Below are 57,671 nucleotides of genomic sequence, written 5' to 3' on the forward strand. Positions count from 1 at the left end.
CTGAAAAATCTACAATTTCACGTATATTTGACATAAGCCTTAGTTTTGAGTATAAAATTATCTTTTTATTGTAGCAAGTTTGACTACTTCTCGAACTAAGGCTCTTATTAATACATGGATACTTTTTGTGTACTGATGAAAAAGATTGCCACGTCGTTTCTCCTTGCAATGACAGAAAGTGTGAGAATGACAGAAGTTTGAAAAAGATTGTAATGAATGGCGGGACTGCCATTGCCGAAGAATTACTGTAAATGCTTTTCTCAATATGATTTATAAAATTTTAGGATTAACAGGATAGCAGCATAACGCTATTAAAGATTAAACAATTAACCAGCTCAAACAGTTAACCAATTTTCTTATCTTTGCAGCCTGATGAAACAAAATTATTCAAATCTTATCGCAGTTAAATTCCTTTAACCAGGTTTCATCGCCATTTTTTACCCAAAATTATTATGCTTAACCCTGAAATAGAAAAACGTAAAACCTTTGCCATTATTAGTCACCCCGATGCGGGCAAAACCACTTTAACCGAGAAATTTCTGCTTTTTGGTGGTGCCATTAACACAGCTGGGGCCGTAAAACGGAACAAAGCAAACCAAAGCAATACGTCTGATTTTATGGAAATTGAGAAACAGCGTGGTATCTCGGTGGCGACTTCGGTGATGGGTTTTGAGTACAGCGGCAAGCGCATCAACATCTTGGATACGCCTGGGCACAAGGATTTTGCTGAAGATACTTACCGAACTCTATCGGCTGTGGATAGCGTAATTTTAGTGGTCGACTGTGTGAAAGGTGTGGAGGAACAGACGGAAAAATTAATGTCGGTTTGCCGAATGCGGAATACGCCTGTAATTATTTTCGTTAATAAAATGGATCGTGAGGGTAAGGAAGCTTACGATTTATTGGATGAAATTGAGGAAAAACTAAACATCAGTTTATGTCCGCTTTCCTGGCCAATTGGGCAAGGACACACATTTAAAGGGGTTTATAGCATTTACAATAAACATTTAAATTTATTCAACTCTGATAAGACCAAAGTTACCGATTCGGTTGTGGCGGCGAATGATTTGAATGACCCATCACTTTTGAATTATTTGAAAGAGAATGAGATAAACAACCTGAAAGATGATGTTGAATTGGTTGATGGTATTTACGGCAAAATTGATAAGGATTTATACACTGAGGGTTTGGTTGCACCCGTATTTTTTGGTAGTGCAATTAATAACTTCGGAATTAAGGAGCTTTTAGATACGTTTATTGATATTGCTCCAAGTCCACGCCACCGTGAAGCCGAAGAACGTGATGTTTTGGTGGAAGAGAAAAACTTTAGTGGTTTCGTGTTTAAAATCCATGCCAATTTAGACCCAAAACACCGCGATAGAATTGCTTTCTTGCGTATTTGTTCGGGTAAATTTGAGCGAAATAAGTTTTACTACCATACCCGTCAGGATAAGAAACTGAAATTCTCAAATCCGATGGATTTTATGGCGAACGAAAAAAGTATTGTTGAAGAAGCTTGGCCAGGTGATGTGGTTGGTTTGTATGATAGCGGTAACTTTAAAATTGGCGATACGTTAACCGAAGGTGAAAAATTGCAGTTTAAAGGTATTCCAAGTTTCTCTCCATCTATTTTTAAAGAAGTAGAAAACATGGACCCAATGCGTACTAAACAGCTGGAAAAAGGCATTGAGCAATTAACCGACGAAGGTGTTGCACAATTATTTGTGATGCAACCTGGAAATAGAAAAGTAATTGGTGCAGTAGGTGAACTTCAGTTCGAGGTAATCAACTTCCGTTTGGAGCATGAATATGGCGCTAAATGTCGTTTTCGTACCTTGAGTTACACCCGTTCAAGTTGGGTAACTTCATCTGACAGGAAGAAATTGGATGAATTTGTGAAGCGTAAACAACAACATATCGGTTTCGATAAGGAAGCAAATCCGGTTTATTTATCAGATAGTGATTACATGATTAATTTAACTAAACAGGATTATCCTGATATCGACTTCCATAAAACAAGTGAGTTTAAAAGTTAAAGGTGATGCAACTAAAGTTTAAAATTTTTCATCTGATTAGTATTAAACCATACAATATGAAAAATAAAGTTTTTGCCGTTGCTTCAGTATTGCTGTTTGCCTTATTAATTTCTTCTTGTGCAACATTAAAAACTGATCCAAAATCGTGGACGCTGCTGATCTCTTTGGAACCAAATAAAAAATTAACAGTTAATTTGGCTGATAAATCTGCATTTGATGTAGATATACAGAACCCTACGAAAAGTGTGATTACTGTAAAAAATGCCAATAAAGATCAAACTGTTGTTGATGGTAAGATTACCTTATCGGTTTTACCTGGAAATAATGTTGAAATTCTAAATCTTTCCAAAAAGAATATCAAACCTATTGTTAGCGTGTATAATCATAAAGCTATGGTTGTTTCTGACGTTTCTGCAATTAAATAATTATCTACTTTTAGATTTTTAGTATTTGCAAATCAAATTGCAAATCAATGATCAATTTTATGTGATTTCTGCTTTCCTTTGCGACATAATTTGAAACATTATGGTTAATTACAGCGAAATTTTCAGTGATCAGGGAATGGATTATCAAACCTATCGTGCATTGGTAGACCAACTTTTGTTAGAGGGAAAGGCTACGGGTGATGTAACTTACGATTTGCACTACACTAAAATGAATGTGCAACGTATGACTCGCGTGGATAAAACAGCAACTTTAACTGATGAATTAACCTCAACCATAAGTGGATTAAAAGCGCACTATAAATTTTTGGTAATTACGGAAGGTTGGTGCGGAGATGCTGCACAAATTGTTCCTGTATTTAATAAAATTGCCACGGCATCATTAGGAAAAATTGATTTGAAATTTGTACTTCGTGATAAAAATCTACCCTTAATTGATGCGCACTTAACTAATGGCGGTAGAGCCATTCCGGTTTTAATTGTGCTTAATGAAATTGCAGATCATGTTTTAGCAACTTGGGCGCCAAGGCCGCAGGTTTTGCAAGAATTGCTAAAAGAATGGCGAAAAGAAACTTCTGAAATGCCAATTTTAGCCGAGAAGCTTCATGGTTGGTATGCTAAAGATAAAACACAAAGTACACAAATAGAACTTAATGATCTTTTGAAGGGGTTAGAGAATCATAGTTAATTATCGTCGCTATCTTTTTCATAGCCTTCATAATAATAAGATTGTTCTATACCTTTAAAAATAACTTCCCTATTGTCCACATCATCGGTTAGATTAGCCAAAAGCAAAGTTCTTAATTCTAGGTCGTTAATTGGGCTACGCTCCATAGCCTGTAAGTAAAGTGTTTTATCAATATATTGCCAATTTACTAATCTTTGAAGTTGTTTTTTTAAGATCATATCCAACCAAATTCGCATTGTCCTACCATTTCCTTCCATAAATGGATGTGCAATGTTCATTTCTACATATTTTGCAACAATTTCTTCAAAAGTAGTTTCTGGCATTAATTCCACCTTTGCTAAAATTTCGTTAAGGTAAAGCGCAGTTGCGAACCTAAAGCCACCTTTTGAAATATTTAATGTTCGTATTTTGCCAGCGAAGTCAGATAAATTATCGAACAGGGATAGATGTATTTCTTGTAATCCTTTAGTTGAGCCTATTTCGATTTTTGTAATATCTCCACTATCAAATAAACGGAAAGCATTTTCTAAACTTCTTTTGTCGATATTTTTCATTTGTTATTTGAAGAATGAAAGAATCAAATTAATCAACCGAAACCGTTAATCCTTCTTGCTGTAAAATTTTGCGGTAAACTTCCATCTCTGTAAATGAGCCTTCTAATACCGGACATTTTCCGTCATTATGTACCTTCCATGCAATTTTCTCTGCTTGAGATTCGTTATAATCTAAATATTTCATCATACAGTAAATCACATGATCGAAAGTATTTACATCATCATTCCACAAAATAAGGCGATGTACAGTTTTTAGGGAAGTTAAAATTTCTTCGAGCGTAAAGGTCTCTTCTTTGGTTTCTGTAGACATGGGTGCAAAAATAACTATTTTTACGGAAGATGTAATATGTTAAATGGAAGATGGTTATGATTATTTTGTATGTTAATAGCCTTTAAATTACATTTTCCATCTTACCTCTTCTATCTTTCATCTGATTTAATACATTTGTTAACCAAATTAAAATATGAGCATGCATCAATCTAAAATAGCAGGGATAGGTTATTACGTACCAAAAAACGTTTATACCAACAATGATTTAAGTCGCTTTATGGATACCAACGATGAGTGGATTCAAGAGCGTACCGGAATTAAAGAACGTCGTTTTGCCGATCGTAATGAAGAAACGACCACAACCATGGGTATCGAAGCAGCTAAAATTGCCATAGAACGTGCCGGTATTACAGCAAAGGATGTAGATTTTATTGTTTTTGCTACATTAAGTCCTGATTATTACTTTCCTGGCTGCGGTGTTTTATTGCAGCGTGAAATGGGAATGGGCGAAATAGGTGCTTTAGATATTCGTAATCAATGTTCAGGATTTGTTTATGCGCTTTCGGTTGCTGATCAGTTTGTTAAAACGGGTATGTATAAAAATGTTTTAGTAGTGGGTAGCGAGAAACATTCTTTTGCAATGGATTTTGAAACCCGCAGCCGTAACGTGTCGGTTATTTTTGGCGATGGGGCAGGAGCGGTTGTACTTCAGCCTACAGACGAAAAAGGTAAGGGGATTTTAAGTACTCATTTACATAGCGATGGTGCAGATGCCGAAATTTTGGCCATGTATTATCCAGGTTCTCATGCCAATAAATGGATGAAAGATAAACCTGCTTTTCCTGATCAAGAGTTGGGCGGATTATTTATGACGCCAGAGATTTTGGAAAGTGGTGCGGCATTGCCTTATATGGATGGCCCAGCTGTATTTAAAAAAGCGGTTGTTAAATTTCCAGAGGTAATAAAAGAGGCTTTGGCAGCCAATGATTTAACCGAAAAAGATATCGATATGCTGGTTCCTCATCAGGCGAATTTGCGTATCAGCCAGTATGTACAAAACCTATTGGGGTTAAGTGATGATCAGGTTTTTAATAACATTCAAAAATACGGAAATACTACCGCAGCATCTGTTCCTATCGCATTATGCGAAGCCTGGGAAGCTGGTAAAATTAAAGATGGCGATTTAGTTTGCCTTGCAGCATTTGGATCTGGCTTTACCTGGGCAAGTGCGTTGATTAGGTGGTAGTTGGAGCTAAAAGGTTAAAGACCAAAGACTAAAGCTGAAATAGCGATATTTTCATCGTAACGGTCGAGTTATTCTTTGGTCTTTAATCTTTTACCTTTTAGAAATAAAATCTCCCAAATAACTACATTCTCCAGCGGCAATTTGGTAAAAAGGTGTTTTGCTATAGCTTAACTTTAATTCTTTAAAGTATGGATTATTATAATTTGCTTTGATAAAGTTCTTATACTTCAGATCATCTTTATCCCAATAACTGAAAGAGTTTAATTGCGAATTTAAAATAATTTGCTTTTGTGCACATTTAGCCAACATAAAAGTGCATTTAGCCTTAAAATCAGGATCTGTGCTTAAGGTTCTAGCCTTTAAGTACCATGCTTTCGCAGTTTGGGCTTTTTTGTAATCTACATCATAACCATATTTCGCCGGACTGCTGTTGTCATACGTAGACCAATCATAGCTGATTAAAAACCAACTATTTCCATAATAACCCGTTTGATAAACAGCGTTGGCCATTTTGTAATAATAAAGCGCCGCATTCTTTTTATCGCTAACAGTCAGTTTTTGCAAGCGAAGCATTTCTGTTGCAAAAGCTTTTTTAGTAACTGATGCCTTTGCTGCTACGAATTTTTTTGGATAATCATTTATCGTTTGAACGAAAGGATTTGAATAAAGCTTCGAGTTTGCATCGTCCGCATAATAATTTTCAGGATTGAAATAATTATAGTTAGGCGATACCTTTGCAAACATTTGAAGTGCCTTGTCGTATTGGTGCGTTCTTAAATAAGTAGTACCATAAAGCTCATAAAAATCGTCGTTTTTAAGTTGATTTAAAGCTTTAGCCAATAAGGCAGTTAAATCTTTTCCGGCGGCTTTGGTTTTATATACTGCTAAACCCTGCATACTTTTCGGACTTAAATACTGCTGCCAGAAAGTTGTACTCTGGTAACTTATGTTTCTAAATAACGAGTTTTCTTTTAACGTTTTAGATTCCAAATCTCCTTTAACCATAGCCAACGCAGCTTTTGATGTATCGCCCAGTTTTAAATAGGCTGGTGCTAATATTTGCTGGTAAAAATTTCTGGTGGTTCTGCTAAATCTTTTATCCTCATTTCCCCAATCGTTAACCTGAGTTTCATTTTCTGCGAAGCGCTTTCCATCAAGCCATTTCAGGGTAGGTAACAAATCGTTTTCGTTAAAAGGGTTTCCTTTTTTGATGTTTTTAGCTTTGATCAATAAATCAGTAATTCGATATTGGTCACGTAATTTTTCAGGAAGTTTATCTGGATTTAAAATGGCTAAATAATTCGATGCCAGGAAATCTTTATTCTCCATCCAAGATAAATATGCGGCAGTTAAAGTCCCGAGTTCTGGCTGCGGATATTTCCTTTCTGTAGCCAGTTTTACAGCAAAATTCCTAACGTTATTCAATTGTTTCAAATTAATTGCCTTCACACTATCTTTTTGCTTCTGATTATCGTTTGCAGAAAAATAATAACTGTAAGATATTTTCGCAATATCGCTCGATTCAATTAACGCTTGCTCTAATTTATTTACTTCTCTAACCAATAGCGCTCCATTCAACTCGCTTTTTGGTTCATATTGATAAACTTTATTTAAGCTTTCGATATTAAAATCTGGATTGCCAAAACCATTTATTGCCCAAATATTAGCTTTTTCGTTATTAGTTTTGGCATATTTTAATGCACCATTTACCGGAGCGCTATTGTAATAATAATTCTTGTAAGCTTGTATTCTTCTTTCGGGATTACTTGCGAAAACCTTCGAAAATAAAAAAGCAGATTCTTCTGGATTTCCAAGCCTACGGATAGAACCTGCATAAAGTGCCAAAGCCCAACCTTTTACTGCACTATTTAATTTATTAGTTTTAATAAATTTATCGTAAACATTTTTACTTTCAGCGTGAAGGCCTGCGTAATGAAACATTCTTTCTGCTTGATAAGCGTAACGCAATTTCAGGAAATTATCCTTTTCCAATTTCGTTAATTCCAAGGCATCTTTTGCCAAAATGTTCATCGTTGTGCTATCGCGGGGTTGTGGATCCCAAAGATTAAAGCTTGCATTGGCATAAGGCTCACATTCTTTGGCGAAGGCGTAATATTTCAATACTGCGTTGTTTTTGCTCAATCCTTGTATAAAGGTATTTTGTTGCAAACTGTCTGGCAATTCAGAAAGTTTCCCATCGTAATCAACAAGTTTTTTATTCGTTGCGCTATCAACCTCATACATAATCTTATGTACATCGTGTTCTTTAACGCCCAAATATTTCGCCCATTCACGACTATTAATTTCCGATTCACTCGCTACATCTTCTTCGCTGTTTAAATAGGCCATTTGATTGAAGGCAAATGGTGTGTATTCATCTCCCTCAATATTATTATGGAAATAGGTAATGTAATAATCGTAAGGATCTATTTCGCCACCACATGCAATATTTACAGCAATTTCGCCGAAAAATGTAAGCAAGAAAACGCTAAAAATTAGCGATAACTTTTTGAAAGTCTTCATTCGTAAAATGTTTTAAAAGGTCGATATCGAGATGATAGAAAACGAGGTTTCGTTCTTCTGGTTTTAAATATCGTGATAAAAATTTGGATGACGCAAGTAAATCTTCGGGAGAAATTTCTTCCCAACGAATCACATCACCATGTCTCAAACCAGCGGCAGGGTAATCTATTAAAAGATCGTATAAAATGGTGTTGCCTCTTTGTTTAAATAATTTTTTATCACGTAATTGAGCTTTGCTAATCCGCTTGGAAATTCCAGCATATTTCAAATTTCTAAAAACAACTGCCCATTCAAATATGGGAAGTGCCACATCTAGTTTTAAAGGATAATTTTCCAGATAATCTTTCAAATATATATCCATTTCCTTTTGATCAATGATAGAATTTTGCTCTCCATATTTGCGGAGATTACCCATATTGTAACACATTAGCATGGCCTTTTCAACCGGTGGAATACCACTTGTGGCAACGTTTTTTACCTGATGAAGGCGCAGCGTAACCGAAATATTTTTGCCTTTTAAAAGTGGATGGATTTTTAGATGGTTAAGGAAATTGAAATAGTGGTCTCGGGTAGTTTTGGTCCAATCGCAATCGATTTGAAGTTCCGAATAATTTGATTTCCCAGCTTGTTTTACTTTGGCCTCAACAAAAACTGCAATGTGATCAGCAAGTAACTTTATCCTGTTCGAATCTATCTGATTAAAAATCCGATTAACCAAAAATACAACTGGAATGATGTTAACCTGTTGCGGTAAAGGATCAGAAAATTTTATTGGTGAAACCGGAATGTCTTGTTGAAAATCAGGATTGAAATCTACATCCATAATGCGCACATAAAGCGATTTTGATTTAAATTGATGGAGATATTCCGTTTCTGATTTGTTGTTTTTATAATCGGTTCTCCAAAAATAAAATGTCGTGTGAACAATTGATTTCTGCTTACAAGCAAATAAGAAAAATACAAAAATCACTAAAATACTTATCTTGCGCATATCAATTTTATCGATCAAAAGTAATATAAAATGCGAGCAGTTTTACAAAGAGTTACACAAGCAAGTTGCACTGTTGATGGAAATATAACAGGCCAAATTAAAGATGGATTTTTGGTGCTGTTGGGCATTGAAGATGCCGATACGGCCGATGATTTGGATTGGCTTGCCTCAAAAATTGTAAACATGAGGGTTTTTGGTGATGAAAATGGATTAATGAATAAATCACTGGCAGATGTTAACGGTGATATTTTGCTGATTAGTCAATTTACCCTATTTGCCTCCACGAAAAAAGGAAATAGACCAGGATTTACTAGAGCGGCAAGACCAGACGTTGCGATTCCGTTATACGATAAAATGATGGAGAAATTATCCCTTTTAACGGGAAAGAAAATACAAGTAGGAATTTTTGGAGCTGATATGAAAATTGCCTTGGTAAACGATGGACCAACAACTATTTTAATTGATACAAAAAACAAGGAATAAAACATGACCATAAATGAAGCACAGGAAACAGTAGATCATTGGATCAAAACCACCGGTATCAGGTATTTTAATGAACTAACCAATACCGCGATTTTAATGGAGGAAGTTGGCGAAGTTGCCAGAATTATGGCCCGAAAATACGGTGAGCAGTCTTTCAAAAAAAGTGATGAAGATGTAAATCTTGCCGATGAGATGGCCGATGTAATGTTCGTGCTGATTTGTTTGGCCAATCAAACTGGTATCAACTTAACAGAAGCGCTCGAAAAAAACCTCGAAAAGAAAACCATCCGCGATGCGGATAGACATAAAAATAATGAGAAGTTGAAATAGGTCTGAAATATTTAGTCAGGATTTTAACTCACAAACTCCATTAAAGTTCCGTAAGCCACAAAGCGATTTTTAAATTTTTCATTTAAATCTGCTTGTAAAGCTGGAGCATAAGCAGCTAAATATTCATTATAATTTTCCATAGTTTCAGCAACGTACTGCGCACAATAAGTTACACCTTCATTTGGCGAATCAAGAACTTTTAGTAAACGATTGGAAACAAACATTCCTGTTGCCATCACTTCTGGAATATGAATTTCTTGCATCCACTGCAACCATTCTTCGGCTGCGGCATCATCTAAAATTAAGGTTACGTTGTATAAAAGCATGTTACAAAGGTAATAAATGTGTCGATGTAAAATATAGGATGAGTTGTTGAATTTCTTATATTCGGCAATTATCATTAAAACGGGCACATGATTGATATTTTAATATCCAAATCAATAAAAGATTTAGAAGGAATTATATTACTTCAGAAAAAAAATTTAAGGTCAGATTTATCTATTAATGAAATCAAAGAACAAGGGTTTGTAACTGTTTCTCATACATTGGATGATTTACAGAAGATGCACCATCATGAACCAAATATTATTGCTAAAAATGGTGATGATGTAATAGCTTATGTGCTGGGAATGACTGAGCAGTCTAAAAATGATATACCACGATTGGTGGAAATGTATGAAAGTTTTGATCACATTCAATATAAGGGAAGGCCAGTTTCAAACTATCAATATGTTGTGGTTGGACAAGTATGCGTAGATAAAAATTACCGTGGGCAAGGTTTGTTTGATAGATGCTATCAGGCCTACAAAGAATATTTTAAAGATAGGTATGAATTCGCCATTACCGAAATCGCATCGATTAATTTAAGATCGATGAAAGCCCATGAAAGAATTGGCTTCAGCACGATTAATACTTATACAGATCAAACAGATACGGAATGGAATGTAGTGGTTTGGGATTGGCGGTAATTATTGCAAATTAATTAAAGCTTGCTTAACCGCATTATCAGTTTGATTAGCTGAACGATAATAACCAACATCACCAAGATAATATCGGCACAACAAGGCTTTTAAATCGCTCAAAATAACTGACTTAGAATTATACAATTGAAAACGATCGATTTGTACATTTTTACGCTGTATGTAACCGATAAAATCTTTAAAATCATTATCTCCTAAGGTGAATGAATTTATATTTTGCTCTATAAAGCCAGCATTGTATTTATTCGTTAATACATTAAAAACATAATCTGATAATATTTTTTTACTTACCAGCGTGGCATAGAATTTATTGTAACCAGCTGTATCAAGTTTAACAAAAACATCGGGCTGTATACCTCCACTTGGTTTTGGTTTTTTACTGTTTTGGATGGTTACCCCTTCCACTTTCTCTATAGAATCTTGAAAGGATGTGCGGTCGCCAGTTAGTTCTCCGTCCATCATCCGTTCATCCAATTCATGTTTGTAAGCGTCGTAACCTTTTTTGTAAGATTTTTGAATGCTACGTCCGGATGGAGTATAATACCTTGCGATTGTTAAATTTAATGCTGATCCATCGCCGAAAGAAAACTGCTCTTGCACAAGGCCCTTACCAAAAGAGCGGCGGCCAACAATTATTCCTCTTCCTAAATCCTGAATGGCACCGGCAACAATTTCACTTGCCGAAGCTGTGTTTTCATTAATGAGTACTGCTAATTTTCCATTTTGAAAAGCACCTGAACCTGTAGAAAAATAGTCGGTTCGTGGTTCATGCTTGCCTTGCGTGTAAACAATGAGCTTATTTTCAGGTAAAAACTGATCGGCCAAACCTGTTGCCGCAGAAAAGTATCCGCCACCATTATCCCGAAGATCCAGGATAAGTTTTTTCATCCCTTTGGCTTTTAAATTATTTGCGGCAATGGCAAAATCGTTATCGGTATTTGCGCCAAACTTGCTTATTCTAACATAGCCCGTTTCTGGGTTAATCATATAAGCAGCATCAATACTGCTAATATTTACTTTGCCACGGGTAACCATCAGTTTGCTCTGCACTTGCGTGCCACTATGCAACAAGATTACACTCACACCACTCCCGGCTCTACCACGAAAGCGGCCAGTTAATTGATCTTTTGGTAAGTTTCTGCCACTTACAATGGCCGTATCAATACTTAAAATTTTATCTCCCAATTTAATCCCAGCTTGATATGCCGGACCATCTTTTACAACACCTGTTACCATCATGGTATCGTTGAGCATGTAATATTCAATTCCAACCCCTTCAAAATTACCTTCCAAATTGTCGGTCATATCTTGTGCATCGGTTGGAGGCAAATAAACGCTATGTGGATCTAACTGATGTAAAACGCTATCAATCGGAAGGTTTTGAAAAGAATCGGTATTGATATCATCAACGTAGTTTTTGTTAATAATATGAAGGATTTCTTCCAACTTACCATCACTATTAACTGCCAGTTGCGGGCCTCTGTGGACACCGAAACCTTGATCTTTAATGAATTTTATACCTAAAATCATACCCACTATTAAAATCACAGAATAGCTTATTGCAATCAGTAGGTTATTTCGGGTATTTTTTTTCATCAGCGTTGTGCAAATTTATGAAATTTAGCGGTTTACTATATTTTTTAACTGCATTTTCATGTCTTTTGTTTCTAATATTTAACATAAATTAACTCATGTAATTGTTCTTATAAAGGAAAGCAGAGATATTTTTAGAATTTTACGCCACTTTTTAGAAAGAATTTACCGAATTTTATCAAAATTAAATATATGAACAGAGTTACCGAGCAGGAATCTAGCTATGATCATATCGACAAAATGTCGGTATTGGAGGTTTTGCAGGGCATTAATAACGAAGATAAAACTGTTGCTTATGCAGTAGAAAAATCTTTGCCTCAAATAGAAAAATTAACTTCGGCAGTTGCCGATAGGATGAAAAAAGGCGGTCGTTTGTTTTACATCGGAGCTGGTACAAGCGGTAGACTAGGCGTTGTCGATGCCTCCGAATGTCCGCCAACTTACGGCGTGCCTTTCGATTGGGTGGTGGGTATTATTGCCGGTGGAGATACCGCAATCAGAAGGGCTGTCGAATTTGCAGAAGATGACGCTGAGCAAGCCTGGAAAGATCTTAAAGAATTTAACATTAATGAAAAAGATTGTTTAGTTGGTTTAGCTGCATCGGGCACAACTCCGTATGTAATCGGAGGCTTAAATACTGCTCGCAAGCATGGTATATTAACTGGTTGCATTGTGTGTAATACTGGCGGACCAATCGCTGCAGAATCAGATTTTCCTGTAGAAGTAGTTGTTGGACCCGAGTTTATTACTGGTTCTACTCGTATGAAATCAGGTACTGCTCAAAAATTGGTATTAAACATGTTGAGTACCACCGTGATGGTTCAGTTGGGGAGAGTTGTTGGAAACAAAATGGTGGATATGCAGTTAACCAATAACAAATTGGTTGATCGTGGCACTCAAATGGTGGCCGATGAATTGAATATTGCTTATGAGGAGGCTGCAGATTTGCTAAATCAGCACGGAAGTGTGCGTAAAGCAGTTGAAGCAGGACAGCATGGGGTTAAAAGTTAAAAGTTACACGTTTTAAGTCTGGGTATTCATAAACCTTCGCAATACTAAAGTTTGGATAAATACACGTTTAACTTATAACCTACAACTTTTAATTTAAGATGCACGAAATTGAGCCTTATTACCAGTGGAGAGATGATTATGTTTCAGCAGAAGATGAGCGCTCACCATTTTACAATACTGAATATTCAGAAATTTACTTCGATAAACAGATTTACAATTTTTTATTACATCCTCAATGGGATGAATTTGGATCGAATACGCTTTATATGAAAGTTTTGTATGCCGATTATGATCGAAGCTATGCAATTATTGAATTTATTGGCGAATGGAATGATGCAATTAACAATGATATTATGTTGTTAAAACGTGATATTTTGGAGCTGATGATGGATGAGGGCATCAATAAATTTATTCTGATTGGGGAAAACGTTTTAAATTTTCACGCATCAGACGATAGTTATTACGAAGAATGGTTTCAGGAAGTAGAAGATGGCTGGATCGTGGGTGTTAATTTTCAGGAACATGTAATTTCAGAGTTTCGGGATAATAATATTGATTACTATATTAATTTTGGAGGAGCTTTTGATAATTTGCCATGGAGAACCTTGAAGCCGTTACAGTTCTTTAAGAAAGTTGAAGAACTATTGACAAAAAGATTGAACTAAATTGTTATTTTTAGCAGATGCCCACGTTATTTATCATTTTCGGACTTCGCTTTTTCTTTTACTCCAATGAGCACCTTCCTGTTCATATACATGTCAGAAATGCAGATGGAGAAGCCAAATTCGAAGTTGAAGATGTTAAGCTTGTCAGCAATAAGGGACTAAAGAATAAGGATATAAATCTTGCACAATCTTTGATAGAGGAGAATAAAGAAATTATTATCGCGAAATGGATTGAGTATCATGGAAAATAAAGTTAAAGTATGGTTTGATAGTAACCGAATTTTTGTCAAGACTGTAACAGGAGAAAATAAAAGCCATCCTTTAAGTTGGTTTCCAAAACTTTTAAATGCAAGCGATGAAGAAAGAAATGAATACCAGATATCTCCTTTTGGAATACACTGGGAAAAATTAGATGAAGATTTGAGTTTTGAAGGCTTCACATCATTTACCAAATAATATTTAAAAAAAAACAAAAATGGAACAACAAAATTATAATTATCAAACCAATAGTGTTTTTGTACAGGAAAGTTCTGTGTCAAAAAAATTCTTCGCCAATGTCTTTTTATGGATGTTTGTTGCTTTAGCGCTATCAACACTTTCAGCTTTTTACATATCAAATACTGAATCAGCATTAAGAGCATTAATCGATTTTGAAACAGGCAAAAGAACTGCTCTAGGTTATGTGGCAATGTTTGCTCCCCTAGGTTTAGTTCTGGTGATGGGTGCTGGATTTTCAAGATTATCTTACGGTGCTTTGCTTGGCGTATTTGTGCTATTTTCAGTATTGTTAGGGGTAAGCTTGAGTTTTATATTATTGATTTATACCGGTACTTCAATTATAACCTGCTTTGCCGCAGCCGCTGGTATTTTCGGTATTATGGCTGTAATGGGTTATACTACTAATATTGATTTAAGTAAATTTGGACCAATTTTAATGGTTGGTGTTGCAGGATTATTTATCGCAAGTATTGCCAACATGTTTATTAAAAGTGAGCAATTCAGTTTGATTATGGCTTTTGTTGGTATCGCCGTTTTTACAGCACTTACAGCTTACGATGTCCAAAAAATTAAAAGAATTGGAATGGGTATCGAAGAAAGTGGAGAGTCAATCCCATCTGCTGATACTAAAAAGTTAGCGATAATGGCTGCGCTTTCATTATACCTTGATTTTATCAATATCTTCCTTTTCTTATTACGTATTTTCGGAAGTAGGAAATAATCATCAAAACAAAACAATATTCTTAAGGCCGTGCAATTTTGCATGGCCTTTGTAATTTTATTTGGTTGCAACGCGATAATTTTTGGAATTGATGTTGCTTTGTTGCATTTTTGTATGCTTATTAAGAAAGACGGAGGGATTAGACCCAACGAAGTCTTAGCAACCTGTAACCACACAAGGTGCTAAATTCTATTCTGCAAATAGCGGAAACAGATAAGTTTAGGATTACGATTCTCGTGCCAACTTTTAAAATAAGCTATTTAAGTATCAGGTATAAAGTATCAGTTATCGAGATAAAATTCTCTGATGCTGTGCTCATTATCTGCAGTTAGGTTGCATGCCATTAAATCTTAATACTTGCTACTAACTACTTGCTGCTATAAACAAATGGGTATAAGAGAAGAATTAGAAAAGCGCATTTTGGTAATTGATGGTGCGATGGGTACCATGATTCAGCGTTATACATTAACAGAAGAAGATTTTAGAGGGGAGCGTTTTAAAAATCATCCTTGTGATGTAAAAGGCAACAACGATTTGCTGAACATTACACGTCCGGATATTATCAAAGCTATACATTTAGAATACCTGAATTCGGGTGCTGATATTATAGAAACCAATACTTTCAGTACACAGCGCATTTCCATGGCCGATTATCAAATGGAAGACCTTTCTTACGAGTTAAGTTTTGAAGGTGCACGTGTTGCCAAAGAAGCCGTAAACGAATTTATGTCTGCAAATCCTGATAGGCAATGTTTCGTTGCGGGGGCAATAGGCCCTACAAACCGTACGCTTTCTATGTCGCCTAATGTAAACGACCCGGGTTTTAGGGCTGTTTACTTTGATGAGTTAGAAGAAGCTTACTATGAGCAGGTTCGGGGTTTGGTAGATGGCGGTTCAGATGTGCTTTTAATTGAAACCATTTTCGATACTTTAAATGCTAAAGTGGCTATTGTAGCCATTAAAAAATATGAGGAAGTAATTGGTCGTAAACTCGAAATCATGATTTCGGGTACCATTACCGATGCTTCGGGAAGAACACTTTCGGGACAAACTGCAGAGGCTTTTTTAAATTCGGTGATGCATGCAAAACCGTTAAGTATAGGTTTTAACTGCGCTTTAGGTGCTAAAGAAATGCGTCCGCATATTGAAGAATTAGCTGCAAAAGCAGGTTGCTATGTTTCGGCTTATCCAAATGCAGGCTTGCCGAATGAATTTGGTGCTTATGATGAACAACCACACGAAACCGCTCATTTGGTAGATGATTTTATCGAATCGGGTTTTGTAAATATTGTTGGCGGTTGTTGCGGAACCACGCCTGACCATATTGGGTGTATTGCTAAAAACGCCCGAAAGTCATCACCAAGAAAAATTCCAAAAATTGAGCCTTATATGCGCTTAAGTGGTTTGGAGCCCGTAACCATTACACCTGAAAGCATTTTTGTAAATGTTGGTGAAAGAACCAATATTACTGGTTCTCCAAAATTCTCGAAGCTTATTTTAGGCGGCGATTACGAAGCTGCACTTGCTGTTGCGCTGCAACAGGTTGAGGGTGGCGCCCAGGTTATTGATGTGAACATGGACGAGGGAATGCTCGATTCGGAAGCAGCAATGACGAAATTCTTAAACCTTATTGCTTCCGAACCCGATATCGCGAAACTGCCGATCATGGTCGACTCCTCTAAATGGTCGGTTATTGAAAACGGCTTAAAATGCTTGCAGGGTAAAGGAATTGTGAATTCAATTTCCTTAAAAGAGGGAGAAGACAAATTTAGGGAAAGTGCTCGCAAAATTATGCAATATGGCGCTGCCGTTGTTGTAATGGCATTCGATGAACAAGGGCAGGCAGATAATTACGAGCGCAGAAAAGAAATTTGTAAGAGGAGTTATGATATACTGGTTCACGAAATTGGTTTCCCTGCAGAAGATATTATTTTCGACCCGAATATATTAACCGTTGCAACCGGATTAGAAGAACACAATAATTATGCGGTAGATTTTATTAACGCAACCCGCTGGATTAAAGAAAACCTTCCCCATGCAAAAGTAAGTGGTGGGGTTTCTAATATTTCATTCTCTTTTAGAGGAAATAACACAGTCCGCGAAGCGATGCACTCTGCTTTTCTTTATCACGCCATTCAGGCTGGTTTGGATATGGGTATTGTAAATGCAGGTATGCTCGAGGTTTACCAGGAAATTCCACCAGAACTTTTAGAACGTGTGGAGGATGTACTTTTAAACCGTAGAGATGATGCCACAGAGCGATTGGTGGAATACGCAGATACGGTAAAATCAAAAGGAAAAGAAATTGTTAAGGATGAAGAATGGAGAAAAGGCGCTGTTGAAGAACGACTATCTCATTCTTTGGTAAAAGGTATTGTAGAATATCTTGATGACGATGTTGAAGAGGCTCGTCAGAAATATGCCCGACCTATTCAGGTAATCGAAGGCCCATTAATGGACGGGATGAATATTGTTGGTGATTTATTTGGTGCTGGTAAAATGTTTCTACCACAGGTAGTAAAATCGGCACGGGTAATGAAAAAGGCAGTGGCTTACTTGCTCCCTTTTATCGAGCAGGAGAAATTGGATAATCCCGATCAAGATCAAAATTCATCAGCCGGAAGAGTATTAATGGCAACTGTTAAAGGTGATGTTCACGATATTGGAAAAAATATTGTGGGCGTAGTTTTAGCCTGCAATAACTTCGAAATAGTAGATATGGGCGTGATGGTTCCTGCACAGGAGATCATCAAAAAGGCCAGGGAAATAAATGCCGATATAATTGGTTTAAGTGGTTTAATCACACCATCATTAGATGAAATGGTGCATTTTGCCAAAGAAATGGAGCGGGAGGGTTTTACCATTCCATTGATTATTGGTGGGGCAACAACATCGCGTATTCATGCGGCTGTTAAAGTTGCGCCTAATTATTCAGGTCCGGCCATTCATGTTTTAGATGCTTCGCGTAGTGTTACAGTTTGCAGCACTTTGATGAATCCTGAAACAAAAGGAGATTATGTTGCTGGAATCAAAGCTGAATATGAAAAAGCCAGAGAGGCGCATTTGAATAAACGTTCTGATAAACGTTTCAAAACATTGGACGAGGCAAGAGCTAACAAATTCAAAATAGATTTCAAAGAGAATCTTCCTGTACCTGAATTTACCGGAACAAGGGTTTTTGATAATTATCCTTTGGAAGAACTGGTTCCTTACATCGATTGGACACCATTTTTCCATACTTGGGAACTTCGCGGAAGTTATCCTAAAATATTTGATGATAAAAATGTTGGTGTTGAAGCGAAAAAGCTTTTTGATGATGCGCAGACTTTGCTGAAACGCATTTTAGATGGCAAATTATTAACGGCTAGAGCAGTAATTGGTTTTTGGCCTGCTAATGCAATTGAAGATGACATTGTGCTGGATGTAAAAAGTAAAATGGAAAATGGAATTGAAAATGCATCTTCCACTTCACATCTTCCATCATCTGTCGTAATTCACACTTTGCGCCAACAGTCAGAAAAAGTAGATGGGCAACCTTATTATGCTTTATCAGATTTTATCGCACCAAAAGAAAGTGGTATTCAAGATTATTTTGGTGGCTTCGCTTTAACCGCAGGTATTGGAATAGATGCTTTGGTTGAGGAATTTGAATCAAATCATGATGATTACAACAGTATCATGGCAAAAGCATTGGCTGATCGTTTGGCTGAAGCATTTGCCGAACGCATGCATGAGCGTGTACGTAAAGAATATTGGGGTTATGCTAAAGATGAAAACCTAAGCAATCAAGAATTAATTAAAGAAGAATACGCAGGCATTCGTCCGGCGCCAGGTTACCCTGCTTGTCCGGAGCATACCGAAAAAGGTACGTTGTTTCAGTTATTAAATGCCGAAAAAGAAATCGATTTGCATCTAACCGAAAGTTATGCCATGTATCCAACGGCAGCGGTAAGCGGATTTTATTTTGCACATCCCGAATCAAGATATTTTGGCCTAGGAAAAATAACAAAAGATCAGATAGAAGATTATTCAAGCAGAAAAGGCATGAGCATTGAAGAAGCTGAAAGATGGCTTAGCCCGAATTTGGCATATTAGAGTTGTAGGTTATAAGTTGAAAGTTATAGGTTTGTGAGTATAAATAAACGTAAGCCATTCCGAAATGCTTATATGGAGAGAGAAAAGAAAAATTATATTGATTTGGATGTTTGGAAAGGAGCAAGAGCACTTTCAAAAGAAGTATACTTAGCATCCTCTCAATTTCCAAGTGAAGAAAAATTTGGTTTAACAAGCCAGATAAGGAGAGCAGCTGCAGTATCAATTCCATCTAATATCGCTGAAGGATGCGGGAGAAATTATCCGAAAGACAGTATTCAGTTTTTATATCGCCAGAGGATCTATTTATGAGGTTGAAACACAATTATACCTGGCATTTGATTTAGATTTTATTTCTGAAATAGACTTGATGGCGTTATTAGAAAAACTTGAAACAACAAGAAAATTGCTTAATGGATTTATAAAATATTATCAAACGCTGGTTAAATAGGCATCCAGACTTTTAACCTTTAACTCACAACCTTTAACTCAATAATGAAAATTACAGACCATATAAAAAACGCAAAGGATAAAACCTTATTCTCTTTTGAACTTTTACCACCGATTAAGGGTCAGAGCATTCAGTGGATTTATGATGCAATAGATCCTTTATTGGAGTTTAATCCGCCGTTTATTGATGTAACCTCGTTAAGGGAAGATTACATTTATAAAGAGCAGGAAAATGGTTTATTGCAAAAAGTTTCCTATCGTAAACGCCCCGGTACAATTGCCATTTGTGCCGCCATTATTCATAAATATAAAATTGATGCTGTTCCACATTTGATTTGTGGTGGCTTTACAAAAGAGGAAACTGAAAATGCATTAATTGATTTACAGTTTTTGGGTATTGATAACGTGTTAGCTTTACGTGGTGATGCCCGTTCTGCGGATACGGCTTTTATTCCAACAAAAGGCGGCCATTGTTATGCTACCGATTTAATCGAGCACATTAAAAACCATAACAATGGTAAATTTTTGCATGAAGATATAGAAACTTTTAAAAGTGATTTTTGTATCGGCGTTGCCGGATATCCGGAGAAGCATTTTGAAGCACCTAATTTAAATGCAGACTTTAAATTCTTGAAAAGGAAGGTAGATATGGGAGCTGAATTTATCGTAACTCAAATGTTTTTCGATAACCAGAAGTACTTCGACTTTGTTAAGAAATGTAGGGAGAACGATATTAATGTTCCAATTATTCCGGGTTTGAAACCGATTAGTACCCTTACGCAGCTTAATGTATTACCTAAAATTTTCCATATTGATTTACCAGATGAATTGACAGATGCTTTATCTTACGCCAAAAGCAATGCCGAAGCCAAAGAAATTGGAACAGAAGCCATGATAAAACAATGCAAGGAATTAATTGATTTCGGTGCACCAGTACTTCATTTTTATACCATGGGCAGGCCAGAACAAACTAAAAAAATTGCAAGAGCGATTTTTTAATCGCTAAAACATTAACTCATTTTATTATTTAATTTAATGGATTTTATTTTTGTTACAGAACTTTAACAGTGAATGTTTGTTAATTAATTCATACAACTTATATTTGTAAGAATGAAGTTCAGCAACTGTACATATGCTCTAATCCTTTGCCTTACCATTGCCTTGTTTTTAAAGGTTGGTAATGTAATGTCGTATTTAAGCTATGCCTCAGTTGATATAGAAAATGTTTCATCAAATGATGATGCAACAGAAAAGGAAGAAAAAAAAGTAGAAACTGAATTTTTTACTCAGCACTTTAACTTTATCGAAAATACTATATGGGCTGAGAAAGAGCAGGAGAAATTAATCGCTCCAGCCTCTTTCAATAAGTTAACTTTCTTTCCCGAGGTTCTTACACCTCCTCCTTCCTTATAATACGGTTTATGTTCATTTGTCTTTCCCAAACTAGGAAAGAATATCAATCCATTTTTTAAATTCAAATTTATAATCATATGAAACGAGCAATTTCATTGGGTTTTGCGGTGTTTTTAATAACCGCATCCCTAAAAATCAGTGCACAAGAAGTGACACAAAAAAATGTTAAACCTGTTGATAATTCTTTAGAAATGGTTTCTAAACTTCAACCCGTAAGTTTTAATTACGATAAAACCTGGGCTGAAAAATTGAAACTTCCTTCAACATCACAGTATGGATTTGTTGGCGCTGATGTTAAAAATGCAGTGCCATCGGTAGTAGCTGTACAAGCAAAGCAGTATCAGGCAGGTAAAAACGCCTATAATTCTGCTACCATAACCAAGGTTGATTACGAAAACTTAATTCCATTATTAGTTGGAAGTATTAAAGAGCAACAACAACAAATTGATGAGTTGAAGCGTGAGCTTCGTTCGTTAAAATCTCAAGCATCGAAATAGTTTAGGTTTAGTTTTATAGTTGAAAGGTTGGAGTTATTTAATTCCAGCCTTTTTTTTTGAGATGAAATCTTAATGGTGTAAAATATTCCAGATAATTTTAGGCTCATCATTATAAATCCTTTATGTTTATCATTCAATTTTAATTTATGTTCAATAAATTTTTAATGTTATTACTGACTTTCTCGGCCGGTTTTTTACGCACACAGGCTCAGGTTTCCGCGCCGCCAATTCCAACACCTGAGCGGGAGTTTCGGGCAGCATGGGTTGCTTCGGTAGCGAATATCAATTGGCCTAGTAAGCCAAGTTTAACCACGCAGCAGCAACAAGATGAAGCCATAGCATTATTAGACATTTTGAAGAAAAATAATTTTAATGCAGTTATCTTTCAGATTCGTCCACAGGCTGATGCTTTATACAGGAGCAATTTAGAACCCTGGTCGTATTTTTTAACAGGCGTTCAAGGGCAGGCCCCGAAACCATATTACGATCCTTTGGAATTTTGGATTGATGCAGCACATGAACGTGGATTGGAATTGCATGTTTGGTTAAACCCCTATCGGGCACACCATGTTTCAGGTGGTCAACCTTCAGAATTATCAGTTGTGAAAAAACATCCGGATTTGGTATATAAACTTAAACAGGGTTATTGGTGGCTCGATCCGTCAAAAAAAGGTACCCAGGACTTATCTGCCGACGTTGTCAAGGATATCGTAAAACGTTATGACATTGATGGCGTGCATTTCGACGATTACTTTTATCCTTATGCCGAATATAACGGCGGGGCAGATTTTCCCGATTCGGCAAGTTATGCTGAATATCAACAAAACGGAGGTAAGCTGGCTGTCGGCGATTGGAGAAGAGATCATGTGAATACTTTTATTAAGAGGGTATACAAAATTATTAAAAGTGAAAAAAAATATGTCAAATTTGGCATTAGTCCATTTGGTATCTGGCGACCAGGCTTCCCTGAATCCATCAAAGGTTTTGATCAGTATGATAAATTATATGCTGATGCCAAGCTATGGTTAAATGAAGGTTGGGTTGACTATTTCATGCCTCAGTTGTATTGGCAGATAAATAACATCCCTCAAAGTTTTCCAGTGTTGTTGGGTTGGTGGCAATCGGAAAATACCAAGCAACGTCACCTGTGGCCTGGAATGAACAGTGGAATTGGAGGCGGAGATAAAAACAGCGACGAGATTATCAATCAAATTATGATTACCAGAGGGATTTTGCCAAAATCACCTGGTGCTGCCCATTGGAGCATTGCTGCACTGTTGACACACGAAAGTTTGCGTAGAGATTTATTAAAAGGTCCGTACAAAAACGAAGCCCTGGTACCTGCTTCGCCTTGGTTGGGTGATGATAAACCGTTATCGCCCGTGGTAGAAACTAAAAATAGAGAGGCCGATTTGTACATCAAATGGAAGCCTGCTAATAAGAAAGATGACTTCAAGTATATTGTTTATACCAATTATGGTGGGAAATGGAGTTACACCATTTTAAATTATAAAAGCAGATTTTTGCAAATACCGAAAGTTTTATTTGCTGATGCAGCAAAATTAATCAAACAGAATTTACAGAGTATAGCCGTTACAGCAATTGACAGAACCGGGAACGAAAGTGAAATCAAAATTGAGCAGGTTTTGTAAAGGATTAAAAATCCTTAGTTCATCGGTAGGGATTTCAAATCCCGACTAGCACATACGGTATTGTGGTCGAGATTTGCAATCTCAACCACAATACCGTGGATTTGAAATCCACATTTTAGGCTTTATTCAGTAAGTAACTTTTAAACCCTTCAAAATCTACACCTAAATTATCTGCATGTTGGGGTAAACTTTCTAATGCTGTCACTTGCTCTGGGATCTCGATTTTAGAAGCAATATCTACAGGGAAGATATCAGGGAATTTACAGGCATGTGCGGTTGATAAAAACACTGCCGCACTATCATCTTTCGGATTTTCGGTTCTAAATTTCTCAATAGCCAAGTAAGCAATCGCTGTATGCGGACAAGCTACATAATTAAATCTCGAGTCGATTTCTTTAATCCCGACCAGTGTTTCTTCATCATTAAAACGATAGGAAGTTACCACCTTCTTTAAGGATTCAACATCATCACCAAATAAATTCATAATACGAACCCAGTTGCTTGGCGCACCCACATCCATCGCATTCGAATAGGTTTGGGTTGATGGTTTGGTTTCGTAAATGCCGCTTTCCAGGAAACGTGGAACGGTATCATTTATATTTGTTGCAGCAATAAATTGTTTAACAGGTAATCCCAATTTATAAGCCAATAAACCCGCTCCGATGTTTCCAAAGTTTCCACTTGGAACAGAAAAAATTACATTGTTTAAGCCCTGTTTTTTCAGTTGAGCATAAGTGTTGAAATAATAAAATGTTTGCGGAATTAACCTCGAAATGTTAATGGAGTTTGCCGAAGTTAGGCGGAATTTCGCATTCAGTTCATCATCAGCAAATGCTTGTTTAACTAAAGCCTGGCAGTCATCAAAAGTACCTTTAACTTCAATTGCTCTTATGTTTTGTCCGTTGGTTGTTAATTGCAATTCCTGTATCGGACTCACTTTTCCCTCCGGATAAAGAATGGTAACTCTTGTATTGGGTACACCTAAGAAACCTAAGGCAACAGCACCACCAGTATCGCCCGAAGTTGCAACTAGAACATCTAATAATTGTTCGCCATCCTTCAGGAAATATGCCATTATACGGCTCATAAAGCGAGCGCCAAAATCTTTGAAAGCTAATGATGGTCCGTGGAAAAGTTCCAGCACAAATGTCTTATCATCAAGCTTTACCGCCGGTGCCTCAAAGTTAATGGCATCATCAATTAAAGCTTTTAAATCTTCAGTTGTTATTTCATCTTTCAACAAAGTAGATGCGACCTTAAATGCAATTTCCTGCAAAGAATATTTTTCAATATTCGCTATGAATTCTGCATCCAATTGAGGGATTTCCACAGGCATATACAAGCCTTTATCCTGAGGCATGCTGTTAAAAACGGCTTCTTTAAAGGAAACGCGTAAATCTTTATTGTTGGTTGAATATAGTTTCATTTTAGAATGGAATAGGTGAGATGGATGATGGATCATGTATTTTCACATCATCCATTTTCCATCTGCCATTTTACATAATTACAATACTCTCGGCCCTTCAGCGTTAACTGAAGAAACGTAAGCTTTGCTGTTAATATTAATTTTTTGAAGATATAATTGTTGTGCTTTGGTTATTTTTTTGGCTATTTCCTCATTTTTTGTCAACGCGAAAACCGATGGGCCCGAGCCTGATATTCCGAAACCGATGGCGCCATTTTCCATTGCAATGGTTCGCATTTCTTCGAAGCCGGGAATTAATATTGATCTTGTTGGTTCTACCAAAACATCTTGCATACTGCGACCAATTAAATCAAAATCATTCATGAATAATCCGCTAACCAAGCCGGCAACATTTCCCCATTGGGTAACTGCATCTTTTAAAAGCACCTTGCTGCGAATCATTTGGCGGGCATCTTTTGTAGGTACATCAACTTCCGGATAAACTATTGCAGCATACATCCCCGCAGGTGTAGGTAAAGAAATTACATCAAGTGGTTCGTAACTTCGCACTAAAACAAAGCCGCCCAAAATCGCTGGGGCTACATTATCTGCATGTCCGTAGCCACAAGCCAGTTCTTCGCCTTTCATGGCAAAAGGAACCAATTCTTTAGGCGTTAATAAATCGCCCATAAGTTTGTTGATGGCAAATAAACCGGCAACTGTACTGGCCGAACTCGAGCCTAAACCACTGCCAATTGGCATTTTCTTGTGCAGCTCAATTTCAACACCAACATCCAATCGGTTAACGTGTTGCAAATAATGCTGAACGCTGGCACTCACGGTATTTTTTGCAGCATCTGAAGGCAATCGGCCATCATCGCCAGTAATTCTTTTAATAACTACCCCGGGAGTTTCCGTTAAACGCATTTCTACTTCATCACCTGGCTCGTTAACAGCAAAACCCAACACATCGAAGCCACAAACCACATTGGCAACGGTTGCAGGGGCGAAAACTTTTATTTCTTTCATAATTTTAATAATGATGTTGGAGCAAGGATTAAAAACCTTAAGCCAACTCATTTATATTTATCTTTTGTTTCTGGATGTTTGGTGATTGTTTAAGTTTATAAGAGTTGTCAGTCTGAGTTTATCGAAGACCTAATAAAAGTGCTTAAACAAACTCAGCATGACAGAAAAATATTTTGTTTAACTCAAAGAACCAACATTTATAATATCAGCAAACACACCTGCTGCGGTAACTTCTGCACCCGCACCCGGACCCTTTACCACCAATGGGCGTGATTTGTACCGATCCGTTGTAAACGAAATGATGTTATCACTTCCCGAGAGCATGTAAAATGGATGGCTATCATCAACCATTTGCAGACTGATTTCTACGTTTCCATCTTCTAGTTTACCAATATAGCGTAGAACTTTTTTATCGTTTGCAGCTTTATTTTTTAAATCCTCAAAATAAGCGGCATTCTTTTGTAACTCTGAATAGAAATCTTCAACAGAAGTAGCATTTAAGCAGGCTTCAGGCAGAATGTTATCGATTTTTACATCAGCAGCTTCCAATGGATAACCCGCATCACGGGCAAGAATTAGCATTTTACGCATAAAATCTTTTCCGTTTAAATCATCGCGTGGGTCTGGTTCAGTATAACCTAATTCCTGCGCTTCTTTAACGGTTTCGTAAAATCCTGCTTCGCCTTTAAAATTATTGAAAATGTATGAAATTGTTCCTGATAAAATGGCTTCGATGCGGGCTACTTTGTCGCCGCTCATCATTAATTCTCTCAATGTGCGGATAATTGGCAAACCTGCGCCAACATTGGTTTCATAATAAAAATCTACGCCAAATTTGCGGGCAGTATCTTTAAATGATTTGTATTGAGCGAAATCGGCAGAGTTTCCTTTTTTGTTACAGGTAACCACCGAAATACTACTTTCGAAAACTCCCTGATAAAATTCAATTGGCGATTCTGCGGCAGTATTATCAACAAAAACGCAATTGGGTAGGTTCATCGATTTCATACGTTCAACAAAACCCGCTAAGTCTGCTTGTTCACCGTTTGTATCTAAATTGTTTTCCCAATCTTCGAGCGATAAGCCTTCTGCTTTAAAAATCATTTTACGCGTATTGCTAATTCCAGCAACTTTAACCTGTAAATCGTTGTTGGCAGCAAGAAAGGGCATTTGCTCTTTCAATTGGTTGAATAAAGTTTTACCGATATTTCCAGTACCCAAACAGAAAATATTCAGCGTACGTTTTAAATCAGTAAAGAAAGCATCATGAACGGCATTTACCGCTTTCGATAAATCGCCCGCACTGATAATTACCGAGATATTATATTCTGAAGAACCTTGTGCAATAGCACGAACATTGATACCGTTTCTGCCCAGAGCGTTAAATAATCTGCCGCTCATGCCAGGTGTACGCTTCATGTTCTCGCCAACAATTGCTAACACCGCTAAGTTGTTTTCTACTTCCGGTAGAGCCAGTTTATTGGCATCAAGTTCCAATTCAAATTCCTTTTTAATTAAAGAAATTGCCTGACCAGCATCAGTTGGTTTAACTGCAAATGTAATGCTGTGTTCTGATGAAGATTGGGTAATCAGAACCACATTTATCTGTTCGCGGGAAAGCAAAGAAAACAATCTTCCGCTAAAACCTGCCTTGCCCACCATGCCGCTTCCGGTAAGATTGATGATGCTGATGTGATCAATGGAAGAAATCCCTTTTATTGGCAAGCTTGATGCTTTAACATCACTTTTTATATAAGTTCCTGAAAAATCGGGTTCAAAAGTATTTTTAATTACAATTGGAATTTTCTTCATGAAAGCCGGAATCATCGTTGGCGGATAAATTACTTTCGCCCCGAAATAACTCAACTCCATTGCCTCGGTATAACTTAACTCTGGTAAAGAAAAAGCCTTTTTTACGATACGCGGGTCGGCAGTCATCATTCCGTTTACGTCCGTCCAGATTTCAATTTCCTCTGCATTTAAGGCTGCGCCCCAAACTGCTGCGGTATAATCAGAGCCGCCACGGCCCAAAGTGGTTACACGGCCAACTGAATTACTGGCAATGAAACCTGTAACAAATAAAACCTTGCTTTTATTCGATTGGTAAAAATCGTTAATCAATATTTCAGTGAGCTCGGTATCTACCTTTGCCTGTCCGAAATTACTATCGGTCTTTATCAATTCCGAACCATTTACATATAGTGCTTCGGCCAATTGCTGCGATGCGATATGTGCAATCATAAAAGATGAACAACGTTCTCCGTAGCTCAAAATCTGATCTTTGGTTTGCAAACTCAATTCGCGAAGGTTGGTTACCGCCTGCAATAAATCTTCCAGCTCGTTAAAGAAGATTTTTAAACGGGTAAACACCGGGTTTTGTGCTGCCGCCGGTAAAAGCGAGCGGATTACCGCGAAATGTTTTGCTTCAATTTCTTTTAAACCTGTGTCGTAATCTTCACCCCGTTCGGCACTTTCGGCCATGTCGGTTAGTAAATTGGTTACGCCACTCATTGCCGATAATACAACTACCGGATTGCTCTCTAATTTTTCTTTGGCTACTATGTTTAGCAGCGTTTTAATGTTCTCGGCCGAACCTACGGATGTGCCGCCGAATTTTAATATTTTCATTAGTTTATATTGGTTTTAACTAAATAATTACCCTGGCGTGTAAATTTTTGTGGTCTGTTGCCCGTGTTCATTTAGTTTTGGTTTAAAAAAAAAGCGCCCCGATTTGTGTCGGGACGCTTTCTGTGTTTTTTATGTTAATTCAATTTACAACAAATTAGCCCCGCTGGTTTATCCCGGTGGTAATAATAATCGTTGTAATAATTGAAGTATTAAAAGTCATACTGTTGGTGTATTTTGTACACCGTAAAGTAGCAGATTATTTTTCTTAATTGCAAACAATTTTAAATTTTATTTGAAAATATTTTAATAAAACGTTTAATGAGATGAAATGAATACATTATTTGAACCGAAAACTATAATGGAAAATTGTCGTTTGGAGGAAGAGTGATGAGGCAATCTTATTCGATGAGTTTAATTCCCCTACTTTTTAAGGAAGGGTGCCCGCAGGGCGTGGTGGTTTCTATCAAAATCTTCATCGGATGAATATAAAAATTATACCATAGTCATCCGATGACTAAAACATTAATTAGAAAAGGTACTGCAGTAGTTCTTCGGATGCTGCAGCCCTGCCATTTGCTGCAATCTTTTTGGCTGCCGTTTCCTTTCTTATTATCGTCATTGCGAGGAGGAACGACGTTGCAATCTATTTAGATTAATGCAACAGAAAGTATTTCCGCTTCTGGTTTAATTAAATTGGGGTTGGGGTTCTTTTGGAGTTGAGCTAAACTTACTCCTCACCCCAATATAAATCTCCACTTCCGAATCTGCTCCCTGTTGAGATTTTTCGCCGTATACTTCAAAATCTGCATTGTAAGTTCTGTATAGTGCGATATCATTGTCCCAAATATCTTTCCAGGTTTCAAGTATGGCATTTGGCATTTCACCTTTTGCTTTATATCTCAAAAGCTTCTCGTTATTAATTTCTCTACCTATTAAACCGTCAGGTATATTATTTAGTGAGGTTACCCGCTGCCCGATGATAGCAGTGTATTTGCCTGTATAATTATTTTCATAATCGGTGTAAACGGCATAAATATCATCACTTTCTTTATTCGGAATTTTATTGAAAATTTCTTCAGCATAAAATCTTTGCCAAAGTGCTCCTAAATCGGAAGCAGCCTGATTATTCTGATTCGAAGTTTCTGTAGATATGCCGATGATTTTGAAGTTTTCCATAAGGTGTGATTTTAAGCGAAGATAGGAGAATCTATATTAATATTGTCAGTCTGAGCCTGTCGAAGACCTTTTGCTTTAGTCCTTCGACAAGCTCAGGATAACAAATAGATATAAAACCTTGCATGGAAACTGAGTTTCATTGCACAATTTTTCTTTTTTAAACCTGATGGGAGCGGGCATCCCGATATTTCTTCGGGATAAAGCGGACAGCAGGAATAACATTAAACAGGAATACAGGTTTTGCTTTCCAAATCATTATCAATCAAGCTTTCCACATTTCCCGCAAACATCTTCCATCCTTTTCATACCTTTGTTGCAAAATATGCAGGGCTTAGTTATTAAATCTACGGGGAGTTGGTATATCGTTTTGGCCGATAATGGCGAACGGTACGATTGCCGTATAGTAGGAAAATTCAGGATTAAAGGAATTAAAACCACTAACCCGATTGCTGTTGGCGACCGCGTAAAATTCGATTTGGAGAAAGACAGTAATCAAGGTTTGATAAATGAATTGCTGCCGCGAAAAAATTACATTATACGCAAATCGATTAACTTAAGTAAGCAGGCACAAATACTTGCTGCAAACCTTGATATGGCGATTTTGCTGGTTACACTGGCATCGCCAAGAACATCTTTAGGTTTTATAGACCGATTTCTGGTTACCGCCGAAGCGTATGATGTGCCTGCAGTTCTAGTTTTCAATAAACTCGATTTGTTTAGTAAAGAAGGTTTGGAAATTCTGCAGGATTTTAAAGAAATATACCAGGCAATCGGCTATCCTTGTTACGAAGTGTCGGCTTTGAAAGGCATTAATATCCCGATTATTCAAGAGCTAATTGCAGATAAGATTACTTTGATTTCCGGTCATTCGGGTGTTGGTAAATCGAGTTTAATTAATGCGTTATTGCCCGATAGAGATTTGCGCACAGGCGAAGTTTCTGATTGGAGCGATAAAGGCCAGCATACTACAACGTTTGCCGAAATGTTCGAATTGCCACAAGGTGGTTTTATAGTAGATACGCCAGGAATTAGAGAATTAGGTGTAATTGATATTGAGAAAGAGGAGCTAAGCCATTTTTTTAGAGAGATTTTCAAAACTTCGCACAACTGTCGATTTAATAATTGCAGGCACGTAAATGAGCCTGGTTGTGCGGTGATTGAAGCCGTAAATACTGGCGAAATTGCCGTTTCGAGATATGAAAGTTACCTAAGTATTTACCATGGCAACGATACAAGGCATTAACCCCCCAACCCCCTAAAAGGAGAGCTGAAAAGCTGGGTGGAAAAACACAAACATTGTAAATAATAAGTTGTTTAGGCATGTTGCTTAACTATAGAAAGGAGAAGTTCCCTTTAGGGGATTTAGGGGTTATGAAATTCAAACTAGGAGATTTTGTTCGTTTTGTTGATGAAAAACGTGAGGGATATGTAACCAAGATTATTGATGCACAAACTTTGGGCGTTACAGATGAAGATGGTTTTGAAATTCCGGTGGCAGTTAGCAACTTAACTTCGGTGCACGGTCATGGTGTGGTTGCGGAAGAAATTGAAACGCCAAAGCCTATTCAAGTGAATGTTCCATCCATCAGTAAAATAGAAAATGGGATTTATGTCGCAGTTGCTACCAACAATAAGGCTGGCAACGTGATTCATTTTAATCTTCAAAACCAGTCGCCAAATGTGCTTTTGGTTAGTTTAACTTCAGAGAAGAAAGAAAAATATTCAGGTTTATTTCACGGCGTTGTAGAAGCTTATCAATCGAGCTTAATTTATTCGGCATCGTTGGCCGATCTAGAAATCTGGCCAGAGTTTACCTTTCAGATTTTAGTTTTTAGCAAAGCTGATATAAAACCAGTTGATCCTTTGGTAATCCGTAAAAAGTTTAGGGCTAAAGATTTTTCTACTGAACAAAAAGAATTACCGCAATCGAAAAACAAAGGTTGGTTAATCCGATTGGATGATTTAGTTCCGGTTACGATTGATGCGCAAAAATTAAAAGAAAGTTTTTTTAAGTCGCCTGCAGAAAAAAGAACTGTTGATGCGCCCGCAAAGGAAATTGATCTTCATATAGAAAAGTTAAGGGATGATCATCACTTTTTAGAAGCCGATGAGATTTTACAAATTCAATTGAATTATTTCCAAAATGCTTTGGATGCCGCGGTGGTTCATCATTTTGATAGAATGGTATTTATTCACGGCTCGGGCAATGGGACTTTACGCGATAAAATTCACAAGCTGATTAGTAAAAACCCGCATATAAAAACTTACATGGATGCCCGCAAAGAGAAGTTTGGCTACGGTGCAACTGAAGTGGTTTTTAAATAGTTGATAGGATTGTTTGCTGAACTGTAAAATGCAAAATCAGTCATCGGATGAATATAAACATCATCCCTATATTCATCCGACGACTATCATTTAAACTGCCAATTGAAAACTATTTAATTAAAAACTTCATCGCCGTAATCAGGATTTGCACCTGGTTGCGAGGCCACAAAGGCGCCAACTTTGCAAGCTCTGTCTAAAACAGTATCCATAGGGAAACCATGAAGGTAGCTGGCAATAAACGTAGCCAAAAAAGAATCGCCAGCACCAACGGTATCTGCAACTTTTACCTCATAACCTTTATGGTGGTAAAGCCTGCCGTCATTTAAAACATAAGCTCCTTTTTCCCCGACAGTTAAACAAATAATTTTGATGGTAAAATTATTGCTAAGTTGTTTTAAAACCTGCTCATCAGTATTTCCACTTAGCGAAAGTTCATCTCTTAAGTAAACCAATTCATGTTCGTTAACTTTCAGAATGTCGGCTTGATTTAATAGTTCTTTCAATGTATCTATCGTATAAAATGGCGGACGCAGATTAATATCGAAAATTTTAAGTTTTGCTTGTTTCAACAAAGCTAAAATGGTTTTTTTACTTTTCTCGTTTCTACAGGTTAAGCTACAATAAACCAAAGCATCGGCATTGGTTACCGCCAAAATAGCTTCTTCTTTAAGTTCAATGGCATCCCAGGCAACTGGTTCAACAATTGTATAGGTGGCGTGATGTTGTTCATCTAATTTTACTTCAACAGTGCTTGTTGGAAGGTTATTCCCGGTTTGAATTAGATTAGCAGGATATGATTTTGATGCCAGAAACTTGATTAATTCTTTGCCATTTTCATCGTCGCCAATGGCACTTATAAATTGGCTATTTATACCTTGTTTGTGTAGATTAAGGGCAACATTCATGCTTGAGCCGCCTGCCTTTTTTCCTTCGGGAAAAACATCCCATAATATTTCGCCAATGGCAACAACTGTTTTTTTCATAATAAATTTATGTATCGCAAGGTAGCAATTTTAAGAATTGTTACTCTGAAATGTTTCCTTCTATCAATGCGTTAGGCTCTTTTCCAAACTAGATAAAAGCTGTGTGATAAAACTTTTGGAGATGGTATGGTCACTATTTCTTGTACAGATGATTGAACTGGTGTAACCTAATAATCCGTTTAGTATCTCTAACCACAATCTTTTCGATGCCATTAAATGGAAATTCATGATTAAAAACTGATGTTCAATTATTGTTTTTAAACATATCTATCAATTTAAAAATAAGCCAGCTGCCTGCAAAGGCAAAAACTACATCTGCTAAAAGTGCTATCAGACTAAAATTAATACTTGTACTTCCCTGCTTGGTTTCTATGTGATAGCCAGTTACTTTGGTATAGAAGTTCAAGGGAAAACCATATTGGTCGGCACCATCAGCATCGTAACTTAGGCTAGCTGTTGCCCAATTAATAATGATAAAGAGTACAAATCCTCCCAATAAAATTTTAAATATAATTTTCATTAAGAATTTGTTAAACTAATAAATTTTCTCTTTGCTTATCAAAAACTTCTTTACCATCTTTTTCAATTAATTTATCTAGCAAGGCATTATAGCCATTGCTAATTTTATACTCCAACTCATTCTTATACAAAGGGAAAATCGTATAAATGTTTATTACTTCATCATTAATTTTTATCTCTGTAAATTCTTCATCAAAAGTTACCGATGGCAAAATAACCAAACCTACATAATCGGTTTTTTCACTATAAGGTTCCATATCGGCGGTAGCTTGTAAGGTATGCCCAATCGTTAACCAGGTATCGTAATGGTGTGGGAAACGAGCAGTTTCTTTGAGCATTCCAATAATCCAATCATTTTCATTTCCACTCGGAAAAATCTTTCCAAACTCGATTTCTTTTGGCAATAGAATCATCAGTTCTGCAAATTTATGCAATTCTGGATTTTCTAATCCTTCGCGAACGGTCATTTCCAATAAACTCATTCCAGAGGTTAAAAGGATATTGAAATCATCTTCTGATGAATTAATAAAGTAAACATCCAAATGAAAATCAGGCATTAACATTTCATGAAAAACAGTGATTTCGCTTGATTGATAAAACTTATCTAAATGATTTGCGATGGCTTCCGGATGGTTATCAAAGAAAGTTCTGTTGCGAAATTTTTCGTAAAATTCGTTCATGAGTTACGGTTTTTGGTATTATAGTTTCATTGAAAATAGTTCACAAATCTTATTCCATCATTAAAATACGATATTAATTAAATTTTAAAGCTTTTTGCTATTTTAGGTGAGGATGTATTTCTACATTTATGGATAATAGAAAATAATTATCTCAATAAATTAAAAATAATATGACAAAATCAATTTTTACACTTCTAATCTGTGTGATCAGTTTTTATGCAAAGGCTCAAACCCCGAAAGATAAACAAGCTATACTGAATGTGCTTGAAAACCAACGACTGGCCTGGAACAAAGGAGATTTGGAAACTTTTATGCAAGGTTATGTTAAAAGTGATAGTTTACTTTTTGTTGGCAGTAGCGGACCAACTTATGGCTGGCAAAAAACCTTGGATAATTATAAAAAAACTTATGCTGGTAAAGCCGGAATGGGTCAGTTAACTTTCGGTATCAAAAAAGTAGATTTTTTAAATAAAGATGTGGCCTTCGTTTTAGGAAGCTGGCATTTAAAACGTGAGAAAGATGAGCCACAAGGTTATTATACATTATTATTCAAGAAGATAGATGGCGTTTGGAAAATAATTGTAGATCACAGCTCTTGAGGATGAAAAAAAGCATTGTTTATCTATCTATTTTAATCGTATCAATTTCTTCCTGTAATTATTCATCTCATAAAAAACAAGAAGCCGTTATTTACCATAAGGATGGATTGAGTTTTAATTTGCCAAAGTATTGGAAAGTTAAAAAAGACCGCCCCATTGATGGAATTCCAGATAGCAGATTTATTTCCATTAGTGATGAAGAACCATTTTCGAAGGATTCATACCTCATAATCACTGCGATTGATTCGGTAAGTGTAGAAGAAACCATGCAAAATCTGATTGCACAATCCAGGACAAGTTATAATAAAAGAAAGATTGAATTTGGGATGCTAAATGAGCCAAAGGAAATTGTAATTGGAAGGCAAAATGCCTTAAGAGCTGATTTCGAAACAAGGGTGATTAACAACCGAAATAAAGGAAGTTTTACCTTATTTAATTTGAATGGCAAAACCTTCTCATTTATATCCAGTGTTAATGTTAAAGACAAAAAAGAAAACTGTAGCGTAGTAGATTCTGTGATTAAATCTTTGCATTTGAAATAAATTTCCTTGAGAAGTAGTATAAAGAATAAACTGTTAGCAGGCAACCAATTACTGATAAAATAATCACGCTGTTAGAGAAAAATGTTACCCAATTTAACTTTACTTTAAATATTTCTTTGCTTAATAATACGCCAATACTGCCCACATAACCAAATGAATCGGCAATATAAATAAGGAAACCTACATTGCCGGCATATTGAAATGAAGAGATCAACCGATCGAAAAATACGGCATTGAAGGGAATGTAAACCATGTAAAGCCCTAGTCCAACACAAGTCATCCACCAAATGGGCTGAATTAAATTTGCCTTAAAGAGTAACGAACAAGCACCAGCCATAATAAATCCGGCAATGATAAAATAGTGTGCAGTTTTAAGTGCTGTAAAATTATTTTTAATTAACACCATACTCCCAACCAGTACCAGTACAATTAAAGTAATTGGCGTTTCAGTTTTAGCAAATATGGCTGGCTGATTTGCAAATCCCATTTCGTTCCACATTTCTGCGCTAAAATTATCTCTTATATCTCTAAAAATGGTAGCAAAACAATAGATAATAACACAGGCTACCAAACCTCCGAAGAATTCTTTGAGGAAGAATTTTCTGTCCTTTTCAATCATTGGAATCCGATCGGCCCTATGTTTTATGTCATCCTCATCTGGAGGAGGTATTTTTTCCATTAGGTAAACAAATATTAACAGGGGCAAGGCAAATACCAAACCGGTACTAAAAGGGATCCAAAACTCGGATAAATGAAAAGTGATGCTCAGCCAGGATCCAACAGATTTTACAAAACCCGATGCGAAAATGAAACTTACAGCTAATGTGGCGCCAATAAAGTCAGTACTTCTTCTACCTTCTACATAAGAGAAAACCACACCCCAAAGCATACCAAGAGGAAAACCATTAATGAAGAGAAAAACGATATTATAAGGTACAGGTGTAATGGCGAAAAATAACCAACTTAACCATGCTATTGCTGTGAGAACAATAATAATCTTACCGCGACCTGTACGTTTCAACTCTGAAATATACTTGATCCCATAAAATTTTGCCATCAAATAGCCCAGCATCTGGCAAATTACCAATATGGTTTTGTAACTATAACCGGCAATGGTTATGCCTTCGAAAGTGGCAACAGTAAATGATTTTCGAAAACCAAAAATCATGGTATAGGCGAGAAAAACAACGACTGCGGCGTATAACCCTGTTTTAATCTGACTATTAAACTTAAAGCTGTTTGCCATCGGCGTTTTCCAAATGTTTTGCTTTGGAAATATAACAGTTAAAGTTGAGATATATAATGATGTAATTAATTCCCTACAAATTTCACATCGCTGAATACAAATTGCGTGGAAGCATCTGTTTTGGTTTTATTGTAATATGGAGAAAACATTTTGCCTGAAATGGTTCCGTTCTTGGTATCAATTTGGAGTAATCGCAAATATCCTCCACCACTATCTTCGCATTGATAATTTTGCAGGATGGAATAAATGGTGTTTCCTTGAGTGCCTACATCAGTGCGCTGTGCGGCATAACAAACATGGCCGCTCAAAACCAACAATAGGTTTTTATGGTTTTTTAAATATTTATTGAAAATATCCGAACATTTCATGTTCCCGTAACCTGCATTAGTTGTATTTATTTCTCCTGTAGGGGTTAAATGATAATGCGTTAGCACGATTGTATTATAATCTGGATAAACGGAAATTACACTATCTGCCCACTTTACAGCATTTTCTCTGGCACAGAATTCCAAATTAATAACCATCCATTTCTTAGCTCCTGCAGTAAACTGATGGAAAGCATTATCGCTTTTACCAGCCTCAAAAACACCTTTTTGAAGTTTAAAACGGCTGATTGGAAAAAAGGAATTAAATTTGGTTGTATTGCGTAAATTGGCATTTACATTGCCTGGAGCAGCGCTTCCGCTATTGGGTAGAACCGCACCTGTATCATGATTTCCGATAGCAATTACATAGGGAACATTGCGATCATCCAGGCGTTTCATGATATTGCTTGCATTTTGGTATTGAGGAATGGTATCAAAATTTACCAAATCGCCCACATGAAGTGCTAAAGGTATATTCAGGGAATCTCTTTTGTTGGCTATCCAATCGCATTGACTAACAAACATGGCCATTTTACCCGTTACCGCTTCTTGCGTATCAGGGAAAATGGGGATTACAAAAGAAGTATTTGAGGCTTCAGGCAGATTAGGCTGATTTTCAGGACTATCTTTATGCTTAGAACAGCTGAAAATAAAGAGTAAAATCAAAATATGAAACAGCTTTTTCATCTACATTTACTTTACCCTTTAACGAATGATAAATTAGTTTATTGTTGCAAAATGATTGATAGAAAAGCTATTCGCCAAGCTTAAAATCTTTGTAATAGAAATCTTTATCGGCATCGGTTATCTGGCGAATTACCCTGCAAGGATTTCCTGCTGCAAAAACATTATCGGGAATGTCCCTGGTAACAATACTGCCCGACCCAATAACTACATTTGATCCGATTTTTACCCCTGGATTAATTACTACATTTCCGCCAATCCACACACTGTTCCCAATTGTTACTTCCTGTGCCCATTCCCATTCCTGATCGCGTAAATGTGCATGCATTGGATGCCCTGCTGTATATATGGCTACATTTGGCGCAATAAAAACACTATTGCCAATGCTTACCTTGGCACAATCTAAAATCACCAAATTGAAATTGGCGTAAAAATTATCACCGATTTCAATATTGTAACCGTAATCACAACGGAAAGGTGGTTCTACATAAAACATCTTTTTTGTTTTGCCGAACAATTTTTTTAATAACTCTTTGCGTTGCTTGATAAATTTTGGTGCAAGATGATTAAACTCGTAAACGATCTCACGGGCTTTTAATCTTTCTTTTGATAATTCTGCATCGCCAGCCTGATAAGCTTTACCGGCAAGCATTTTTTGTTTTTCGCTTAATATATTAGTTTCCATTTATCAATTTTTGTAATGCTAATTTAAAAAAGAATTAAATATCTCATTAGACAATAGCGAAGTTATTTAGATAACAGCAAAAAAAAACGGAGCATCGTTTATGAATGCTCCGCTGAAATTGCTTTCCTGTAAAACTCTTTAACGAATTTTAGGATATATTTTTTTAAGGTCTACCTTTAGCGAGTGCTTTTTCAGCTATTTTAACTGCTTTCTTTTCTCTCCAGTTCGCATACTTTTCTTTGAAAGTCATTTTTATTAAACTGTCGATAGCTCCATGGGTAAATAAACTCCAAACGCTGGCCACTTTGCGGCTTATTGATTGATCCCAGGCACGTAAACTTAAAGAGAACGATCCATCTAGATATTTCATCCAGTGCCACATGCCTGTTGGCATAAATAAGGTATCGCCATGCTCCAAGAAAACTTCGTAACCTTCTACACCTTTTAAAGCAGGGAATTTTTCGAAGTCAGGGTTTGCAACATCGTAATCTTCTAAAGCATAAGTGGCATTTGGTAAACAGTATAACCTGTCTTTCCATTTGTTATCAAAAAGAACAATGTGTTTTCTTCCGCCAAAATGGGTGTGGAAAATATGCGGTAAATCGATATCATAATGTAAGAATGTTACCGAATTAGAACCGCCAAAAAACATAGCAGGCATACTTTCGATAAAACCACCCATCAAATCTTTAGGGATTTTTACATCATTAATCAAACTTGGTACTTTTTTAAATAAATTGAAGAAAAAGATTCTCAATTCAGTTGGTTCACGCTTAATTAAATCCAGATAATCGCCGAATTTCATGTGTGCTGTAGCGGCGTTGATTGGTTTTGAAGGATCTGCTTTAGAATTATCATATAAAGGAACTTCTAAATCGCCACCAATTTCTTTTAAATATTCGGTAGTCCATTTTTCTCTTGCCGGCCAATCTTTGGTGAGGCCTCTGATTACTAGCGGCTTTTTGGTTTTCAAATATTTTTTTTTGAAGTCTTCGGGAGTAATATTCTCGACGATATCTACAGGTTTTAATATGAAACTCATGCGTTTTAAATCGGTTATTTGTTGCCGAACAACAAATGTGTAAATTTTATTTTACAAATAATATATCTCTAATCAAATGTGACGCAATTTACTTAATTCTGAATTAGCATTATATTGATGTTCTGTTAACGCTAAGCCAATACTTTTCTGCCTGCAATTTCGGCGTAAGCTGCATCCCATAAATCGATGCGTTTTTGCAAAGCCTGCTTAGTTGTTTCTTCAGCTTCTGCCCAATAACCTTCATCTTTTTCGCAAAGTTTTTCTGTCATTGATAAGGCCAAATGACTGTGGTGATCTCCATCTACTTCAATATGACGTTCCAGATAATATTTAAAAATAGAAACCTTATCAGGTTGCGTACTATTTAAGTCGTTAACCATGCTAAAAAACATATTCGGAATTAAATCTTCGCGACCGAAAGTAAAACTTGCTGCCTGTAAATGTGCTTTATCGCTATTGATGGTTTCGAAAGTAGAACGAACGAAATCCCTCGCCGAAGGCGGAACTTGTGCAAGTTCAAACGCCATATCGAAATCTCTACCTTTTTGTAATGAAGCCAGGAAATTTTTTATTGGTGAAACATTGGCCCCACATTGAGCCATTGCATCTAAGTATAATTCGAAGTGGCTTTTAATGTTACCATCGGCGTCTACATCACTTTCTTCACCGGCAACAATTTCATTAATCAGTTGCCTGGTAACAGCATCGCCAACCGGAAACCAAGGTAAAATGGTACAGGTAAGTTTTATTTGTAAAGCTTTAAGCAACGACATAAAATCCCAAACGGCATAAACATGGTGTTCCATAAAAACCTGAAGATCTTCTAGCTCGCTTATAGCAGAATAAACTTTATGATTTATGATTTGCTGCCTCAAAGACTCGATGTTGTTCTGGATTTTTAAAATGTTGGGATGCATGTTCGATTTTAAATCTATGTACTGAATAATTTTTATTACAAGACCAAAATTAATCAGTTATTGATTGCAAAACTTATAAAGCTCAAAACGTGAAATACCGCTGACATAAAAATCCTATAACGATTAAATCGTATACAGATAACAATTTGAATTATAATAGGATTTTATGATAAATGGTTAATTAGATTCCCGCTAAAACAAAAATTCCCCAGTAATTTATCAATTAATGGGGAATATCATTTGTTTGGTTTATTATCCACTCATCCGAGGGGGAAAAAGTGTCATCCATAACTTTTCCCGGCTTAATTGCCAGATCTAATTTAAATTTAAATCAAATATTTTCATACAATCATTCGATATCAGGTACTTTTTCGCGTAAAAACTGAAAGGTTTATACTTAAATATGCTGAAGATTACTATCTATAAGATGTTATTAGTTAAATTACCTTTGCTTCGCGAACCTTTTTAGAGAAAATTTTTGGGAAAAAACGTTTCAACCAAATGGCTTTGATTTCTTTTCCACCAATATAAACTTCTTCTTTCTTTGCTTGAATAGCCTTGACCATTTGTTTAGCGCATTCTGCAGGAGACATCGCTTTTTCATGCGCATCACCCATAATGTTCAGAGGTTTCCCATCGCCAGTTAGTGCATTATAGGTTACATTTGTTTTGATAAATCCTGGGCAAACAATGGTAATGTCGATGTTTTTATCAAAAACTTCTGATCGGAGCGAATCGAAATACCCATGTAAAGCATGTTTGGAAGCTGAATATGCTGATCTTAGTTTGGTGCCGAATTTCCCGACCAAGCTGCTCACAATTACGATTTGTCCTCCGCCATTTTTTATCATTGAGGGTAAAACAGATTTGCTTAACGAAACTGTTCCCCAGAAATTGGTGTCCATAATTTGCTGCTCGGTTTTTAAATCAGTTTCCAAAGCCAGACCTCGCTGACTTACCCCGCCGCTGTTAATCAGCAGATCAATTTTGCCGAAGATTTTAATTGCATCTTCTGCTTTACTTTCCAATAATGAGGTTTCGCTCAAATCGAAAGGCAATACATGTACGTTAAAAGAATTTTGACAATTCCCCTTTACCCGAAATAATTCATCGCGATTGCGACCCGAAATAATGAGTTTATCTCCAGCTTTAAAATATTCGTAAACTAAAGCTTCTCCTATTCCTGAAGATGCGCCTGTTATCCAAACAATTTGTGACATATTTAAATTATTGAGAAATTAAAATGTGATTAACAATGCTGCTTGCTATTCTCTATTTAAAAATCATTCAATCATTAATAATAAACATTTCTGATGCAATATGATCTGCAAATAGTTTTCCGCTCTGGCTTAATTTAATCTTTTCTTCTTCAAAAATCAACCAATCCTTATCTTCAAAACTGCGAAGATTTTTTTTGGTTTCTTCAAAAAACTCTTTTCCGAAATGGTTTGATATTTTATTCAAATCCGTTCCCCACATAGTTCTTAATGATGTCATGATATACTCATTAAATCGATCATTCAAACTCAGCTCCTCTACGGTTTCTGCTAGCTTATTGCTCTCCAGTTTTTCCATATAGCTTGCATTATTCGCTGGATTCATATATCTGTTTTGTCCATCAAATCCGTGTGCCGATGGCCCGATACCAATATAGTTTATACCTTTCCAATAATTTGTATTATGAATGGCGTAGCGGTCTGGCTTTGCGAAGTTTGATATTTCATAATGTTCGAAACCAGAAGCCATTAATTTCCCCATTAAAATAACAAACTGTTCTGCACTTTGAGTATCGCTAACCTGGGTTTGTTTTTTATTTTTAATGGCATGAGCCAAAGCTGTTCTTGGTTCAACGGTTAATGCATAGGCAGAAATATGTGGTACTTCTAGTTCGATTGCCTTATTAATGTTGCTTAACCATTTCGCATCCGTTAAAAGTGGATAGCCATAAATAAGATCAATCGTCAGATTTTCAAAGCCAGCATCCTGACTTCTTTTAATACAATTTTCGGCCTCATCAGCATTGTGTGCCCTATTCATCCAGATTAAATCTTCGTTGTAGAAAGATTGGATCCCTACACTAAACCTATTTACCGGCAGTTGTTTAAGCTCTTTTAACTTTTGAGAAGTTAAATCGTCAGGGTTAGTTTCGATAGTAATTTCAGCGCCAGCATCTACAGAAAAGGTATGATTTATGGTATCAAAAATCTTTTGTAATGCTTCCTGCGATAATATAGATGGTGTTCCTCCACCGAAATAAATGCTTCCAACATGCCCTGAAATCCTGTCTTTTTTCATTCTGATTTCTTTGCAAATGGCATCAACCATTTCATCGGCATATTTTAACGAAGTGCTGAAATGGAAATCGCAATAATGGCAAGCCTTTTTGCAAAAAGGAATATGGATGTAAATACCGGACATTTGCGCCAAAGATACAGCATATTCCATATCCATTTATTTTCTTTAGGTAAACAATGATTAATCAATTACTTTTGCTTCCTTAATTTTGAATTCACTACATGCCGAAGTTTATTATCATTTTATTCGCAATTTTATTGTCGGCCAATTTTTTGTTTGCACAAGAAATTTCGAATAATACTGATTCTGCATCGGTTGTTAAAACTCAATTTAGAAGATATCGATTGGATTCGGCAGCACTCGCCAGGCAAAAATTTGTTACTGATTCTATTGTTAAGCATACGTGGGCCTTGCCCGATAGCTTGTTAAATAAAACCATTTTGCTGGATAGCGTTGAAAAGGAATTTCTCTTTCCATCACTTGATATTATTTCCTGGCAAAAAAAATATGAGCATCTAAAAAGAAAAGCAAATCCATATCAATTGGGTTCGCAAATTCCTAAAGGCAATGTAGGCTTACTGGGATTTATTTTTGCCATGTTGGTCATTTTTGCCATTTTGAAAAATGCATTTGCGAAACAGTTGTCAGCAATTGTGCAATCATTCTTCAGCAATCGGATTTTAAATAACATTAATAAAGAAGATAACCTATTCAGTTCCTGGCCATTTTTATTGCTGTTTGTGCAATTTGGTTTTGTATTTGGAATGTTTTTCTTTCTCGTTGCGCAGTGGCGGGATATGTATCAGGCGAAAGATGGATTTAAGTTTTTCTTCACCATTTCAATAACCATTATTTTATTTTATGCGCTAAAATTGGTTGTTTTAAGGTTTCTGGGATTCTTATTTAATGTTCAAAAACCAGTTGGCGAATACATCTCCATATTATACCTAAGTTATTTCAATGCGTCGCTGCTTTTTATACCCTTGGTGGTTTCTTTCGCATTATCGCCGCTAAAATATGGCGAAGTTTATATCGTATTGGCGGTCTTATTGTTAGGGGTTATTTTCGCTTTTCAATTGCTTAGAGCTGGAGTGACTATACTTTCTAATAATAAGTTTTCGAAAATGCATTTAATTTTGTACTTTTGCGCCCTCGAAATATGTCCTATTTTGATACTAATTAAAACGATAGGATTGTAGCAGGAAAAAGGAAAATGCAAGAAAAGAACGACTCTAGAATTCGCAAAGTGAAAAGTATTTTGGTTACTTTACCAAAACCTGAAACAGAAAAATCTCCTTACTACGACTTGGCCAAAAAGCACAATTTAAAAGTTGACTTTAGGTCGTTCATTCATGTTGAAGGAGTGCCAGCAAGGGACTTTAGGAAAGACAAAATCAACCTAGCCGATTTTACGGCTGTTATTTTTACCAGTCGCAACGCTGCCGATCATTTTTTTAGAATCTGTGAAGAAATGCGATATGATGTTCCTGCTGAATTAAAATATTTTTGTCTGTCTGAAACTATTGCTCTGTATCTGCAGAAATATATTCAATATAGAAAGCGTAAGATTTTCTTTGGTAAACAAACTGCTGCAGACTTAGCCGAAGTGTTAAAAAAGCACGCTAATGAGAAATTTTTATATCCTTGTTCTGATGTAGCAACAGAAGATACCATGAAGTTTTTGGAAAAAAGTGGTTATGATTTTACTCCAGCTGTGCTTTTTAGAACAGTGGTAAGTGATTTATCCGATCTTGCAGAGGTTTTTTATGATGTTATTGCCTTCTTCAGTCCTTCAAGTATTCAATCGCTTTTCAAAAACTTCCCTAATTTTAAGCAAAATAATACCCGTATTGCCGCATTTGGTGTAAATACCAGTAAAGCATGTGCGGATATGGATTTGATAGTTGATATTGCTGCACCAACCCCGGGTGTTCCATCAATGACAATGGCCATTGAAAACTATATCAAAATATCTAATAAATAATACAATCAATAATTTATTTTTAGTCAACACAATAAAAGCGTAACTTTACTGTTATAACAGGGTTACGCTTTTGTTGTAACAAGAATATTAGATCAAAATGCGGTTTAACTAACCGTATTTGCATTAAACAAACGATTTAACGTAAAATATTTGCAATTGTTGATTATTTCAATGATTTTTGATAAAATTGCTCCTAATCGTGCTTTGCACACTGTAAGAAATATGAAGAAAATCTACCTTCTAGCTATTGCGGGTATAACTGTTTTGCTAGCAAGTTGTGGCCATGGGGGTCAGGGCGAGCTAGTGGGCGCTTATAACCGGAAATTTAAAAATAACAGAATCCCTTTGGGCATGGTTTACATCCCGCCAGGGCATACACCACTCGGTGGTTCTGATGAAGATATTACCTTTTCGCAAAATGGACCGAGCAGGATGACTACCATTCCTGCCTTTTTCATGGATCAAACGGAAATTTCAAATGCTGAGTACCGCCAATTCACCAATTGGGTTCGCGATTCTATTGCAATTGCAATGATGGGCAATCCACAACAGTTTATGATCACTCCGAAAGGAAATGCTGCTACTGCATTAGGAGGTGAAAAGTATATAGATTGGAAAAAAGTTGGTACAAACGGCGTTAATATTTGGCGCAATAAAGGTAAAGGTGCAAATGGTGCCCAGGCCAGCCAATTAGATGGCATGTATTATTCTGGCTTGGATGCCCTTCCTGGCAAGAAAGAAATTGATGTTCGTAAGTTGGAATATTCATATGCAGAATTAAATATGGATAAAGCAGCATTGGGGCATAAAAATCCGAACAGTAAACGTCAGGATTATATAGATCGCTATAATATTGCTATTTATCCAGATACAATGGTATGGAAAACAGATTATTCATACTCAATGAACGATCCAATGGTTCGTGCTTATTATAGCCACCCTTCTTATGATGACTATCCAGTTGTTGGAGTAAGCTGGGAGCAGGCAAAAGCATTCGGACAGTGGAGAACAAGATTGTATGATGGCGTAGCGCAGGCAAGAAGAATGCCAGTAGGTTCAAGATCTGATTACCGATTGCCAGCAGAAACTGAATTCGAATATGCAGCAAGAGGTGGAAATACCAAAACGAAATATCCTTGGGGAGGCCCATATATCAGAAATACAAAAGGATGCTTACAAGCTAACTTTAAACCAGGACGTGGAGATTATTCTAGTGATGGTGGTATTTATACTGTTGGAGTAAGATCCTATTTCCCAAATGATTACGGCTTGTATAATATGGCTGGTAACGTATCTGAATGGACCATCACTGCTTACAATAAAGGCGCAGCTCCATTGCTACATGATTTGAGTCCAAACTTTACTTATGATGCAAATGCTGGAGATAGCAAATACAAAAAACGTAAAATCATAAAAGGTGGCTCATGGAAGGATACAGGATATTTCCTTCAAAATGCAGTTTCTACTTACGAATACCAAGATACACAAAGATCGTATATCGGCTTTAGATGCGTTTCCTCATACCCAGGAACCGATTTAAGAAATTAAAATCAAACCAAAACAACTAAAAACTAAGAAAAACATCAAAATTTTATGGCAGCAAAGAAACAACCAGGCTGGTTACACGTAGCAATTTCATGGGGAGCAAGTATCGTAATTGTAGGAGCATTATTTAAAATTCTTCACATTGGTGGTATTGTGGGTAACTATATGATTGGTATAGGTCTAGGCGTAGAAGCAATATTATTCTTCTTGACAGGATTTTTTCCGCCAGAACCTGAACCAGCGTGGGAAAGAGTTTATCCAGAATTAAAAGAAGATTACAAGGGCGAATTGCCAACAGTTTCTGCAAGACCAGTTGCTGCTCCGGTTTCTGCTGGAAACACAGCAGCTTTAGATAAAATGTTATCTGATGCTAAAATTGGACCAGATTTAATTGAAAGTTTAGGTACAGGTTTACGTACTTTCGGCGATAAGGTAGCTACCATCTCAAATGTTGCTGATGCGTCAACCGCTACAAACGAATTCACAAGCAAAGTAAAAACAGCTTCTGCTGGTTTTGATAATTTAAGTGCATCTTTTGAAAAAGCTACAGCTAATTTAAAAGCAATGGGCGATAGCAATGTAGATTCTCAAGCTTATCACGATCAGGTTAATAATTTAGCTAAAAATTTATCGGCATTAAATGCGGTGTATGAATTAGAATTACAAGATTCTAGCGCTCACTTAAAATCGATGAATAAATTCTATTCTAACTTATCATTAACTATGCAAAACTTCAACGAATCGATGGAAGATTCGAAACAGTTTAAAGAAGAGGTGAATAAGTTGGCTAAGAATTTGGCTTCACTTAACTCAATTTATGGCAATATGTTATCTGCTATGAATGGCCCACGTGTATAATTATCTAGTTTTTAATTTTTAATAAAAAAGCTACATAACACATGGCAGGCGGAAAAGAAACAACAAGGCAGCGGATGATCAATATCATGTATTTGGTATTGTTGGCTATGCTTGCCTTAAACGTATCAGATACAATTTTAGATGCATTCAAAAATATCAACGATAGTTTGGATACATCTAAAAACAATGTAAACACCAGTATTAATCAGTTATTTTCTGCTTTCGAAAACTCGAAGCTGAAAGAAGAACCGGCTCGTGCCCAACCTATTTACGAAAAGGCTAAACAAGCGCAGGCTGCGGCTGATGAACTGAACAATTACATTGAAAGTTTAAAAAAGGAATTTACAACAGCTGGCGATGGTATTGATCCGGAAACTGATGATTTGGTAAATAGATCTAACCAGGATATTGCCCAAAATATCATGATCAACCAAAAAAAGGCTGATGAATTAAAGAAAAGAATCAACGCTACTCGTGAGAAACTGATTTCTTTACTGGATCCTGCCGATAGAGCAACTGTTGCTTTTTCATTAGAGGCAAAAGATCCGGTTAGAAAAAGAAAAGGCAATTGGCAAGAAACTTACTTTGGTGAGGGAACGCCACTTACAGCTGCGATGACTATTTTAACTAAACTGCAAACAGATACTAAAAATGCTGAAGCAGAGGTTGTTAAAAAGTTGTTCGGAAATATGGATAAGGCACAGGTAAACTTAGATCAGTTTGCTGCGGTTGCGGTTGCGCCAACATCTTATGTAATCCAAGGGCAGCCTTATACTGCTGAAGTATTTTTAACAGCTAGTGACTCAAGATCAACTCCTGATATTACGGTTAATGGAAACAAGTTATCCATTAAAGAGGGTAAAGGAACTTATACCGGCGGTACAAGCAGTGTAGGAGAATTTACCTGGGTAGGTACTATTCGTGTGCGTCAAACTGATGGACAGGTAAAAGAATACAAAACACAGCCTCAAAAATATCAGGTGGCAAAACCATCGGCAACGGTTTCATCAACAAAAATGAATGTGATTTATGCTGGTATTCCTAATCCATTTACGGTATCAGCCGCAGGTTTTCCATTAGAAAGTGTTCGTGCTTCTATTTCAGCAGGATCGATGTCTGGTTCAAACGGAAACTATAATGTAAACGTTTCTGGCGGTCAGGTTGGAAGTGAAGTTTCTATTAACGTAAGTGCTACCAATGCTGGCAAAACAGTAAGTTTAGGCGCACAGAAATTCAGGGTTAAAGCTATTCCAAAACCAGTTGCTAAAGTTGGTGGAAGAGCTGGAGGTGACATTGCATCAGTTCAATTGAAAAGTGAATCAGAGATTGAAGCAGATTTAGATGATTTTCCTTTCGATGTAAAGTTTAAAATTCAACGTTATAAATTAACGATTATAAAACCACGTTCAGACGCGGTTACTATTTCTGGTAGTGGTGGAAGTTTTGCTGGCGCTGTGAAAGCGGCAATCAATTCTGTAACTCCAGGTACCAGAGTATTTTTTGAAGATATTGTTTCTGTTGGTCCTGATGGTCGCCAGAACGTATTACCTTCATTAGCATTCAGTGTTAAATAAGAAGAAGATGAAAAGGATTGTAAGCATCATTGCCTTGGCTTTATTTACTACGTTGGCTTTCGCACAGAAAAAACCAACTAAATTGGCTCCAAAAAAAGCTGCAGTTGCAACAGCACCAGTTGCTGATACCGTTGCAGCGCCAGTAAAAGTGGCCAAGAAAAAACTCAAGGTTCCACCAAAGGATGGTTTTTATGCCCGTAAAGATATTGATAGTACGGAAATGGTTCCTTTGGCTGATGTACGTGAGGAAGATGTATTTTATGCAAAACGTATCTGGAGAGAAATTGATTTAAGAGATACGGTGAATTCTGCATTGAAATCCCCAAAATCAAGATTAATTGATGTATTATTATCTGCAATTAAATCGGAAGAATTAACTGCTTATGCACCAATTGATAGTGTTTTGAATGAGGATGATGCTTTTAATACACCAATGACTGCAGATTCTGCAAGGATGGCAGCTGCAGGTACAGTGGAAGTTACAGACGCGAAAGCTGGTACGGTAAAAACAGTTGCTAATGACCTTAATCCAGAATCATTTTTAAAGTTCAGAATAAAAGAAGATTGGATTTTTGATGTGAAGCGCTCTATTTTTGAGCCTCGTATTGTCGGTATTGCGCCAATGAAATACAATGAGGTTTCGAAACAATGGCAACCTGTATTTTGGGTATATTATCCTGAAGCTAGAGAGATCTTAACCAAAAAACGTTTAGTCAATACCAATAATGATGCTTCATCACTGAGTTTCGACGATTTCTTCATCCGTCGTTTATTTAGCAGTTATATCGTTAAAGAATCGAATCCAGGAGATAATAAGCTGAGAGATATTATTGCTGATCCAAGACAGCGATTATATGAATCAGAAAGAATTAAAAAATCTGTTCTTGATTACGAACAAGGACTTTGGGAATATTAAAAAGAAAAGCTTCGATGAAAATCGAAGCTTTTCTTTTTTAGTACATCGTTATTTCTAAGCCCTAAGCAATCTGACTAATTTCTCTTATTAAAGATGCTCATGAAACTAAATATTAGGATAGATTTTCAGCGTCCCTTTCATGAGATTGTGGGGTAAAATAATCCTGTAAAGTAAGCATTTGTTTTTTGTTCAACACTTCGCTCAATTCTTTCTCGGTGGCTTCGCGAATCTTCTTTACCGATTTGAAATGTTTTAACAATTTATCAGCCGTAGTTTTACCAATGCCTTCAATTTGTTCGAGTTCAGTTTTTAAAGTTCCTTGATCACGTTTTTTACGGTGAAAAGTAATGCCAAACCTGTGGGCTTCATCACGTAACTGTTGAATTACTTTTAACGTTTCTGATTTTTTATCTAAGTACAATGGAAATGAATCGCCAGGATAAAACAATTCTTCTAATCTTTTGGCTATCCCGATCACTGTTACACGGTTTTCTATACCCAGTAATTTTAAACTTTTCATAGCCGACGAGAGCTGCCCTTTACCACCATCAATAATGATCAATTGAGGCAGAGGCTGATTTTCTTCCAGCATGCGCCTGTAGCGACGGAAAACAGCTTCTTCCATGGTAGCAAAATCGTTTGGCCCTTCAACGGTTTTCACGTTAAAATGTCGGTAATCTTTTTTAGATGGTTTTGCATCCTTAAAAACTACAATAGCTGACACAGGATATTTTCCCTGAAAGTTGGAGTTATCAAAACATTCAATATGCTTCGGCAATTGGGTTAAGCGCAAATCATTTTGCATTGTGGTTAAAATGCGGTCTGTTCTTAAATCGGGATTTAGTTTCTCGTATTGGTTAAGTTTTTCCTTTTTGAAAAACAGTACATTTTTTTGTGATAACTCTAAAAGTTTCTTTTTTTCACCAAGTTTTGGAACGGTAAACTTAAGCGTTTCATCTTCTAACGAAAGCTCAAAAGGAACTATAATCTCTTTCGAAGTGCTGTTGAATTTCGTTCTAAATTCTAACATTGCCGTAATCAAAAGTTCATCATCACTTTCATCAAGCTGTTTCTTAATCTCTATGGTTTGTGTTTGAATGATGGTTCCATTCATCACTTTTAGGTAATTAACAAATGCATAACGTTCATCAGAAGCAATGCTTACCACATCCACATTAGTAATGGCGCTGTTCACCACTGTAGATTTACTTTGATATTTCTCTAAAACCTGAAGTTTCCGCGAGTATTGGTGCGCTAATTCAAAATTTAATTCTTCTGAAGCTGTTTTGATAATACTCTTAACATCGCGGATTACATTACCGATTTTACCATTTAAAATCTCTTTAATTTCAACAATATTCTGGTTGTAATCACTTTCAGATTGATAAGCCTGGCATGGCCCTTTGCAATTACCAATTTGATATTCCAAGCAAACTTTAAATTTCCCTTCGGCAATATTTTTATCGTTTAAAGGCAAAGTGCATGTTCTTAATGGATATGTCTCTTTGATCAAATCCAAAATGGTATGCATCATGCCAATAGAACCATACGGACCAAAATATGTTGATCCATCTTTTATTACTTTCCTTGTCCAGTAAATTCGTGGGTATTGTTCATTTTTAACAATAATCCAAGGGTAGGTTTTATCATCCTTTAAATTGATGTTAAATTTTGGCTGATGCTTTTTGATCAGGCTATTTTCAAGCAGCCACGCATCAATTTCGGTATCAACAATGGTGAATGTGATCTTCCTGATTTTGGAAACCAGCACCCTCGTTTTGCCATTAAATTGCTGTTTATCACTGTTAAAATAGGAGCCAACCCGATTTCGAAGATCCTTTGCTTTTCCAATATACATCAACTTTCCATCCACATCCCAATATTGGTAAACGCCTGGTTTATGCGGAATAGCTGTTAATGCTGTCTTATGGTCAAAAGTGCTCATCAATTACAAAAATAGCATTCAGTAGGGTAAATTCTTATTAAAACCTATATTGATGGAAATAAACTGAACTTTATTCGTTCCTAATTCTTCATTGATAACGGATCAGTCAATTCCAACAATCCGGCAGCCAATAAAAAATTTCCAATACTTTCTTTCAAAAGAATAGATTTAGAAACCCAATTTTTCATCAAGTTCAGGATTGGTTTCTTCTTCCTGTTGCTGATATTGGTTACAATCATAAGTGATTGATACACCAGATTTCGGTGCTTCAAAATCGGCATGACTTATTTTTAAAGCCGGGTTGGCATAAACACGCTTTATAAAACCAGCAAAGATAGGAAGTGCCGTATTCGCACCTTCACCTTGATTGGTACTAATAAAGTGAAATGCCCTGTCCTCACAACCTGTCCATATTCCCGTAACCAACTGTGGAGTTATGGCCATAAACCAACCATCAGAGTTGTTTTGAGTGGTACCTGTTTTTGCTCCAATTGGTGCATTAACTTTATACTTATAATTTAATCTAGACCCTGTTCCGTTCGATACTACGCCTTTTAGCATTCTCGTCATCACATAAGCTACTTCTTCACTCATAATAGGTTTAGGGATTTCTTTTTGTGAGAAAAGCAACACACCGTTTTTATCTTCAATCCTTAATAAATAAACTGGCTTGGTATAAACACCTTTATTTGCAAACGCACCATAAGCACCAACCATATTATAAATAGAAGAATCGAATGTTCCTAAACAAATGGACGGATATGCCGGCACATTTGGAATGCCCATTTTGGTAGCCAGATTGGAAACTGCTACCGGACCTACCTGTTTCATTAAATAAGCAGTAACATAGTTTTGCGAATATGCCAAAGCTTTTTGTAACGTAATACTTCCTGCCAATGGCTTTCCAGAGTTTCTTGGTGTCCAATTTTCGCCATAACCTTCAATAGTTACAGGTGTATTAGAAACGGTATAACAAGGTGAGTACCCGTTTTCAATTGCCACTGCATAAGTAAATGGTTTCGCTGTCGAGCCGACTTGCCTGGTTCCCATTTTTACCTGATCGTATTTAAAATGCTCATAATCAATTCCACCTACCCAGGCTTTAACGTGTCCGTTTGTTGGGTCCATCGTCATCATGGCATTACGCAACAGCATTTTGTAATACCGTACTGAATCAATAGGTTTCATTACGGTATCAATATCACCTTTCCAGGTAAAAATTGTCATCTCAGTTTTTGTGTTGAAATCTTCCTTTATCTCCTCATCAGATTTTCCTTCTAATTTTAGAGATTTATAACGATCTGATCTTTTTACACCTTGTTCAATTTGTAGCTCTTTGCCTTTAAATGGATTTCTCCCTTTCCAGCTGCTGATAAATTGCGCTTGTAAAACCTTCATGTATTCTTTTTGTGCAGCTTCTGCATATTGCTGCATATCATAATTTAAGGTGGTGTAAATTTTTAAACCATCACGGTCCAAATCATATGGGGTACCATCTGGTTTTACAATACCCTGCTCTTGAAAAATGGTTTTGATATCGTTTTTTAAAACTGATCTGAAGTATGGTGCAATACCATCATTTACAGTTGCAGCATTGAATTTTAAGCCTAATGGTTTCTCTTTTTCCTCATTAAAATCTTGTTGAGTAAGTAGCTCCGATTTCACCATCATGGCTATTACTGTATTTCTCCTTGTTCTTGATCGCTCTGGATGGCGAGTAGGCGAATACATTGTAATTCCCTTTTGCATACCTACCAATGTAGCTGCTTGGGTTAGGGTTAATTTATCTGGTGTTGTATTGAAATATACTCTGGCTGCTGATTTTATACCGTATGCCTGATTACCGAAATCGACAGTATTTAAATACATGGTGATAATTTCTTCTTTTGTATAATTACGCTCTAGTTTTACGGCAACAATCCATTCTTTAAACTTGGTTAATACCAAAGAAAAAAAGTTGAGGTTAGATTCACGTGGGAAAAGATTTTTGGCCAATTGTTGCGTTATCGTACTTGCGCCTTGTTTTTTGCCAATTAAATTGTAACCAATTATGGTGAAAGTACGCTTAAAATCAATTCCTGAATGATCTTTGAAACGGGTATCTTCTGTTGCAATTAAGCCATTGATCACATTTTCTGATATATCCTTATAGCTAACGTTCGATCTGTTCTGAACAAAATAGGTACCTAACGGGCGACCATCTTCTGCAATAATTTCTGATGCCTGATTACTTTTCGGGTGCTCAATATCTCTGAAAGATGGTAATTCGCCAAATAGACCCAGCCCGATCATGGAAATGAAAATGGCGAAGAGTGCTATTCCACCTATCAATATTTTCCAGATGATTAAACTATATCTTTTTGTTTCTTGTGCAGAAAGGGATTTATTCATTTTGTGTTGTTATTAATTCAAAAGCTTAGCAAATTGAAAGCCAATTGGCATCAAATTTATTAAAATTTTGATGAACTCATTTTTTAACCCTCTACGAGAGTTTAAGCACTACTTATAATTGTCTTTCAAAAACTCTAGGTACTCATTAATGCGATCTCTACTGTTCAACTTCTCGAAATTTTCTTTACTGATGATAAAACCTCGGTATAGATTTGCAGGGACTTTCATTATATTCTTCAATTGTCCAGCAATACTAGATTCATAAATTTTGGCGTCTTCCAAATCAATAAAACTGGTTACATAAATCAATTGGTTATTATCTAACTCGACCAATTTGTGCGCCAAATCATTATCCGGATAATTTCCACGATTAAACTGGCCAATACCAAACCGCGATGAACTCAATGTTAAAGTCGCATCTGCTACATCGATAACATAATAATATTCATTTGAAGTCGCTGAACTAAAAATGCTGGCTGGTTTTACTACATCAATTGGTTTAACCTCATCTGTTTTCTCAGCAGGTTTTGTTACAATTTCTACTGGTTTAACTTCTGCCGCTGCATTAATGTCTGTGTTAAGGGGCTTTGCGGGCACAGCTATTGGTTTTGCCTGACTAACAAAACGAGGCTCGTTGGAATCAAAATCGATTAATGCAACTGGGCGTTGTTTAAACTCTGCCAGGTTTGCATCAATATATTTTAAATGATCGCGTACTAGCGGTGTAACAATTAAATCGTTTGGATATAATGCGGTAATTGAATTAAATTCAGCCAATAATGGATCAAGTTTCGCTGTACGGCCAACTGCAATTGCTTTTAAATAGGCATACTGCGGGGCTAAATCATTGCCAGGAAATGCACTTACATTATCATTGGCCTGTTTAATTACGCTTGGATAATCTTTTTTAGCATAAGCTTCGAAAGCAACATTGTAGTTGTTGTTTGCAATATTTTCCATTGCGCTTTGTTTAGCCGAAAATGATGGGTCTAAAATCGTTTTGGCGTAATTCGATTCCGGATATTTCGTCAAAACCAATTGCCTAAACTCATTCGATTTGTTTTCATCAACACCCTTATTGTTTAAATATAAGCTGTAATAAATGGCATCAAGGTGATTATTGTTAGGGTATCTTATTAATAATTCAGCATAAATTTTGTTAGCCTCATTTTTATCATTTAATTCCTGCTGATAAAAACTGGCTATCTCAAAATAGGCATCAATAATTTTCTGATCAGACGCTAAAAGTAATTCTGGTGTGAGGGGCAGGGCATCTAAATATTGTTTTTCTATTGAAGTTTGATCAGTGGAAGTTTGGTTATTTGTTCCGTTTGCAGGTGTGATGGTGTTGGCAACATTGCCACCAGACATCACTTGCGCATTTTCTTGAGCTGATGACCTTTGGCTTTGGCGCCAGTTATCTTCCAGTTGCCTGTTGCCCCAACGTTTCTTAAAATCTGCAAATCCATTACTTATTGCTGCATTATTGTTAAAATAAAAAGTATTGCCCGAGCCAGCTTGAGGAGCATTCAGAGTTTGATTGGGAAAATCGGGATTATCGAGTGACTGATTATTTGAAATCTTAACATTTGCTACCTCAACCTTTGGAGTTAAATAGGCTTTAACTTTTGCCTCACGCTCTGTTAATGGCAATTTCGCGATCATTTGAGCAGTATCTTCTTTCGAAATTATCGTATACCGATCTGTTAAATATTGAAGGTTACTTGCCTTTTTTACAATGTTATCATAATCTGCAAAATTTTTAGGCATGATCAAAACTGTACTATCGTAATATAGTTTTGCCTTGATGTAGTTATTGAATTCCTTAAAATTTAAGTCGGCAATTCTTAAATAAGATAATGCTTTTTGAGTTTGATTCTTCGTACTCTTTTGAACAGATTTTAAATAGTTTTCTTCAGCCTTGGCAAACTTACTATCTTTCGAGAACAATTCTCCAACCTGATAATATATCTGATCCGTATAGTCGAAATTTTTATCATCTTTTAATAAAGCCAATAAAGCTTTGTCTTCATCAACTTTGTAACCACTAATAAGGGCTCTAACTTTAATGCGTTGCAAATTTGCATGGAAATACATTTCAAATGGTGCATTACTATTTTCAACTTTGGTATAATTGATAAATGCATTTTGTAGATCATTATCCTGTTCCTGCAATTGTGCCAAAATATACCGCCAACGGATGCGAAGTTGTTTATCATCGCCTAATCTAACAGCATTTTCGAGTAACATAATGGCCTCTTTATTCCTTTTTTGATAGATCCTCATCTGGGCTGTAGTTGCCAGAGGCTCGGCGATATCTTTTTTTAGATTGTCGGCAGCACGCAGCATGGTATCTAGAATCTTATCAGCAACAACCATGTTATTCAACTCCATTTGGCTACGGGCTTTCCAATTCATAGCCATAATAAAGGTTTTCAAATCATTATTGTATGCCTTAGCTACGTAATCAAAATATTCTGAAGCGATGAAATAGTTGCCTTTTAAATAGTTCGCCCTACCCAAAAGCATATAGGCATCATCAATATAATTACTGAAACTTTTATCATTGATGATGGTTTGTCCTTTTGTAATTACATCATCCAATTGCTTGTTTGGCGCACCAGGAGTAAGTATTAAATTTCTTTGTGGTTCTGGATCGAGATAAACGGGCAGTATTTTTTCGTAATTGTCAGGGTAAGTTTGCAATAAGCCCTCGTTGTATTCGGTAAGTAAAACATTTGAGTTATAGATATAGTTATACCTGGCCGTAAGATTTTGAAACTTACGATCGATAGCAGTATCTTTATTTGCTACGCAGCCAAAAATAAAAAGTAGGCTGATAAGAAAAATGAAGGGATTTATAGTTTGGTTTGAGTATTTTTTCAAGTATGATAAATCGCGTTAGTGGATATATAATAAACAAAATTTTAACAAAAATATTTTATTTGGGGCCAAATTTCAATTATTCAAAGTTAACTTAATTATTGCATTTATAAATGGAAAATCCTAAAGAAGAAGAGACAACAAAAAAAGTTAATACAGCTGCAAAATATTCAGCTATAGGCTTCCAAATGATTGCCACCATCGGACTTTTAACTTTTATCGGTTACAAGATAGATGAGAACAGGAATAGCAAAACCAAAATAATTACTGCCGCATTTGCGTTGGCTGGCGTTGGCATAGCACTTTATCAAGCCATAAAGCAAGCTACCAGATAGCTTGTTGTATGAAGTGATGAATTATTTTCTGAATGGGTTTAACGATTTAAACTCTTTAGAAATCAAACTATTTAGCAATATTTCATCCTTAAATCCTATCTTTGCCAAAGTTTTTAATTGCAAAGAAATTATTCCCTTGACGCTAACCAAGTTTACAAGCATCTACTTTATTTTTGTTGGAATATTGATCGCTATTATTGCGGTTTTACCCAACATTTTTCCTGAGAAGCAAATTTTGGTTAAAAACTTTTGGGTGATTTTTGGCTTTATGGCTGGTATCACCTACATCGCATATATGCTTGTTGATATCGGAATAAAACGCGATCCGGAGGTAGGTGTAATGGCCATCATGGGATCAATTGCAGTGAAGATGATTTTTTGTATGGCTTTTGTGCTGGTTTACAGTATAAAAGCAAAGGGAAACGGGCTACTTTTTACACTAAATTTTTTTTCTGTGTATTTATTGTTTACAGCCTTTGAAATATACTGTTTGTTGCGTAACTTGCGCCACCAAAATTTAAAGTAAAAAACTGCCAATAAATGGATTGTAACCAAGTTTTTGTGTCGAAAGTTAAGAAGGTAATCTTTGTTTTTACGCTTTTAATCGCGTTTTTATCTATCAGAAATAATACTTTCGCCCAGGTTGATAGTACTATTGTTTCTCCTGATAGTGTTGTAGCTGAATCTGCTCACGCAGTTTCTGGTGAACATGGAGCTACAGAACACGGAGAAGAAAAATTCGAGCCTACGAAAGTAATTATGGAGCACATTGCCGATTCACATGTATGGCATTTGTGGGGACATACTTCAATTCCTCTCCCAGTAATTTTATATACTTCTGGAGGTTTGGAGGTTTTTTCTTCTGCTCACTTCCATCACGGTGAGCACGATTATCAAGGTAAATACAATAAATATCGTTTAGTAACAGGCTTAAAGCAAAGCATGACTAAAGATATGTTCAACAAGAACATCAAAGTTGTAGG

53 protein-coding genes, 1 pseudogene and 1 riboswitch (1 of these 55 running past the window's edge) are annotated in these 57,671 nt (G+C 36.4%); of the genes and pseudogenes, 31 read left to right on the forward strand and 23 right to left on the reverse strand.

Annotated features, from left to right (window positions below):
* Positions 1–452: 452 nt before the first annotated feature.
* The 3 genes from LUA91_RS09555 to LUA91_RS09565 all read left to right on the forward strand — a co-directional run bounded on the left by LUA91_RS09555 (position 453) and on the right by LUA91_RS09565 (position 3,167).
* Entirely contained in the window at positions 453–2,036 is a 1,584-nt protein-coding gene (locus tag LUA91_RS09555; RefSeq protein WP_231425822.1) for a peptide chain release factor 3, read from the forward strand.
* 56 nt (positions 2,037–2,092) lie between these two features.
* Complete coding sequence (locus LUA91_RS09560) at positions 2,093–2,461, forward strand: hypothetical protein (protein ID WP_231425823.1); 369 nt, start codon at positions 2,093–2,095, stop codon at positions 2,459–2,461.
* A 100-nt stretch (positions 2,462–2,561) separates the two neighbouring features.
* On the forward strand, positions 2,562–3,167 hold the full coding sequence (locus LUA91_RS09565; protein ID WP_231425824.1) for a thioredoxin family protein: 606 nt from the start codon (positions 2,562–2,564) through the stop codon (positions 3,165–3,167).
* Here LUA91_RS09565 and fic read toward each other — a convergent pair.
* Both fic and LUA91_RS09575 read right to left on the reverse strand, forming a co-directional pair.
* Positions 3,164–3,721: a protein adenylyltransferase Fic gene (fic, locus tag LUA91_RS09570; protein ID WP_231425825.1), complete on the reverse strand. Its 558-nt coding sequence runs from the start codon at positions 3,719–3,721 to the stop codon at positions 3,164–3,166. The genes LUA91_RS09565 and fic overlap by 4 nt on opposite strands.
* A 28-nt stretch (positions 3,722–3,749) precedes the next feature.
* Positions 3,750–4,031, reverse strand: a complete 282-nt coding sequence (locus tag LUA91_RS09575; RefSeq protein ID WP_010599054.1) for an ATP-dependent Clp protease adaptor ClpS — start codon at positions 4,029–4,031, stop codon at positions 3,750–3,752.
* Between the two features lie 160 nt (positions 4,032–4,191).
* On the opposite strand from LUA91_RS09575, the gene LUA91_RS09580 reads away from it, so the two are divergent.
* On the forward strand, positions 4,192–5,238 hold the full coding sequence (locus tag LUA91_RS09580; protein WP_231425826.1) for a 3-oxoacyl-ACP synthase III family protein: 1,047 nt from the start codon (positions 4,192–4,194) through the stop codon (positions 5,236–5,238).
* 90 nt (positions 5,239–5,328) lie between these two features.
* Here LUA91_RS09580 and LUA91_RS09585 read toward each other — a convergent pair whose 3' ends face one another.
* Together LUA91_RS09585 and LUA91_RS09590 are read right to left on the reverse strand one after the other, a co-directional pair.
* A complete protein-coding gene (locus LUA91_RS09585; protein ID WP_231425827.1) occupies positions 5,329–7,761 on the reverse strand; it encodes a hypothetical protein in 2,433 nt (810 codons plus the stop codon).
* On the reverse strand, positions 7,727–8,752 hold the full coding sequence (locus tag LUA91_RS09590; protein ID WP_231425828.1) for a hypothetical protein: 1,026 nt from the start codon (positions 8,750–8,752) through the stop codon (positions 7,727–7,729). The genes LUA91_RS09585 and LUA91_RS09590 overlap by 35 nt, the downstream gene beginning before the upstream one ends.
* Before the next feature lie 30 nt (positions 8,753–8,782).
* On the opposite strand from LUA91_RS09590, the gene dtd reads away from it, so the two are divergent.
* Positions 8,783–9,235, forward strand: a complete 453-nt coding sequence (dtd, locus tag LUA91_RS09595) for a D-aminoacyl-tRNA deacylase (protein ID WP_231425829.1) — start codon at positions 8,783–8,785, stop codon at positions 9,233–9,235.
* Positions 9,236–9,238: 3 nt separating this feature from the next.
* Positions 9,239–9,565, forward strand: coding sequence for a nucleotide pyrophosphohydrolase (locus LUA91_RS09600; protein ID WP_231425830.1), 327 nt, complete (start codon positions 9,239–9,241; stop codon positions 9,563–9,565).
* A 23-nt stretch (positions 9,566–9,588) separates the two neighbouring features.
* Here the strand turns inward: LUA91_RS09600 and LUA91_RS09605 are convergent, their stop codons facing one another.
* Positions 9,589–9,891 carry a DUF4286 family protein gene (locus LUA91_RS09605; RefSeq protein WP_231425831.1) on the reverse strand — a complete coding sequence of 101 codons (303 nt, stop codon included), beginning with the start codon at positions 9,889–9,891 and terminating at the stop codon, positions 9,589–9,591.
* Positions 9,892–9,978: 87 nt separating this feature from the next.
* Between LUA91_RS09605 and LUA91_RS09610 the strand changes: the two genes are divergently transcribed.
* Positions 9,979–10,533, forward strand: coding sequence for a GNAT family N-acetyltransferase (locus LUA91_RS09610; protein ID WP_231425832.1), 555 nt, complete (start codon positions 9,979–9,981; stop codon positions 10,531–10,533).
* Here LUA91_RS09610 and LUA91_RS09615 read toward each other — a convergent pair whose 3' ends face one another.
* Entirely contained in the window at positions 10,534–12,141 is a 1,608-nt protein-coding gene (locus LUA91_RS09615; protein ID WP_231425833.1) for a S41 family peptidase, read from the reverse strand.
* A 189-nt stretch (positions 12,142–12,330) separates the two neighbouring features.
* Between LUA91_RS09615 and murQ the strand changes: the two genes are divergently transcribed.
* The 11 genes and pseudogenes from murQ to LUA91_RS09670 all read left to right on the forward strand — a co-directional run bounded on the left by murQ (position 12,331) and on the right by LUA91_RS09670 (position 23,137).
* Complete coding sequence (gene murQ / locus LUA91_RS09620; RefSeq protein ID WP_231425834.1) at positions 12,331–13,149, forward strand: N-acetylmuramic acid 6-phosphate etherase; 819 nt, start codon at positions 12,331–12,333, stop codon at positions 13,147–13,149.
* Positions 13,150–13,247: 98 nt separating this feature from the next.
* The gene (locus LUA91_RS09625) at positions 13,248–13,814 is read left to right on the forward strand and encodes a hypothetical protein (RefSeq protein ID WP_231425835.1); all 567 of its coding nucleotides are present in this window, start codon (positions 13,248–13,250) and stop codon (positions 13,812–13,814) included.
* A 17-nt stretch (positions 13,815–13,831) separates the two neighbouring features.
* Complete coding sequence (locus LUA91_RS09630; protein WP_231425836.1) at positions 13,832–14,065, forward strand: DUF4160 domain-containing protein; 234 nt, start codon at positions 13,832–13,834, stop codon at positions 14,063–14,065.
* Positions 14,055–14,270, forward strand: coding sequence for a DUF2442 domain-containing protein (locus LUA91_RS09635; protein ID WP_231425837.1), 216 nt, complete (start codon positions 14,055–14,057; stop codon positions 14,268–14,270). Before LUA91_RS09630 ends, LUA91_RS09635 begins: the two co-directional genes overlap by 11 nt.
* A gap of 19 nt (positions 14,271–14,289) precedes the next feature.
* On the forward strand, positions 14,290–15,033 hold the full coding sequence (locus tag LUA91_RS09640; RefSeq protein WP_231425838.1) for a Bax inhibitor-1/YccA family protein: 744 nt from the start codon (positions 14,290–14,292) through the stop codon (positions 15,031–15,033).
* A 115-nt stretch (positions 15,034–15,148) separates the two neighbouring features.
* A riboswitch (SAM riboswitch) is annotated at positions 15,149–15,253 on the forward strand.
* Positions 15,254–15,420: 167 nt separating this feature from the next.
* Positions 15,421–19,128 carry a methionine synthase gene (gene metH / locus LUA91_RS09645; RefSeq protein WP_231425839.1) on the forward strand — a complete coding sequence of 1,236 codons (3,708 nt, stop codon included), beginning with the start codon at positions 15,421–15,423 and terminating at the stop codon, positions 19,126–19,128.
* A 72-nt stretch (positions 19,129–19,200) separates the two neighbouring features.
* Positions 19,201–19,576 (forward strand): annotated as a pseudogene (locus tag LUA91_RS09650) (four helix bundle protein).
* A 44-nt stretch (positions 19,577–19,620) separates the two neighbouring features.
* Positions 19,621–20,574 (forward strand): methylenetetrahydrofolate reductase, encoded by a 954-nt coding sequence (locus LUA91_RS09655; protein ID WP_231425840.1) that lies wholly within the window; start codon positions 19,621–19,623, stop codon positions 20,572–20,574.
* Positions 20,575–20,685: 111 nt separating this feature from the next.
* Positions 20,686–20,988 (forward strand): hypothetical protein, encoded by a 303-nt coding sequence (locus LUA91_RS09660; RefSeq protein ID WP_231425841.1) that lies wholly within the window; start codon positions 20,686–20,688, stop codon positions 20,986–20,988.
* Between the two features lie 77 nt (positions 20,989–21,065).
* On the forward strand, positions 21,066–21,485 hold the full coding sequence (locus tag LUA91_RS09665; RefSeq protein WP_231425842.1) for a tail fiber domain-containing protein: 420 nt from the start codon (positions 21,066–21,068) through the stop codon (positions 21,483–21,485).
* A 146-nt stretch (positions 21,486–21,631) separates the two neighbouring features.
* Positions 21,632–23,137: a glycoside hydrolase family 10 protein gene (locus LUA91_RS09670; protein WP_231425843.1), complete on the forward strand. Its 1,506-nt coding sequence runs from the start codon at positions 21,632–21,634 to the stop codon at positions 23,135–23,137.
* 115 nt (positions 23,138–23,252) lie between these two features.
* Here the strand turns inward: LUA91_RS09670 and thrC are convergent, their stop codons facing one another.
* The 4 genes from thrC to LUA91_RS09690 form a co-directional block, all read right to left on the reverse strand.
* Positions 23,253–24,563, reverse strand: coding sequence for a threonine synthase (thrC, locus tag LUA91_RS09675; protein WP_231425844.1), 1,311 nt, complete (start codon positions 24,561–24,563; stop codon positions 23,253–23,255).
* A 78-nt stretch (positions 24,564–24,641) separates the two neighbouring features.
* Complete coding sequence (locus tag LUA91_RS09680; protein ID WP_231425845.1) at positions 24,642–25,571, reverse strand: homoserine kinase; 930 nt, start codon at positions 25,569–25,571, stop codon at positions 24,642–24,644.
* A gap of 177 nt (positions 25,572–25,748) precedes the next feature.
* A complete protein-coding gene (gene thrA / locus LUA91_RS09685) occupies positions 25,749–28,199 on the reverse strand; it encodes a bifunctional aspartate kinase/homoserine dehydrogenase I (protein ID WP_231425846.1) in 2,451 nt (816 codons plus the stop codon).
* Positions 28,200–28,883: 684 nt separating this feature from the next.
* Entirely contained in the window at positions 28,884–29,375 is a 492-nt protein-coding gene (locus tag LUA91_RS09690) for a GyrI-like domain-containing protein (RefSeq protein WP_231425847.1), read from the reverse strand.
* 322 nt (positions 29,376–29,697) lie between these two features.
* Between LUA91_RS09690 and rsgA the strand changes: the two genes are divergently transcribed.
* Both rsgA and LUA91_RS09700 read left to right on the forward strand, forming a co-directional pair.
* A complete protein-coding gene (gene rsgA, locus LUA91_RS09695; RefSeq protein WP_231425848.1) occupies positions 29,698–30,618 on the forward strand; it encodes a ribosome small subunit-dependent GTPase A in 921 nt (306 codons plus the stop codon).
* A 128-nt stretch (positions 30,619–30,746) separates the two neighbouring features.
* Positions 30,747–31,700: a Smr/MutS family protein gene (locus LUA91_RS09700; RefSeq protein ID WP_231425849.1), complete on the forward strand. Its 954-nt coding sequence runs from the start codon at positions 30,747–30,749 to the stop codon at positions 31,698–31,700.
* A 113-nt stretch (positions 31,701–31,813) separates the two neighbouring features.
* On the opposite strand, the gene LUA91_RS09705 is transcribed toward LUA91_RS09700, so the two are convergent.
* The 3 genes from LUA91_RS09705 to LUA91_RS09715 form a co-directional block, all read right to left on the reverse strand.
* Complete coding sequence (locus LUA91_RS09705; protein ID WP_231425850.1) at positions 31,814–32,683, reverse strand: carbohydrate kinase; 870 nt, start codon at positions 32,681–32,683, stop codon at positions 31,814–31,816.
* Between the two features lie 244 nt (positions 32,684–32,927).
* Entirely contained in the window at positions 32,928–33,203 is a 276-nt protein-coding gene (locus LUA91_RS09710) for a hypothetical protein (protein WP_231425851.1), read from the reverse strand.
* A 10-nt stretch (positions 33,204–33,213) separates the two neighbouring features.
* Entirely contained in the window at positions 33,214–33,882 is a 669-nt protein-coding gene (locus LUA91_RS09715) for a suppressor of fused domain protein (protein ID WP_231425852.1), read from the reverse strand.
* 170 nt (positions 33,883–34,052) lie between these two features.
* On the opposite strand from LUA91_RS09715, the gene LUA91_RS09720 reads away from it, so the two are divergent.
* On the forward strand, positions 34,053–34,481 hold the full coding sequence (locus LUA91_RS09720; RefSeq protein ID WP_231425853.1) for a DUF4440 domain-containing protein: 429 nt from the start codon (positions 34,053–34,055) through the stop codon (positions 34,479–34,481).
* A 2-nt stretch (positions 34,482–34,483) separates the two neighbouring features.
* The gene (locus tag LUA91_RS09725; protein ID WP_231425854.1) at positions 34,484–35,023 is read left to right on the forward strand and encodes a hypothetical protein; all 540 of its coding nucleotides are present in this window, start codon (positions 34,484–34,486) and stop codon (positions 35,021–35,023) included.
* Here LUA91_RS09725 and LUA91_RS09730 read toward each other — a convergent pair.
* From LUA91_RS09730 to hemW, 7 genes are all read right to left on the reverse strand, one after another.
* Complete coding sequence (locus LUA91_RS09730) at positions 35,001–36,269, reverse strand: DUF5690 family protein (RefSeq protein ID WP_231425855.1); 1,269 nt, start codon at positions 36,267–36,269, stop codon at positions 35,001–35,003. The two genes, LUA91_RS09725 and LUA91_RS09730, sit on opposite strands and share 23 nt — an antisense overlap.
* 65 nt (positions 36,270–36,334) lie before the next feature.
* Positions 36,335–37,321, reverse strand: coding sequence for a metallophosphoesterase (locus tag LUA91_RS09735; RefSeq protein WP_231425856.1), 987 nt, complete (start codon positions 37,319–37,321; stop codon positions 36,335–36,337).
* Positions 37,322–37,388: 67 nt separating this feature from the next.
* Positions 37,389–38,003: a sugar O-acetyltransferase gene (locus LUA91_RS09740; protein WP_231425857.1), complete on the reverse strand. Its 615-nt coding sequence runs from the start codon at positions 38,001–38,003 to the stop codon at positions 37,389–37,391.
* Positions 38,004–38,166: 163 nt separating this feature from the next.
* Entirely contained in the window at positions 38,167–39,045 is an 879-nt protein-coding gene (locus tag LUA91_RS09745; RefSeq protein WP_231425858.1) for a cupin-like domain-containing protein, read from the reverse strand.
* A 131-nt stretch (positions 39,046–39,176) separates the two neighbouring features.
* Positions 39,177–39,962: a DUF3050 domain-containing protein gene (locus LUA91_RS09750; RefSeq protein WP_231425859.1), complete on the reverse strand. Its 786-nt coding sequence runs from the start codon at positions 39,960–39,962 to the stop codon at positions 39,177–39,179.
* Positions 39,963–40,399: 437 nt separating this feature from the next.
* Positions 40,400–41,182 (reverse strand): SDR family oxidoreductase, encoded by a 783-nt coding sequence (locus LUA91_RS09755; RefSeq protein ID WP_231425860.1) that lies wholly within the window; start codon positions 41,180–41,182, stop codon positions 40,400–40,402.
* Between the two features lie 67 nt (positions 41,183–41,249).
* Positions 41,250–42,380, reverse strand: a complete 1,131-nt coding sequence (gene hemW, locus LUA91_RS09760) for a radical SAM family heme chaperone HemW (RefSeq protein ID WP_231426016.1) — start codon at positions 42,378–42,380, stop codon at positions 41,250–41,252.
* A 98-nt stretch (positions 42,381–42,478) separates the two neighbouring features.
* Between hemW and LUA91_RS09765 the strand changes: the two genes are divergently transcribed.
* The 6 genes from LUA91_RS09765 to gldN all read left to right on the forward strand — a co-directional run bounded on the left by LUA91_RS09765 (position 42,479) and on the right by gldN (position 49,134).
* The gene (locus tag LUA91_RS09765) at positions 42,479–43,456 is read left to right on the forward strand and encodes a DUF4271 domain-containing protein (RefSeq protein WP_231425861.1); all 978 of its coding nucleotides are present in this window, start codon (positions 42,479–42,481) and stop codon (positions 43,454–43,456) included.
* A gap of 14 nt (positions 43,457–43,470) precedes the next feature.
* The gene (locus LUA91_RS09770) at positions 43,471–44,241 is read left to right on the forward strand and encodes a uroporphyrinogen-III synthase (protein WP_231425862.1); all 771 of its coding nucleotides are present in this window, start codon (positions 43,471–43,473) and stop codon (positions 44,239–44,241) included.
* A 222-nt stretch (positions 44,242–44,463) separates the two neighbouring features.
* A complete protein-coding gene (locus LUA91_RS09775; RefSeq protein ID WP_231425863.1) occupies positions 44,464–45,789 on the forward strand; it encodes an SUMF1/EgtB/PvdO family nonheme iron enzyme in 1,326 nt (441 codons plus the stop codon).
* A 45-nt stretch (positions 45,790–45,834) separates the two neighbouring features.
* Positions 45,835–46,644 carry a gliding motility protein GldL gene (gene gldL / locus LUA91_RS09780; protein ID WP_231425864.1) on the forward strand — a complete coding sequence of 270 codons (810 nt, stop codon included), beginning with the start codon at positions 45,835–45,837 and terminating at the stop codon, positions 46,642–46,644.
* Positions 46,645–46,685: 41 nt separating this feature from the next.
* Positions 46,686–48,218 carry a gliding motility protein GldM gene (gene gldM, locus LUA91_RS09785; protein WP_231425865.1) on the forward strand — a complete coding sequence of 511 codons (1,533 nt, stop codon included), beginning with the start codon at positions 46,686–46,688 and terminating at the stop codon, positions 48,216–48,218.
* Between the two features lie 7 nt (positions 48,219–48,225).
* On the forward strand, positions 48,226–49,134 hold the full coding sequence (gldN, locus tag LUA91_RS09790; RefSeq protein WP_231425866.1) for a gliding motility protein GldN: 909 nt from the start codon (positions 48,226–48,228) through the stop codon (positions 49,132–49,134).
* 112 nt (positions 49,135–49,246) lie between these two features.
* Here gldN and uvrC read toward each other — a convergent pair whose 3' ends face one another.
* The 3 genes from uvrC to LUA91_RS09805 all read right to left on the reverse strand — a co-directional run bounded on the left by uvrC (position 49,247) and on the right by LUA91_RS09805 (position 56,356).
* Positions 49,247–51,079, reverse strand: coding sequence for an excinuclease ABC subunit UvrC (gene uvrC / locus LUA91_RS09795; protein WP_231425867.1), 1,833 nt, complete (start codon positions 51,077–51,079; stop codon positions 49,247–49,249).
* Between the two features lie 168 nt (positions 51,080–51,247).
* Positions 51,248–53,470 carry a transglycosylase domain-containing protein gene (locus LUA91_RS09800; protein ID WP_231425868.1) on the reverse strand — a complete coding sequence of 741 codons (2,223 nt, stop codon included), beginning with the start codon at positions 53,468–53,470 and terminating at the stop codon, positions 51,248–51,250.
* A gap of 108 nt (positions 53,471–53,578) precedes the next feature.
* A complete protein-coding gene (locus tag LUA91_RS09805; protein ID WP_231425869.1) occupies positions 53,579–56,356 on the reverse strand; it encodes a gliding motility protein in 2,778 nt (925 codons plus the stop codon).
* A gap of 110 nt (positions 56,357–56,466) precedes the next feature.
* Between LUA91_RS09805 and LUA91_RS09810 the strand changes: the two genes are divergently transcribed.
* The 3 genes in view from LUA91_RS09810 to atpB are tightly spaced (at most 16 nt apart) and all read left to right on the forward strand, a layout consistent with a single transcriptional unit that may run on beyond the window.
* The gene (locus LUA91_RS09810; RefSeq protein WP_231425870.1) at positions 56,467–56,688 is read left to right on the forward strand and encodes an AtpZ/AtpI family protein; all 222 of its coding nucleotides are present in this window, start codon (positions 56,467–56,469) and stop codon (positions 56,686–56,688) included.
* A gap of 16 nt (positions 56,689–56,704) precedes the next feature.
* Positions 56,705–57,214 (forward strand): hypothetical protein, encoded by a 510-nt coding sequence (locus tag LUA91_RS09815; protein WP_231425871.1) that lies wholly within the window; start codon positions 56,705–56,707, stop codon positions 57,212–57,214.
* Between the two features lie 14 nt (positions 57,215–57,228).
* Positions 57,229–57,671: the 5' end (the start) of a F0F1 ATP synthase subunit A gene (atpB, locus tag LUA91_RS09820; protein WP_231425872.1), read on the forward strand. The gene runs 724 nt beyond the window's last position; the window shows 443 of its 1,167 coding nt (coding positions 1–443); its start codon is at positions 57,229–57,231; the stop codon falls past the right edge of the window.

The sequence above is a fragment of the Pedobacter sp. Leaf250 genome (genome assembly GCF_920984735.1).
GTDB lineage: Bacteria > Bacteroidota > Bacteroidia > Sphingobacteriales > Sphingobacteriaceae > Pedobacter.

Coding starts and splice junctions, on each gene's coding strand:
- LUA91_RS09555 (WP_231425822.1), top strand. CDS start 453: ATGCTTAACCCTGAAATAGAAAAACGTAAAACCTTTGCCATTATTAGT.
- LUA91_RS09560 (WP_231425823.1), top strand. CDS start 2,093: ATGAAAAATAAAGTTTTTGCCGTTGCTTCAGTATTGCTGTTTGCCTTA.
- LUA91_RS09565 (WP_231425824.1), top strand. CDS start 2,562: ATGGTTAATTACAGCGAAATTTTCAGTGATCAGGGAATGGATTATCAA.
- fic (WP_231425825.1), bottom strand. CDS start 3,721: ATGAAAAATATCGACAAAAGAAGTTTAGAAAATGCTTTCCGTTTATTT.
- LUA91_RS09575 (WP_010599054.1), bottom strand. CDS start 4,031: ATGTCTACAGAAACCAAAGAAGAGACCTTTACGCTCGAAGAAATTTTA.
- LUA91_RS09580 (WP_231425826.1), top strand. CDS start 4,192: ATGCATCAATCTAAAATAGCAGGGATAGGTTATTACGTACCAAAAAAC.
- LUA91_RS09585 (WP_231425827.1), bottom strand. CDS start 7,761: ATGAAGACTTTCAAAAAGTTATCGCTAATTTTTAGCGTTTTCTTGCTT.
- LUA91_RS09590 (WP_231425828.1), bottom strand. CDS start 8,752: ATGCGCAAGATAAGTATTTTAGTGATTTTTGTATTTTTCTTATTTGCT.
- dtd (WP_231425829.1), top strand. CDS start 8,783: ATGCGAGCAGTTTTACAAAGAGTTACACAAGCAAGTTGCACTGTTGAT.
- LUA91_RS09600 (WP_231425830.1), top strand. CDS start 9,239: ATGACCATAAATGAAGCACAGGAAACAGTAGATCATTGGATCAAAACC.
- LUA91_RS09605 (WP_231425831.1), bottom strand. CDS start 9,891: ATGCTTTTATACAACGTAACCTTAATTTTAGATGATGCCGCAGCCGAA.
- LUA91_RS09610 (WP_231425832.1), top strand. CDS start 9,979: ATGATTGATATTTTAATATCCAAATCAATAAAAGATTTAGAAGGAATT.
- LUA91_RS09615 (WP_231425833.1), bottom strand. CDS start 12,141: ATGAAAAAAAATACCCGAAATAACCTACTGATTGCAATAAGCTATTCT.
- murQ (WP_231425834.1), top strand. CDS start 12,331: ATGAACAGAGTTACCGAGCAGGAATCTAGCTATGATCATATCGACAAA.
- LUA91_RS09625 (WP_231425835.1), top strand. CDS start 13,248: ATGCACGAAATTGAGCCTTATTACCAGTGGAGAGATGATTATGTTTCA.
- LUA91_RS09630 (WP_231425836.1), top strand. CDS start 13,832: ATGCCCACGTTATTTATCATTTTCGGACTTCGCTTTTTCTTTTACTCC.
- LUA91_RS09635 (WP_231425837.1), top strand. CDS start 14,055: ATGGAAAATAAAGTTAAAGTATGGTTTGATAGTAACCGAATTTTTGTC.
- LUA91_RS09640 (WP_231425838.1), top strand. CDS start 14,290: ATGGAACAACAAAATTATAATTATCAAACCAATAGTGTTTTTGTACAG.
- metH (WP_231425839.1), top strand. CDS start 15,421: ATGGGTATAAGAGAAGAATTAGAAAAGCGCATTTTGGTAATTGATGGT.
- LUA91_RS09655 (WP_231425840.1), top strand. CDS start 19,621: ATGAAAATTACAGACCATATAAAAAACGCAAAGGATAAAACCTTATTC.
- LUA91_RS09660 (WP_231425841.1), top strand. CDS start 20,686: ATGAAGTTCAGCAACTGTACATATGCTCTAATCCTTTGCCTTACCATT.
- LUA91_RS09665 (WP_231425842.1), top strand. CDS start 21,066: ATGAAACGAGCAATTTCATTGGGTTTTGCGGTGTTTTTAATAACCGCA.
- LUA91_RS09670 (WP_231425843.1), top strand. CDS start 21,632: ATGTTCAATAAATTTTTAATGTTATTACTGACTTTCTCGGCCGGTTTT.
- thrC (WP_231425844.1), bottom strand. CDS start 24,563: ATGAAACTATATTCAACCAACAATAAAGATTTACGCGTTTCCTTTAAA.
- LUA91_RS09680 (WP_231425845.1), bottom strand. CDS start 25,571: ATGAAAGAAATAAAAGTTTTCGCCCCTGCAACCGTTGCCAATGTGGTT.
- thrA (WP_231425846.1), bottom strand. CDS start 28,199: ATGAAAATATTAAAATTCGGCGGCACATCCGTAGGTTCGGCCGAGAAC.
- LUA91_RS09690 (WP_231425847.1), bottom strand. CDS start 29,375: ATGGAAAACTTCAAAATCATCGGCATATCTACAGAAACTTCGAATCAG.
- rsgA (WP_231425848.1), top strand. CDS start 29,698: ATGCAGGGCTTAGTTATTAAATCTACGGGGAGTTGGTATATCGTTTTG.
- LUA91_RS09700 (WP_231425849.1), top strand. CDS start 30,747: ATGAAATTCAAACTAGGAGATTTTGTTCGTTTTGTTGATGAAAAACGT.
- LUA91_RS09705 (WP_231425850.1), bottom strand. CDS start 32,683: ATGAAAAAAACAGTTGTTGCCATTGGCGAAATATTATGGGATGTTTTT.
- LUA91_RS09710 (WP_231425851.1), bottom strand. CDS start 33,203: ATGAAAATTATATTTAAAATTTTATTGGGAGGATTTGTACTCTTTATC.
- LUA91_RS09715 (WP_231425852.1), bottom strand. CDS start 33,882: ATGAACGAATTTTACGAAAAATTTCGCAACAGAACTTTCTTTGATAAC.
- LUA91_RS09720 (WP_231425853.1), top strand. CDS start 34,053: ATGACAAAATCAATTTTTACACTTCTAATCTGTGTGATCAGTTTTTAT.
- LUA91_RS09725 (WP_231425854.1), top strand. CDS start 34,484: ATGAAAAAAAGCATTGTTTATCTATCTATTTTAATCGTATCAATTTCT.
- LUA91_RS09730 (WP_231425855.1), bottom strand. CDS start 36,269: ATGGCAAACAGCTTTAAGTTTAATAGTCAGATTAAAACAGGGTTATAC.
- LUA91_RS09735 (WP_231425856.1), bottom strand. CDS start 37,321: ATGAAAAAGCTGTTTCATATTTTGATTTTACTCTTTATTTTCAGCTGT.
- LUA91_RS09740 (WP_231425857.1), bottom strand. CDS start 38,003: ATGGAAACTAATATATTAAGCGAAAAACAAAAAATGCTTGCCGGTAAA.
- LUA91_RS09745 (WP_231425858.1), bottom strand. CDS start 39,045: ATGAGTTTCATATTAAAACCTGTAGATATCGTCGAGAATATTACTCCC.
- LUA91_RS09750 (WP_231425859.1), bottom strand. CDS start 39,962: ATGCATCCCAACATTTTAAAAATCCAGAACAACATCGAGTCTTTGAGG.
- LUA91_RS09755 (WP_231425860.1), bottom strand. CDS start 41,182: ATGTCACAAATTGTTTGGATAACAGGCGCATCTTCAGGAATAGGAGAA.
- hemW (WP_231426016.1), bottom strand. CDS start 42,380: ATGTCCGGTATTTACATCCATATTCCTTTTTGCAAAAAGGCTTGCCAT.
- LUA91_RS09765 (WP_231425861.1), top strand. CDS start 42,479: ATGCCGAAGTTTATTATCATTTTATTCGCAATTTTATTGTCGGCCAAT.
- LUA91_RS09770 (WP_231425862.1), top strand. CDS start 43,471: ATGCAAGAAAAGAACGACTCTAGAATTCGCAAAGTGAAAAGTATTTTG.
- LUA91_RS09775 (WP_231425863.1), top strand. CDS start 44,464: ATGAAGAAAATCTACCTTCTAGCTATTGCGGGTATAACTGTTTTGCTA.
- gldL (WP_231425864.1), top strand. CDS start 45,835: ATGGCAGCAAAGAAACAACCAGGCTGGTTACACGTAGCAATTTCATGG.
- gldM (WP_231425865.1), top strand. CDS start 46,686: ATGGCAGGCGGAAAAGAAACAACAAGGCAGCGGATGATCAATATCATG.
- gldN (WP_231425866.1), top strand. CDS start 48,226: ATGAAAAGGATTGTAAGCATCATTGCCTTGGCTTTATTTACTACGTTG.
- uvrC (WP_231425867.1), bottom strand. CDS start 51,079: ATGAGCACTTTTGACCATAAGACAGCATTAACAGCTATTCCGCATAAA.
- LUA91_RS09800 (WP_231425868.1), bottom strand. CDS start 53,470: ATGAATAAATCCCTTTCTGCACAAGAAACAAAAAGATATAGTTTAATC.
- LUA91_RS09810 (WP_231425870.1), top strand. CDS start 56,467: ATGGAAAATCCTAAAGAAGAAGAGACAACAAAAAAAGTTAATACAGCT.
- LUA91_RS09815 (WP_231425871.1), top strand. CDS start 56,705: ATGAATTATTTTCTGAATGGGTTTAACGATTTAAACTCTTTAGAAATC.